The organism is Streptomyces hawaiiensis (assembly GCF_004803895.1).
Lineage (GTDB): Bacteria > Actinomycetota > Actinomycetes > Streptomycetales > Streptomycetaceae > Streptomyces > Streptomyces hawaiiensis.
Genome location: NZ_CP021978.1, coordinates 6762592 through 6818553, shown reverse-complemented (window position 1 = coordinate 6818553; position 55962 = coordinate 6762592). Strand labels below are relative to the sequence as shown.

53 protein-coding genes (2 of these 53 cut by a window edge) are annotated in these 55962 nt (G+C 72.2%); 25 read left to right on the top strand and 28 right to left on the bottom strand.

Annotated features, from left to right (window positions below; all coding sequences use genetic code 11):
- The 6 genes from CEB94_RS31370 to CEB94_RS31345 all read right to left on the bottom strand — a co-directional run.
- Window positions 1-349: the start of an ABC transporter substrate-binding protein gene (locus tag CEB94_RS31370; protein ID WP_175435378.1), read on the bottom strand. It extends 608 nt beyond the left edge of the window; the window shows 349 of its 957 coding nt (coding positions 1-349); the start codon lies at window positions 347-349; its stop codon lies off the left edge, out of view.
- Between the two features lie 92 nt (window positions 350-441).
- A complete protein-coding gene (locus CEB94_RS31365) occupies window positions 442-1107 on the bottom strand; it encodes an ABC transporter permease (protein WP_175435377.1) in 666 nt (221 codons plus the stop codon).
- A complete protein-coding gene (locus CEB94_RS31360; protein ID WP_175435376.1) occupies window positions 1104-1808 on the bottom strand; it encodes an ABC transporter permease in 705 nt (234 codons plus the stop codon). The genes CEB94_RS31365 and CEB94_RS31360 overlap by 4 nt, the downstream gene beginning before the upstream one ends.
- Window positions 1805-2929 carry an ABC transporter ATP-binding protein gene (locus tag CEB94_RS31355; RefSeq protein ID WP_175435375.1) on the bottom strand — a complete coding sequence of 375 codons (1125 nt, stop codon included), beginning with the start codon at window positions 2927-2929 and terminating at the stop codon, window positions 1805-1807. Before CEB94_RS31355 ends, CEB94_RS31360 begins: the two co-directional genes overlap by 4 nt.
- Window positions 2930-3009: 80 nt before the next feature.
- The gene (locus tag CEB94_RS31350) at window positions 3010-4473 is read right to left on the bottom strand and encodes a sensor histidine kinase (RefSeq protein ID WP_175435374.1); all 1464 of its coding nucleotides are present in this window, start codon (window positions 4471-4473) and stop codon (window positions 3010-3012) included.
- Complete coding sequence (locus CEB94_RS31345) at window positions 4470-5168, bottom strand: response regulator transcription factor (protein WP_175435373.1); 699 nt, start codon at window positions 5166-5168, stop codon at window positions 4470-4472. The genes CEB94_RS31350 and CEB94_RS31345 overlap by 4 nt, the downstream gene beginning before the upstream one ends.
- Window positions 5169-5320: 152 nt before the next feature.
- On the opposite strand from CEB94_RS31345, the gene CEB94_RS31340 reads away from it, so the two are divergent.
- Genes CEB94_RS31340 through CEB94_RS31330 form a run of 3 tightly spaced genes read left to right on the top strand, consistent with a single transcriptional unit; the run spans window position 5321 to window position 7887 of the window.
- Window positions 5321-6661 (top strand): ferredoxin reductase family protein, encoded by a 1341-nt coding sequence (locus CEB94_RS31340; protein ID WP_246111966.1) that lies wholly within the window; start codon window positions 5321-5323, stop codon window positions 6659-6661.
- A 13-nt stretch (window positions 6662-6674) separates the two neighbouring features.
- On the top strand, window positions 6675-7091 hold the full coding sequence (locus CEB94_RS31335; RefSeq protein ID WP_175435372.1) for an FMN-binding protein: 417 nt from the start codon (window positions 6675-6677) through the stop codon (window positions 7089-7091).
- A 4-nt stretch (window positions 7092-7095) separates the two neighbouring features.
- Window positions 7096-7887 (top strand): FAD:protein FMN transferase, encoded by a 792-nt coding sequence (locus tag CEB94_RS31330; RefSeq protein ID WP_175435371.1) that lies wholly within the window; start codon window positions 7096-7098, stop codon window positions 7885-7887.
- Here CEB94_RS31330 and CEB94_RS31325 read toward each other — a convergent pair.
- The 6 genes from CEB94_RS31325 to CEB94_RS31300 all read right to left on the bottom strand — a co-directional run bounded on the left by CEB94_RS31325 (window position 7812) and on the right by CEB94_RS31300 (window position 15246).
- On the bottom strand, window positions 7812-8750 hold the full coding sequence (locus CEB94_RS31325) for a Dyp-type peroxidase (RefSeq protein WP_175435370.1): 939 nt from the start codon (window positions 8748-8750) through the stop codon (window positions 7812-7814). The genes CEB94_RS31330 and CEB94_RS31325 overlap by 76 nt on opposite strands.
- Before the next feature lie 133 nt (window positions 8751-8883).
- A complete protein-coding gene (locus CEB94_RS31320) occupies window positions 8884-10938 on the bottom strand; it encodes a beta-galactosidase (protein WP_175435369.1) in 2055 nt (684 codons plus the stop codon).
- Window positions 10939-10967: 29 nt separating this feature from the next.
- The gene (locus CEB94_RS31315; protein WP_175435368.1) at window positions 10968-11786 is read right to left on the bottom strand and encodes a carbohydrate ABC transporter permease; all 819 of its coding nucleotides are present in this window, start codon (window positions 11784-11786) and stop codon (window positions 10968-10970) included.
- Window positions 11783-12724, bottom strand: a complete 942-nt coding sequence (locus CEB94_RS31310; protein ID WP_175435367.1) for a carbohydrate ABC transporter permease — start codon at window positions 12722-12724, stop codon at window positions 11783-11785. The genes CEB94_RS31315 and CEB94_RS31310 overlap by 4 nt, the downstream gene beginning before the upstream one ends.
- Before the next feature lie 89 nt (window positions 12725-12813).
- A complete protein-coding gene (locus tag CEB94_RS31305; protein WP_246111965.1) occupies window positions 12814-14166 on the bottom strand; it encodes an ABC transporter substrate-binding protein in 1353 nt (450 codons plus the stop codon).
- A 21-nt stretch (window positions 14167-14187) separates the two neighbouring features.
- Window positions 14188-15246, bottom strand: coding sequence for a LacI family DNA-binding transcriptional regulator (locus tag CEB94_RS31300; RefSeq protein WP_175435366.1), 1059 nt, complete (start codon window positions 15244-15246; stop codon window positions 14188-14190).
- Between the two features lie 220 nt (window positions 15247-15466).
- Between CEB94_RS31300 and CEB94_RS31295 the strand changes: the two genes are divergently transcribed.
- On the top strand, window positions 15467-18376 hold the full coding sequence (locus tag CEB94_RS31295) for an ABC transporter substrate-binding protein (RefSeq protein ID WP_175435365.1): 2910 nt from the start codon (window positions 15467-15469) through the stop codon (window positions 18374-18376).
- A gap of 8 nt (window positions 18377-18384) precedes the next feature.
- Here CEB94_RS31295 and msrB read toward each other — a convergent pair whose 3' ends face one another.
- From msrB to CEB94_RS31275, 4 genes are all read right to left on the bottom strand, one after another.
- Window positions 18385-18792, bottom strand: a complete 408-nt coding sequence (msrB, locus tag CEB94_RS31290; protein WP_175435364.1) for a peptide-methionine (R)-S-oxide reductase MsrB — start codon at window positions 18790-18792, stop codon at window positions 18385-18387.
- 14 nt (window positions 18793-18806) lie between these two features.
- A complete protein-coding gene (gene murC / locus CEB94_RS31285) occupies window positions 18807-20198 on the bottom strand; it encodes a UDP-N-acetylmuramate--L-alanine ligase (protein ID WP_175435363.1) in 1392 nt (463 codons plus the stop codon).
- Window positions 20199-20279: 81 nt separating this feature from the next.
- Window positions 20280-20753: a beta/alpha barrel domain-containing protein gene (locus tag CEB94_RS31280; RefSeq protein WP_175435362.1), complete on the bottom strand. Its 474-nt coding sequence runs from the start codon at window positions 20751-20753 to the stop codon at window positions 20280-20282.
- A 245-nt stretch (window positions 20754-20998) separates the two neighbouring features.
- A complete protein-coding gene (locus tag CEB94_RS31275; RefSeq protein ID WP_175435361.1) occupies window positions 20999-21814 on the bottom strand; it encodes a pyrimidine reductase family protein in 816 nt (271 codons plus the stop codon).
- A gap of 37 nt (window positions 21815-21851) precedes the next feature.
- Here CEB94_RS31275 and zapE point away from each other — a divergent pair, with 37 nt between their 5' ends.
- The 7 genes from zapE (at window position 21852) to CEB94_RS31240 (ending at window position 29215) form a co-directional block, all read left to right on the top strand.
- On the top strand, window positions 21852-22955 hold the full coding sequence (zapE, locus tag CEB94_RS31270) for a cell division protein ZapE (protein WP_175435360.1): 1104 nt from the start codon (window positions 21852-21854) through the stop codon (window positions 22953-22955).
- Window positions 22956-23153: 198 nt separating this feature from the next.
- Window positions 23154-23582, top strand: a complete 429-nt coding sequence (locus CEB94_RS31265) for a hypothetical protein (protein ID WP_175435359.1) — start codon at window positions 23154-23156, stop codon at window positions 23580-23582.
- Between the two features lie 81 nt (window positions 23583-23663).
- Window positions 23664-24245 carry a carbonic anhydrase gene (locus CEB94_RS31260; RefSeq protein ID WP_175435358.1) on the top strand — a complete coding sequence of 194 codons (582 nt, stop codon included), beginning with the start codon at window positions 23664-23666 and terminating at the stop codon, window positions 24243-24245.
- Between the two features lie 8 nt (window positions 24246-24253).
- The gene (locus CEB94_RS31255) at window positions 24254-25738 is read left to right on the top strand and encodes a SulP family inorganic anion transporter (RefSeq protein ID WP_175435357.1); all 1485 of its coding nucleotides are present in this window, start codon (window positions 24254-24256) and stop codon (window positions 25736-25738) included.
- Window positions 25739-25909: 171 nt separating this feature from the next.
- A complete protein-coding gene (locus tag CEB94_RS31250; protein ID WP_175435356.1) occupies window positions 25910-26794 on the top strand; it encodes a slipin family protein in 885 nt (294 codons plus the stop codon).
- Window positions 26795-26884: 90 nt separating this feature from the next.
- Window positions 26885-28267 carry an alkaline phosphatase PhoX gene (locus tag CEB94_RS31245; protein ID WP_175435355.1) on the top strand — a complete coding sequence of 461 codons (1383 nt, stop codon included), beginning with the start codon at window positions 26885-26887 and terminating at the stop codon, window positions 28265-28267.
- 114 nt (window positions 28268-28381) lie between these two features.
- Window positions 28382-29215 (top strand): PPK2 family polyphosphate kinase, encoded by an 834-nt coding sequence (locus tag CEB94_RS31240; protein WP_175435354.1) that lies wholly within the window; start codon window positions 28382-28384, stop codon window positions 29213-29215.
- A gap of 9 nt (window positions 29216-29224) precedes the next feature.
- On the opposite strand, the gene CEB94_RS31235 is transcribed toward CEB94_RS31240, so the two are convergent.
- A complete protein-coding gene (locus CEB94_RS31235) occupies window positions 29225-29710 on the bottom strand; it encodes an SRPBCC family protein (protein WP_175435353.1) in 486 nt (161 codons plus the stop codon).
- Window positions 29707-30090, bottom strand: a complete 384-nt coding sequence (locus CEB94_RS31230; protein WP_175435352.1) for an ArsR/SmtB family transcription factor — start codon at window positions 30088-30090, stop codon at window positions 29707-29709. The genes CEB94_RS31235 and CEB94_RS31230 overlap by 4 nt, the downstream gene beginning before the upstream one ends.
- Window positions 30091-30177: 87 nt before the next feature.
- On the opposite strand from CEB94_RS31230, the gene CEB94_RS41770 reads away from it, so the two are divergent.
- The 4 genes from CEB94_RS41770 (at window position 30178) to CEB94_RS31210 (ending at window position 33281) form a co-directional block, all read left to right on the top strand.
- Window positions 30178-31695 (top strand): FAD-dependent oxidoreductase, encoded by a 1518-nt coding sequence (locus CEB94_RS41770; protein ID WP_175435351.1) that lies wholly within the window; start codon window positions 30178-30180, stop codon window positions 31693-31695.
- Window positions 31696-31723: 28 nt separating this feature from the next.
- Window positions 31724-31903, top strand: coding sequence for a hypothetical protein (locus CEB94_RS31220; RefSeq protein WP_175435350.1), 180 nt, complete (start codon window positions 31724-31726; stop codon window positions 31901-31903).
- A gap of 85 nt (window positions 31904-31988) precedes the next feature.
- Complete coding sequence (locus CEB94_RS31215) at window positions 31989-32750, top strand: peptidyl-tRNA hydrolase (RefSeq protein ID WP_175435349.1); 762 nt, start codon at window positions 31989-31991, stop codon at window positions 32748-32750.
- 69 nt (window positions 32751-32819) lie between these two features.
- Window positions 32820-33281, top strand: a complete 462-nt coding sequence (locus tag CEB94_RS31210; RefSeq protein ID WP_175435348.1) for a DUF7144 family membrane protein — start codon at window positions 32820-32822, stop codon at window positions 33279-33281.
- Window positions 33282-33293: 12 nt separating this feature from the next.
- Here the strand turns inward: CEB94_RS31210 and CEB94_RS31205 are convergent, their stop codons facing one another.
- Window positions 33294-33866 (bottom strand): potassium channel family protein, encoded by a 573-nt coding sequence (locus CEB94_RS31205; protein WP_175435347.1) that lies wholly within the window; start codon window positions 33864-33866, stop codon window positions 33294-33296.
- Window positions 33867-34047: 181 nt separating this feature from the next.
- Between CEB94_RS31205 and CEB94_RS31200 the strand changes: the two genes are divergently transcribed.
- A complete protein-coding gene (locus CEB94_RS31200; protein WP_175435346.1) occupies window positions 34048-35604 on the top strand; it encodes an MbnB/TglH/ChrH family RiPP precursor modification enzyme in 1557 nt (518 codons plus the stop codon).
- 25 nt (window positions 35605-35629) lie between these two features.
- Here the strand turns inward: CEB94_RS31200 and CEB94_RS31195 are convergent, their stop codons facing one another.
- The 3 genes from CEB94_RS31195 to CEB94_RS31185 are packed head-to-tail and all read right to left on the bottom strand — an operon-like array spanning window position 35630 to window position 40162.
- Entirely contained in the window at window positions 35630-37105 is a 1476-nt protein-coding gene (locus tag CEB94_RS31195) for an APC family permease (protein ID WP_175435345.1), read from the bottom strand.
- Entirely contained in the window at window positions 37102-38658 is a 1557-nt protein-coding gene (locus CEB94_RS31190; RefSeq protein WP_175435344.1) for a GMC family oxidoreductase, read from the bottom strand. Before CEB94_RS31190 ends, CEB94_RS31195 begins: the two co-directional genes overlap by 4 nt.
- A 37-nt stretch (window positions 38659-38695) precedes the next feature.
- Entirely contained in the window at window positions 38696-40162 is a 1467-nt protein-coding gene (locus CEB94_RS31185) for an aldehyde dehydrogenase family protein (protein ID WP_175435343.1), read from the bottom strand.
- Between the two features lie 375 nt (window positions 40163-40537).
- Here CEB94_RS31185 and CEB94_RS31180 point away from each other — a divergent pair, with 375 nt between their 5' ends.
- Together CEB94_RS31180 and CEB94_RS31175 are read left to right on the top strand one after the other, a co-directional pair.
- Window positions 40538-41308, top strand: coding sequence for a TIGR04222 domain-containing membrane protein (locus tag CEB94_RS31180; RefSeq protein ID WP_175435342.1), 771 nt, complete (start codon window positions 40538-40540; stop codon window positions 41306-41308).
- Between the two features lie 114 nt (window positions 41309-41422).
- Window positions 41423-43027, top strand: a complete 1605-nt coding sequence (locus CEB94_RS31175) for an alpha/beta hydrolase (RefSeq protein ID WP_175435341.1) — start codon at window positions 41423-41425, stop codon at window positions 43025-43027.
- Here the strand turns inward: CEB94_RS31175 and hemQ are convergent, their stop codons facing one another.
- Window positions 43028-43759, bottom strand: coding sequence for a hydrogen peroxide-dependent heme synthase (gene hemQ, locus CEB94_RS31170; protein ID WP_175435340.1), 732 nt, complete (start codon window positions 43757-43759; stop codon window positions 43028-43030).
- 4 nt (window positions 43760-43763) lie between these two features.
- A complete protein-coding gene (gene hemG / locus CEB94_RS31165; RefSeq protein WP_175435339.1) occupies window positions 43764-45209 on the bottom strand; it encodes a protoporphyrinogen oxidase in 1446 nt (481 codons plus the stop codon).
- A 158-nt stretch (window positions 45210-45367) separates the two neighbouring features.
- On the opposite strand from hemG, the gene CEB94_RS31160 reads away from it, so the two are divergent.
- Together CEB94_RS31160 and CEB94_RS31155 are read left to right on the top strand one after the other, a co-directional pair.
- The gene (locus CEB94_RS31160; protein ID WP_175435338.1) at window positions 45368-46363 is read left to right on the top strand and encodes a DUF4349 domain-containing protein; all 996 of its coding nucleotides are present in this window, start codon (window positions 45368-45370) and stop codon (window positions 46361-46363) included.
- A 27-nt stretch (window positions 46364-46390) separates the two neighbouring features.
- The gene (locus tag CEB94_RS31155; protein WP_175435337.1) at window positions 46391-47779 is read left to right on the top strand and encodes an FAD-dependent oxidoreductase; all 1389 of its coding nucleotides are present in this window, start codon (window positions 46391-46393) and stop codon (window positions 47777-47779) included.
- Window positions 47780-47887: 108 nt separating this feature from the next.
- Here CEB94_RS31155 and CEB94_RS31150 read toward each other — a convergent pair whose 3' ends face one another.
- From CEB94_RS31150 to CEB94_RS31140, 3 genes are all read right to left on the bottom strand, one after another.
- On the bottom strand, window positions 47888-48217 hold the full coding sequence (locus CEB94_RS31150; RefSeq protein ID WP_175435336.1) for a hypothetical protein: 330 nt from the start codon (window positions 48215-48217) through the stop codon (window positions 47888-47890).
- A 137-nt stretch (window positions 48218-48354) separates the two neighbouring features.
- Window positions 48355-48525, bottom strand: a complete 171-nt coding sequence (locus tag CEB94_RS31145) for a hypothetical protein (protein WP_175435335.1) — start codon at window positions 48523-48525, stop codon at window positions 48355-48357.
- Between the two features lie 3 nt (window positions 48526-48528).
- Window positions 48529-49293: a helix-turn-helix domain-containing protein gene (locus CEB94_RS31140; protein WP_281292587.1), complete on the bottom strand. Its 765-nt coding sequence runs from the start codon at window positions 49291-49293 to the stop codon at window positions 48529-48531.
- A 581-nt stretch (window positions 49294-49874) separates the two neighbouring features.
- Between CEB94_RS31140 and CEB94_RS31135 the strand changes: the two genes are divergently transcribed.
- From CEB94_RS31135 to CEB94_RS31120, 4 genes are read left to right on the top strand one after another with little or no spacing between them, the layout of a single operon-like run.
- On the top strand, window positions 49875-51245 hold the full coding sequence (locus tag CEB94_RS31135; RefSeq protein ID WP_175435333.1) for a DegT/DnrJ/EryC1/StrS family aminotransferase: 1371 nt from the start codon (window positions 49875-49877) through the stop codon (window positions 51243-51245).
- A gap of 4 nt (window positions 51246-51249) precedes the next feature.
- Entirely contained in the window at window positions 51250-52134 is an 885-nt protein-coding gene (locus tag CEB94_RS31130) for an HAD-IIB family hydrolase (protein ID WP_175435332.1), read from the top strand.
- 59 nt (window positions 52135-52193) lie between these two features.
- On the top strand, window positions 52194-53267 hold the full coding sequence (locus tag CEB94_RS31125) for a Gfo/Idh/MocA family protein (RefSeq protein ID WP_175435331.1): 1074 nt from the start codon (window positions 52194-52196) through the stop codon (window positions 53265-53267).
- A gap of 49 nt (window positions 53268-53316) precedes the next feature.
- The gene (locus tag CEB94_RS31120; protein ID WP_246111964.1) at window positions 53317-54537 is read left to right on the top strand and encodes an MFS transporter; all 1221 of its coding nucleotides are present in this window, start codon (window positions 53317-53319) and stop codon (window positions 54535-54537) included.
- A 137-nt stretch (window positions 54538-54674) separates the two neighbouring features.
- Here the strand turns inward: CEB94_RS31120 and hemE are convergent, their stop codons facing one another.
- Window positions 54675-55742, bottom strand: coding sequence for a uroporphyrinogen decarboxylase (gene hemE, locus CEB94_RS31115; RefSeq protein ID WP_175435330.1), 1068 nt, complete (start codon window positions 55740-55742; stop codon window positions 54675-54677).
- Between the two features lie 102 nt (window positions 55743-55844).
- On the opposite strand from hemE, the gene CEB94_RS31110 reads away from it, so the two are divergent.
- Window positions 55845-55962: the 5' end (the start) of a DUF3000 domain-containing protein gene (locus CEB94_RS31110; protein WP_175435329.1), read on the top strand. The gene runs 557 nt beyond the window's last position; the window shows 118 of its 675 coding nt (coding positions 1-118); the start codon lies at window positions 55845-55847; its stop codon lies beyond the right edge, outside the window.

The following is a 55962-nucleotide window of genomic DNA, read 5'->3' as shown; positions in this document are numbered from 1 at the left end:
GGTCCAGGTAGGCGAGCAGCGAGCCGTTGTACTCCGGCAGCACGGTGACGGAGCCGTTCTTCATGAGGCCGTACGTCGTCTCGCGGCTGCCTATGTTGTGCTTGTAGGTGACCTTGATGCCCTTGGCCTTGAGCGCCTCGCCGTAGATGTCGGCGAGCAGGGTGCTCTCGGCGAAGTTGTTGGAGCCGACGACGACGGTGCCCGCCTTCGCCTTCTCGCCCGCCAGGGGGTCGTCGGAGGTGTCGCCGGAGGAACAACCCGCGAGCAGTGCCGCAGCGGCGGTGAGTGCGGCGACCGCCGCACCGGTGCGCCTCGTCCTGGACCAGCTGCTCTTCGCGGTAGATGTCATCCATCGATCCAATCCAGCCGCTTCACGATCAGTCAAGAACGGCCTGGTCACGGTTTATTACAGACACGGTTTATCGCAGACACGTGACGACGTCAGCGTCGGCGCACCCCCGGCGACACGGCCAGGCGGCCCACCGCCCAGAACACCGCCAGCGTGACGAGCGCCAGGACGGCCACGAGGGTGGCGCCGCCGACCACCTTCTCGTAGTCGCGCTGGTAGAGCCCGTCGACGATGTACCGGCCGAGGCCGCCCAGGCTGACGTAGGCGGCGATGGTGGCCGTCGACACGATCTGGATGGCCGCCGAGCGCAGGCCGCTCAGGATCAGCGGCAGCGCGACCGGCAGTTCGACCTGGAAGAGGATCCGCGACTCGTGCATGCCCATGCCGCGGGCGGCGTCCACCGGGGACGGGTCGACGGTGCGGACGGCCTCGTAGGTGGTCACCAGGATCGGCGGTACGGCGAGGATGACCAGGGGGATCATCACGGGCAGCAGGCCGAAGCCCATCACGATGACGATCAGCACCAGCAGGCCGAAACTGGGCAGCGCGCGGGCCGCGGTGGCGATGAACGCGAGGGCGTTGCCGCCCCGCCCGGTGTGCCCGGTGAGCAGTCCGACGGGCAGACCGATCGCGGCGGCGAGGGCGAGGGCCAGAGCCGAGTACTGGACGTGTTCGAGCAGGCGTTGCGGGATGCCGTCGTAGCCGTGCCAGTGGGCGCTGTCGCTGAAGAAGGCGTTGACGAAGTTCAGTACGTTCACCGGGTCACGTCCTGGGGGGCGGGCAGTCGCCGCCGCACGCGGGGCTTCGGGCGCCTGCGGGTGCCGTTCGGCATCCACGGGGTCAGCACGACGCGGAGGAGCACCAGCAGGGCGTCGCACACGATGGCCAGGACGGCCGTCGTGATCACGGAGTTGACGGCCAGTTCGGGCCGGTCGTACTTCTGCGCGTCGGCGAGCAGGTTGCCGAGGGCGCCCTGGTTGCCGATGAGGGTGCCGACGCTGACCAGGGAGATGCTGGAGACGGTGGCGACCCTGAGCCCGGCGATGATGGCGGGCACCGCGATCGGCAACTGCACCTGGAGGTAGCGGCGTACGGGGCCGAACCCCATGGCGGTGGCCGCGGCCAGGGTCTCCTGGGGCACGGACCGCACCCCGTCGACGATGGCCGGGACGAGCACCACGAGGCTGTACACGGCCAGCGGGATCATCACGGTCAGCTCGGTCTGGCCGGTGTAGTCGATGAGGACGACGAAGAAGGCCAGCGACGGGACGGCGTAGAAGATGGTGGTGGCGCCGAGCACGGGCGCGTACAGCCAGCGGAAGCGTACGCAGAGCTGGGCGAGCGGCAGCGCGAGCAGCAGCCCGGCCAGCACGGGCAGCAGGGCCTCGCGCAGATGCAGTCCGATCAGGCCGAGGTAGCTGTGCTGGAGGTCGCTCGGGATGTCGAAGAAGCCGTTCACGACGCGACCTTGGCCTCGTCGGCGTGACCGGCGGCGTGGGCGTCGCGGATCGCCTCGCCGATGGTCGCTTGCGAGACCACGCCGGTCACGCGCCCGGTGCCGTCCACGGCGACGGCGTACCCGGCCGGGGAGAGCACGGCGCAGTCGAGGGCGGCCCGCAGGGAGTCGGTGCCGGGGACGAAGGGCCGCCCGTGCGGGACGAGCCGGCCGGCCTTGATGTCACCGGCCGTGAGGTCGCGCCGCTCGGCCCAGCCGAGGGGGCTGCCGTCGGCGTCGGTGACCAGGAGCCAGGGCTCGCCGGGGGCGGCGATCTGCTCGGCGGTGGCGTCGGCCGGGATCACCGGGCCGGTGGTCAGCGGGAGTTCGGCGGAGGGGAAGAACGACAGCCGCCGGATGCCGCGGTCGGCGCCGAGGAAGTCCTCGACGAAGGCGTCGGCGGGGTGGGACAGCAGCTCGGCCGGGGGTGCGTACTGGGCGAGGTGCCCGCCCTCGCGCATCACGGCGACCATCGTGCCGAGTTTGATCGCCTCGTCGATGTCGTGGGTGACGAAGACGATGGTCTTGCCCAACTCGTCCTGAATGCGCAGCAGTTCGTCCTGGAGGCCCTTGCGCACGACCGGGTCGACCGCCGAGAACGGCTCGTCCATGAGCAGCACGGGCGGGTCGGCGGCGAGCGCCCGGGCCACGCCGACGCGCTGCTGCTGGCCCCCGGACAGCTGGTACGGGTACCGCTTGGCGAGCGCGGCGTCGAGGCCCACCCGCTCCATCAGCTCGGCCGCCCGGGCCCGGGCCTTCTGCTTGCCCCAGCCGAGCACGCGGGGCACGGTGGCGATGTTGTCGAGGATCGTGCGGTGCTGGAAGAGCCCGGCGTTCTGGATGACGTAACCCATGGACCGGCGCAGGGTGGTGACGGGCCGGCGCTGGATGTCCTCGCCGTCGAGGAGGATCGTTCCCTCGCTCGGTTCGACCATCCGGTTGATCATCCGCAGGGTGGTCGTCTTGCCGCAGCCCGAGGGTCCGACGAGGACGGTGATCGAGCGGTCGGGTATCTCCAGGGAGAGCCGGTCGACCGCCACCGTGCCGTCCGGATAGCGCTTGGTGACTGATTCGATCCGTATCAAGGCGCCGGAGCCCTTCGGGTTGGCGGAAGCGTTGGCCAGGGTCGTACGGGCTGTTTCCGGTCGAGTCTAGAGGGCGCCTTTCACCGGTCCGCAGGGCGTACGCCCCGCACGGGCAGGCGCACGGTGAACACCGTCGCTCCCGGTGCGCTGTTCAGTTCGATGCGGCCGCCGTGGGCGCGGACCAGGGACCGGGCGACCGCCAGGCCGAGGCCGCTGCCGCCGCGGTCGCGGTCGCGGCTGCGGGCCTTGTCGACGCGGTAGAAGCGGTCGAAGACGCGGGCCCGGTCACCGGGCGGGATGCCCGGCCCCGCGTCGGCGACCCGCACCTCGGCCGCGCCGGGCACGACGGCCACCTCCACCGACACCTTCGTCCCCGCCGGGGTGTGCACCGCGGCGTTGGCCAGGAGGTTGTCGAGGACCTGGCGGATGCGTTGCGGGTCCATCAGCAGCCGCACCGGCGCCGGACCGGCCAGGACGGTCAGGGGATGGCCGGGGCGGCCCGCGCGGAAGGCGTCCGCGGCCTGGCCCACCAGCTCCCCGAGGTCGGCCTCCTGCAGGCGCAGCGGCGCCTCCACCTCCGCCGCGTCCAGCCGGGCGAGCAGCAGCAGGTCGTCCAGGAGGACGCCCATGCGGGCGGCCTCGGCGCGCAGCCGGGCCAGGTGCCGGTCGCGTTCCTCAGGGGCGTTGGCGGCGGCGTACTGGAAGAGGTCGGCGTAACCGCGCACCGACATCAGCGGGGTGCGCAGCTCGTGCGAGGCGTCGGCGACGAAACGGCGCAGCCGCTGCTCGGCCTCGGCGCGCACGGCGAGGGAGTCGTCGATGTGCTCCAGCATCGTGTTGAAGGCGGTGCGCAGTTCGTCCACCTCGGGCCCGCCGTCCCGGCCGTCGACGCGCAGCGGCAGCCGGGCCGCCGACTCGGTCAGGTCGTGCGAGGCGATGCCGTGTGCGGTGGACGCCATGTCGCTGAGCGGCTTCAGACCGCGGCGCAGCATCCGGCGGCCGAAGATCACCAGTGCGAGCAGCGCGAGCCCGAAGGCGACGACCTGGAGGGTGACGAGCTGCCCGACCGTGTCCTCGATGTCGTCCATGGGCGCGGCGCTCACCAGGACCACCCCGGGCTCGACCTCGCAGGCGCGCAGCCGGTAGGAGCCCGCGCCCTTGAGGTGCTCGGTGCGCAGGAGTTCGGTGTGCGCGGCGGTCTGCGCCCGGGCCAGCGAGGTGAAGTCGTCGACGTCCTTGGGCAGATCGGCGGGGTCCTCGGGCCTGCGGAGCTCGGTCCTGCCGTCCGACACGTCGTACACGGCGTAGAACCAGCTGTAGTACTTCTTGCCCGAGAGGGTGCCGTAGTCCGCGATGCTCTTGGACTGGGCGATCTGGGCCTGCGCGAGCTGGGTGTCGAGCTGGGCGGAGAGGTAGTCCCGCATGTACGTGGTCAGGGCCGTGCCGACGACGGCGAACACGACCAGGGAAAGGGCGCCGAGGCCGAGGGCCAGCCGGGTGCCCAGCCGCATCCCGCGGTAGGCCCCTCGCAGCCGGGCGATCACTCGGCGGCCTGCCGCAGCACGTACCCGAACCCGCGCACGGTGTGGATGAGCGGCGAGGCGGCGTCGTCGGTCTCGTCGAGCTTGCGGCGCAGCCGGCTGACGACCAGCTCGACGACGTTGGAGCGGCCGCCGAAGCCGTACTCCCACACGTGGTCGAGGATCTGCGCCTTCGTGAGCACGGTGGGCGACTTGCGCATGAGGTAGCGCAGCACCTCGTACTCGGTCGGGGTCAGCGACAGCAGCCTGTCGCCGCGCCGGACCTCCCGGGTGTCCTCGTCCATGGCCAGGTCGCCGACCTGGAGCACGGACCGCTGGAAGGCGGGGCCCGCGCTGCGCCGCAGCACGGTCCGCAGCCGGGCCATCAGCTCCTCCACGGCGAACGGCTTGACCAGGTAGTCGTCGCCGCCCCGGGTGAGGCCCGCGACCCGGTCGGCGACGCCGTCGCGCGCGGTGAGGAACACCACCGGCACCATCGTGCCGGAGGCGCGCAGCCGGTCCAGGACGCCGAAGCCGTCCACGCCGGGCAGCATCAGGTCGAGCACCACGATGTCCGGGTGGAACTCGGCGGCCCGCCGCAGCGCGTCCTCGCCGGTGTACGCCGTGACCGCCTCCCAGCCCTCGTAGCGGGCGACGGTCGCGACGAGATCGGCGATGGGCGGGTCGTCGTCGACGACGAGAAGTCGTACTTTTTCCACGACCTCATAGTGCTGCACGGGTCCCGTGCCGCCATAGCCGCCCGCCCTCCCGCGGCGGGATCGATAGACACTTGAAAGTTGAGCGACAGCTTTCCGACAGCTCCCCCGCGCCAAGCTCGGTATCCCAGGATCCGATCAAGGAGCTGCCGACCGTGACGACCCTCCATCAACCTCCCGCGGCGACCCGCCCGGGCGTGCGACCCCGAGTGGTGGGCCGCACCGGCCTGTACGCGGTGCTGCTGGCGAACGCGGTCACCGTGGCCGTGTTCTTCGCGCAGGCCGGTTTCGCCTCCAACGCGCTGATCGTGCTGGGCAGACTGGCCGGGCTGTACGCGGCACTGCTCATGGCGTTCCAGCTGCTGCTGGTGGCCCGGCTGCCGTGGTTCGACCGGCGGATCGGCATGGACCGGCTGACGTCCTGGCACCGCTGGACGGGCTTCTCGGTGCTGTGGCTGCTGCTGGCGCACGTGGTGTTCATCGTCTTCGGATACGCCGAGTCCTCGTCCCTGGACCCGGTGAACCAGCTGGTGGACCTCGCCGAGACGGTCGAGGGCGTGCTGCGGGCGATCGTCGCCCTGGCGATCATCCTCGTGGTCGGGGCGGTCTCGGCCCGCTACGCCCGGCGCCGGCTGGCGTACGAGACCTGGCACTTCATCCACCTGTACACCTACGTGGCGGTGGTCCTGGCGTTCACGCACCAGGTGGCGGCGGGTACGACGTTCGCCTCGTCGTCCGTAGCGACGACGTACTGGTACGCCGTGTGGGGCGTGGCCCTGGCCTCGGTGTTCGCCGGCCGGCTGGTGCTGCCGCTGTGGCGCAACCTGCGTCACCGGCTCCGGGTCACGGCCGTCGTCCCGGAGAACGACCACGTCGTCTCGGTCTACGTCACGGGCCGCGACCTGGACCGGCTGCCCGCCCGGGCCGGGCAGTTCTTCCTGTGGCGGTTCCTGACGAAGGACCGCTGGTGGCAGGCGAACCCGTTCTCCCTGTCGGCCGCCCCGGACGGCCGCACGCTGCGCCTGACCGTCAAGCGGGCCGGTGACGGCAGTGCGGCCCTGCGGCACCTGAAGGTCGGCACGCGCGTGTTCGCCGAGGGCCCCTACGGCGCCTTCACCAGTCTGCACCGCACCCGGCCGGACGCCGTGCTCATCGCCGGTGGCGTCGGTGTCACGCCGATTCGGGCCCTGCTGGAGGAACTGCACGGCCACGCGGTCGTGATCTACCGGGTCGCGACGGACCGGGACGCCGTCCTCCACGACGAACTGCGCGACCTCGCGTCGGCCAAGGGGGCCGAGCTGCACCTGGTGACCGGGCCGCCCGTGCCGGACCGGCTGGCGCCCGGGGAGCTCGCCCGGCTGGTGCCGGACATCGCCGAGCGGGACGTCTACCTGTGCGGGCCGCCGCCGATGATGAACGCGGTGCTCGCCAGCCTGCGTGAGCTGGGCGTGCCCGGTTCGCAGACCCACTTCGAACGCTTCAGCCTGGCCGGATGACGAGGAGAGATTCGTGAAGCGAGCCATACCCGTCCTCGTCCTCAGTGTGGCGGGCCTGATCCCGCTCTGGCGCTACGCGCCCTCACCCGACACCGGGTCGTCGTCCACGCAGGCCGCGGAGCCCGCGTCGACGCCCTCGGTCTCGTCGTCGGCGGGGCCCGGTGGCACGACGTCCACGGTGGTGTCGGGGTCCACGATCGACACCGAGAAGGGACCGGTGCGGGTCGAGGTCACCTTCGAGGGCGACAAGATCGCCTCGGTGCGGATGCTGCGGCAGCCGGACCATCCGCAGACCAGGGCCGCGGTACCGCAGCTGATCGAGGAGACCCTGCGGGCGCAGAGCGCGGACATCGACACGGTGTCCGGCGCCACGATCACCAGCGACGGCTACAGGGAGTCCCTCCAGGCCGCCCTCGACGCGAAGGGCTGACGGGATGCGGCGCGTCGAGCACGTCATGGGGTTCCCGGTGTCGGTGCGCATCGACGACGAGGACTTCCCCGGGGTACCGGTGGACGCCCTGTTCGCGTGGCTGCGCGAGGTCGACGCGCGGTTCAGCCCGTTCCGGGCGGACAGCGAGGTCTCCCGGCTGGACCGGGGCGAGGTGGCGCAGCCCGGCCGGGACCTCCGGGAGGTCCTGGCCCTGTGCGAGGAGTACCGGATCGCGACGGACGGCGCCTTCGACGTGCGCCTGCCCGGCCGCGGCCTCGACCCCTGCGCCGTGGTGAAAGGCTGGTCGGTGCAGAGGGGAGCGGAGCTGCTGAGGGCGGCCGGGGCGCGCCGCTTCTGCCTCAATGCGGGCGGCGACGTGATCGCCTCCGGCGGGCCCTGGCGCGTCGGCGTACGCCATCCCGAACACGCCGACCGGCTGTGCACGGTGCTGGACCTCACGGACCGGGCCGTGGCGACCTCCGCCCGCTACGAACGCGGCGACCACATCCTCGACGGCCGCACCGGCCGCCCTGCGAGGGGACTGCTCAGCATGACGGTGGTGGCCCCGACCCTGACGGAGGCGGACACGGTCGCGACAGCGGCCTTCGCACTCGGCGTGGAGGGCATCGCGTGGGCAGCGGCCCGCGACGGCTGCGAGGTGTTCGCCGTGGACGCGGAACGGCGCGTGCTGCGCAGTGCGGGATTCCCGGTGGCGGGGGGTCAACTGTCGGACAGGGCTTCCAGGAAGCCCGCCGGGGGTACGAAGAACAGGCTGCCGGTGACGGCGCGCGAGTAGTCCAGCAGCGGGTCGGGTCCCGAGCCCGGCCCGCCCAGGAACATCTTGCGCAGCATCGTCTCGGGTATCCCGGGCGTGCGCGCGTAGGCCACGAAGTACGTGCCGAACTCCCCGTGCCCGGGCCTGCCGAACGGCATCGCCGAGCGAAGGATCTTCTGCTCCGCACCGTCCGGGCCGAGGACGGTGTTGACGTCCTTGTGCGAACCGGGCGCGTCCAGTTCCAGGTTGGTGAGCTTGCTGCGGCCGATGATCTTCTCCTGCGCCTCGACGGCCAGGGCGTCCCAGGCGTCCACGTCGTGCAGGTACTTCTGCACCAGCGCGTAACTGCCGCCCCGGAAGCCGGGATCCTCCTCGCCGACCAGCGCCGCGTCGGCCGCGGCCTGCCCGACCGGGTTCTCGGTGCCGTCGACGAAGCCGAGCAGGTTGCGTGAGTCGAAGTAGGAGAAGGCCTGCGTCTCGTCCCGCACGGTGACCGCGCAGCGCAGCCGCCGCACCAGCTCGGCGGCCAGCGCGAAGCACAGGTCGGTGCGGGCGGCCCTGATGTGGAAGAACAGGTCGCCGGGGGTGGACGGGGCGTGATGCCGGGGCCCGGCCAGTTCACGGAACGGGTGCAGCTCGGCGGGCCGCGGGCCGCCGAACAGCCGGCCCCACGCCTGGGACCCGGCCCCGGCGACGCAGCCCAGCCCGCCGTCGGGACTGGGGAAGCCGACGGACCGCACCAGACCCGCGAGGGAGCCCAGCACCTCCCGTACGGCGCCTTCCCCACCCGGTTCGATCGTGGCGACCAGGAACACCGCGACCGACGCCGGCGGGTTCAGCACCGGTTGCGGCAGCGTCTCTCCCGAGGGCAGCGGTGACGTCATGGCTTCCCATCCCTTCGCCCGGACGGCACGGCCCGCCCGCTCCCCCTCCGGGACGGCACGGCCCACGCCCCTGACACGATTCCCAGCGAACAGGCGGCCGGAACTCCCCGGGTCGCAAGGATGGTGGGCGGAGCTACTCCTCCCGCAGCACCTTCACGTCCCACGGCCCGAGCGGCACCGCGTCGGCGTACGGAGCGTCCGACAGCACGTCCCGCAGGGCCGCCGGCACCGGTACGGACACCTCCTCCCACGACCAGTTGTGCAGGAAGCGCACCCGGCGGCCGTCCCGGGCGGTGGCCGAGGTCGCCGTGACGCTCGGGTGGGCGGGGCGCCAGACGTTGTCCGGGGCGTACCGGTCGAACAGGGCGCGGGCGAAGGCCGGGTCGGGCACGGTGCCGACGTAGGTGATGCGTCCGGCGCCGTGGCGGTGCGTGGTGGCGGCGGGCCAGCGGCCGAAGTGCGGGTGCTCGTACGCCGCCAGAGTCTCGGCGCCCTGCGGTGACAGCCCGTCCGCCCAGTGCAGGGCGTGCGCGTCGGCCGGGAGGGGGAGGCATTCCGTGCCGGTGACGGGCAGCGGGTCGCGCAGGTTGCTGAACTCGTCGTACGTCACCCCGGCCGCCTCGGCCAGCCGGCCCGGCTGCAGGCCTGTACGGGCCCGTGCCTCGGTGTCGCCGTAGCCGGTGCGGGGGCCGAGGACGAGATGGCCGCCCGCCTCGGCGTGGGAGCGCAGCCGGTCGAGGACGGAGTCGTCGGCGGCGTAGTAGGCGGGAACGACCAGCAGGGGCGGCAGCCCGGCGTCCGGGAGCTGCCCGGGGTGCAGCACGCGTGCCTGGAGCCCCGCGTCGAAGGCGCCCCGGAAGAACGCGTCGAAGATCCTCTCGTACGACCGCCCGTCCGGGCCTCCGTCGGCTCCGGCCAGCGGCGGCTGGCCCTGGAGCGCCCACTTGCTGGGGCCGTCGTAGAGGAAGGCGACATCGGCGTCCGGGGTGAGGGCCGACACCAGGTCGCCGGCCTGCTCCAGCTCCGCTCCCAGTGCCGCCAGTTCACGGTAGACGCGGCCGGGGCGGCCGTTGTGCGGGAGGATGCCGCCCCAGTAGGTCTCGGCACCGAAGTGCAGGGTGTGCCAGTGCCAGTACTCGATCATCGAGGCGCCACGGGAGATCAGCGCCCAGGCGGCCTGGCGCCACTGGCCGTCGTAGGCGGGGCGGTTGTCCCAGGGCCCGCCGATGGCCTGCGCGTCGGTCTCGGTGACCAGGAAGGGCTCCTGGCGGGAGGAGTACATGCGGTCGGCGCTGCGGTACAGCGCCCAGGTGCCGTTGGTCGTCCAGTTCTGCCCGTCGGCGCCGGTGTCGGGCAGGGTGAGGGCGTCCTGCATCGTGTAGTACGGGTTGCCGGCGGTGACGTCGAGGTGCTCGGTGAGCTTGTCGTCCTCGACGCCCTGGCGGTCGTAGGAGATGCACGTCGTGACGAACTGGCCGGGGCGGGCGTACTCGCGCACGATGCCGGCCTGCCAGGCGATGAACTCGGTGGTGAGCCGGGCCTGGAAGCGCCGCCACGCGAGGTCGTACTGCGGCTGGGCGTTGCCGTCCGGGGTCCACAGGTCGGCCCAGGCGGACAGCCGGTGCGACCAGTAGACCAGGCCCCATGCCCGGTTGAGGGTCTCCACGTCGCCGTAGGTCTGGCGCAGTTCGTCGGTGAAGCGCTGGAAGACGCCGTGGTTGTGGAAGAGGTGCAGGCCGGGTTCGTTGTCGACCTGCCAGCCGATGACGGCCGGGTGACCGGCGTACCGTTCGGCGACCTTGCGGATGATCCGCTCGGCATGGAAGCGGAACGCCGGGTGCGTGAAGTCGGCCTCCTGCCGGGCGCCCCAGCCGATGCGCTGCCCGGTGCGGCTCTCCCCCGCGATCTCCGGGTACTGCCGGGCCAGCCAGGGCGGCACCGCGTACGTGGGCGTCCCGAGGATCACGGAGATGCCCCGCTCGTGGGCGCCGTCCAGGACCGGCTGGAGCCAGTCGAGGTCGAAACGGCCGTTCTCGGGCTCCCAGGTGGACCAGACGGACTCGCCGACCCGGATGACCGTGAAGCGGGCCTCGGCCATCAGGTCGAGGTCGTCCTCGAGGCGGTCGTACGGCTGGTACTCGTGGTAGTAGGCGGCACCGAACAGGACGCGTCGGGGCGGTTCGAACATGCTTTTCCTCCCAGTGAATTGACAGGACGTCAGCCCTTGACCGCGCCCGTGGACAGGCCTTCGAGGAGCTGCTTGCGCAGCAGCACGAAGAGGGCCACGGCGGGCAGGACGGCGAGGACCGCTCCGGCGAGCACGAGGTCGTACTGCCGCTGCTCCGACACGAACAGGGTCTGCAGGCCCAGCGGCAGGGTGTACTGGGAGCTGTCGGACACCAGCACCAGCGGCCACAGGAAGCTGTTGTAGCTCTGCAGGAACTGCCAGACGCCGAGCGCGCCCAGCGCGGGCCGCAGCAGGGGCAGCACGATGGTCCGGAAGATGCCGAACTCGCTCGCGCCGTCGATCCGGGCGGCCTCCAGCACCGAGTCCGGGATGGACTGCACGATGTACTGCTGCATCATGAAGATCCCGAACGCGGGCGCCACCCACGGCACGATCAGCGCGAACCAGGGGCTGCCGAGCCCGGTCTTCACCAGGATCACGAACAGCGGCACGAGGATCACCGCGAACGGTATCGACAGCGAGCTGAACATGACGTTGAACAGCAGCCGCTTCCCCGCGAAGCGGAACTTGGCGAAGGCGTAGCCGGCGAGCGCGCACACGAAGACGGACACGACCGTGGCGACGGCGGCGACGACCGTGCTCATCAGGAACCAGCGGGCGAAGGGCTGCTCGGTGAGCAGGGTGCGGTAGTTGTCCAGGGTGAAGGGGTCCGGGAGGAGTTTCGGGGGGTAGCCGAAGATGTCGCCGCGCGGTTTGAACGAGCCGCTCAGCGCCCACACCAGCGGGGCGAGGAAGCCCACGAACAGCAGGACCAGGAAGGCGTAGAGCGGCAGCCGGGCGCGTGTCATGAGGTGGCCCTTCCGATGCCGAGGAGACGGTTGAAGAGCCGGCTGAGGCCGAAGACGAGGACGAACAGCACGACGGCGGCGGCCGCGGCGTAGCCGAACTGCTGGCGCTGGAAGGCGGCCCGGTAGATGAACATGGTCACCGACAGGGTGGACTCGGCCGGTCCGCCGCCGGTCAGCAGATACGGCTCCTCGAAGATCTGGGCCGCTCCGATGAAGGAGGTGACGACGACGAACGCCGTCACGGGCTTCAGCGCCGGCAGGGTGACGGTGGTGAAGGTGCGCAGCCGCCCGGCCCCGTCGAGTGCGGCGGCCTCGTACAGCTCCCGGGGCACGTTCTGCAGCCCGGCGAGGAAGAAGACGGTGAGGTAGCCGGTCCAGCGCCACAGCATGACCAGGGCGATACTCACCCTGGCCAGGTCCGGATCGCCGAGCCAGTCGGCACCGCCGGTGCCGAACAGGGCGCGCAGCAGCGCGTTCGCCAGCCCGAACTGCCGGTCGAAGACCAGGCCGAAGATGAGTGCGACCAGGATCGGGGAGACCACGATCGGTACGAAGTAGGCGGTCCGCCACAGGTCGCGCACGCGCAGCCCCCGGGTGTTGAGCGCCTGGGCGATCAGCAGGGCGAGCGGGACGACCAGGCAGAGGGCGACCAGCACGAACACGGCGGTGTTGCCGAGGGCCCGGTGGAAGCTGATGTCGGTGGCGAGCAGCCGGTAGTTGCGCAGCCCCACCCAGTGCGGGGGCCCGAGCCCGACCCACTCGGTCAGGCTCAGCCACAGCGAGACACCGACGGGGACCAGCATGAACAGGACGTAGAGCAGGTAGAAGGGCGAGACGAAGAGGTAGGGCGCCCAGGGCCGGCGGGGGCGTCGCTCCTCCCCTTTCGGGGCGCTGCGCGCGGGGGCAGCGCCGGGCGGCCCGGCAACGGTGGTGGTCATAGTGGATTACTCCTCACACGCCGAGATCGACAGCGGGCCTCAAGGGGCGCGGGGAACTGCGCGACAAGCCACAACGGTCCGCAGACGAATTACCGACCGGCCTGGTCACGAAAATCCGCCGCCGTCTGCTTCAAGGCCTGACGTGGCGACAGGTCACCGTGATAGGCGCGCAAGAGGTTCCCGCCCAGGACGTCGTAGAGAATCGACTGGTCGGGGCTCTGGTGAAACGGCGGCACATCCGGCAGCAGCGCGCGATACAGCCCGAACAGCCGCTGCCCGCCGCAGAACTCGTCCTGGTAGGCACCCAGCCGGGGATCCTCGTACACCGACCGCCGTGTGGGCAGATATCCGGTCTCGGTGAACCGGCGGACCTGCCCCTCGTGCGTGAGCCAGGTCCTGAAGAGGAACTCCGTCGCCGCCCGGGTGTTGGCCTTGCCCTCCACGACGCCGAAACCGGTGCCGCCGAGCGCGGCGGTCACCCCGCCGCCCTTCGCGAACCGCGGCAGCGCCCGTACCCGCCACGTGCCCTTCTGCTCGGGCACATTGGTCACCAGGCCGTAGTTCTTGTACCAGATGGCCATGGGCAGCCCGATGACCCGGCCCCGCTTCAGCGCGGTCTGCATGCCGGCCCCGTAATAGTCGGAGACCTCGACGACGAAGCCGCTGCGCAGCCCCCGGCACAGGAACCGCAGCACCTCCTCGGCCTCAGGCGAGTCCAGGACCAGCGTCCCGTCGGCGTCGAAGAAGGCGCCGCCGCGCTGGTAGAGCAGCATCTGGAAGGACTGCACGACCTGGCCCGGGTCGCTGCCCACCGTGGAGACGACGCACATCGAGGCCTCGTGGTCCCGGTGCACCCGCGCACCGGCCTCGGCGAACTCCTCCCAGGTCGCCATGGACGGGGCGAGGCCGTACTTCTCGAAGAGGTCTTGGCGGTGGAAGTACACGACCATCGGGGTGTCCGAGTCGAAGGCGTAGACCCTGCCGTCCCTGCTGAAGGGGGCGGTGCGGGCCGGCAGCAGGTCCTCCTTCAGCCCGGGCACGGCCTCGATGTCGGGTGTGAAGTCGTGCAGCAGCCGCTCGGCGATGTCGCCGCGCAGCATGCGCGGGAAGCTGCCGATCTCGAATCCGACCAGGTCGGGTGTGCCGCGTCCGGCGACGGCCTGGGCGAGCAGTTTGGTGACGACGTCCGGGGCGCCGGCGCGGGTGACCTTCAGGTGGTAGCGGAAGTCGCCGGCGCGGTCGGCCTCCGGGATGCCCTTGTCGAAGAACGCCTCGTAGCCCGGGTCGTGGGTCCACAGGCCGAGGGTGACGTCGCCGGAGGTGCGGGGCGTGGTGCTGCCGCCGCCGCAGGCGGTCAGGGCGGCGGCCGTGCCGAGGCCGAGGGCACCGCGCAGCAGGGCGCGGCGGGGCGGAGGGGGTGGTGCTGCCGGGAGGTACGACACGTGACTCCTCACGTGGGGCGGCTACGGGCGGGAGGGCGCGGTGTCCGGTTCGCGTACCGGCGCGGTCGAGGCCCGTACGGTCAGCTCGACCGCCCGGTCGGCCGGTCCGGCCGGTGCGGGGCGGCCCTCGATCAGGGCGATCAGCACGTCGACGGCGCGGTCGGCGACGGCGGCGAAGTTCTGCCGGACGGTGGTCAGCGGCGGGCAGAGGTGGGCGGCGGCGGGGATGTCGTCGTAGCCGACGACGCTCACGTCACCGGGGACGGCACGGCCCGCGTCGGCGAACGCGTGCAGGGCGCCGATGGCCATGTCGTCGTTGGCGGCGAACACGGCCGTGACATCGCGGAGCCGGGCGAGCTGCCGTCCGGCGGCGTACCCGGAGGCCGGGCTCCAGTCGCCCGGCGACGGCAGCGGCGGCTCGGGCGCCCCGGCGGCGGCGAGGGCCTCGCGCCAGCCGCGCAGCCGGTCGCGGGCAGCCCACCAGTCCTGCGGGCCGGGTATGTGCCAGACGGTGCGGTGGCCGAGGGACAGCAGGTGCTCGGTGGCGAGCCGGGCCGCCGCGACCCCGTCGGCGCCGACCACGGCCCCGGCACCCGGCGCCAGTTCGGCGCCCTCCCCGAGGCTGACCACGGGCACCTTTGCGGTCAGCCGCAGCGGGGTGCCGTCGTCGATCGGCTCGGACAGCACGATCCCGTCCACGCCCTGCCCCAGCAGCGCGTCCACGGCGACCGACACCCGCTGTCCCTCCAGGGTGCTGGCCAGGGCCACGGAGTAGCCGGCCCGCCGCATCGCCCGCTCCAGGGCGATGAGCAGGGTGGAGGGGCCGTAGAGCGAACTGCCCAGCGAGACCACGCCGATGCGCCGGTAGCGGCCGAGCAGCAGGGCCCGTGCCGCGGTGTTGGGCCGGTAGTCCAGGTCACGGACGGCCTTCAGCACCCGGTCGCGCACCTCGGGGCTGACGTGCGGTTCGCCGTTGACGACCCGCGACACGGTCTTCTGCGAGACCCCGGCGGCCCGGGCGACCTCCGTCATGCCGGGTCCGCGGCGGCGTCGCCCACCGGCGGCTCCGGTCGTCGTCATGAAGTCCCCCAGGGGGTGGCGGCCGACACGAGGGACTACGTGGTCACCCTGATCCCAGTGCGAGACGGGCGCCTTCTTGACTACGTAGTCAAACCAGTGTGGTAATCCGGGCGGGTGGCGTCAATGACCCGGGATGAAACAGGAGTTCGCCCGTCCCCCTCTCCCACAACATCCGCACCGGCTAACCTCGTAAGTCACCGAAGGTGAACGGGGGTTGCCCATGGTGAGCGCCGATCGCATGCCGCCGAACTGCCCCGGGGGACACGACGGCACGCCGGACACCGGCGCCGGGGTCCACCTCCAGAACCAGCTGGAAGTCCTCATCCAGGACTTCCGTACGAGCACCGAGCCGCCGATGCCGGTGTTCGTCGTGCACGCGGAGCAGGGCGAGGACGACGCCGCGGTCGCCGGGCTGGTCCGGCAGCTGCACGCGGGGCAGGGAGCGCACCGCACACGCTGCGCGATGGCCCAGGACGACGCCTATGAGGGAGCCACGGAGGTGCGCCGGGCCGCGGCCATGGTGCGGGCGCTGAGCGACCCGAAGAAGTGGGGCGGCCCGAAGGCGGTCTACCGGCGTTACGCCTTCCCGCGGCTGCGGCTCGTGCACGCCATCGACGACGCGGTCACCGCACTGGGCGACACCTGGCCGGCACCCGCCCAGGGCAGTGCCGAGGCCGGTGAGCACCAGCGGCAGCTGCTGCTGAACCAGCTGGCCGAGCAGCGCTGGAGACCGAAGAACACCGCCCGCTGGCGCTCGGGCCTGCCGCTGTTCGACATGGCGCACATCCTCCCGGCGAGCCTGATCACCGTGCTCGCCGCGCTCCTGGCGCGCAGCGACTGGTACGTGGCCGTGTCGGCCGGTCTCGTCTTCCTGCTGCTGCTGACCGTGCTGAACTACGTCCTGCCCGGGCGGGCGCCGATCTTCCTCTGGCTGCGGCGGGAGAGCCGCTGGTTCATGACGACGACCTTCCTCAGGGCGGCGGACCAGGACCAGCCCACCGAGGTCTCGCTGCTGCGGCCGGTCAGGTCCTGGAAGGCGATCGCGGCCCGGGCGTACGGCGTGGCCGAGGCACTCAGGGCGGGCGGCGACTTCCACCTCCAGCTGTGCGTGCTGGCGCTGCGGGAGGATTTGCGGGACAACCACCGCCGCTGGAGCTGGGATCTGCGCGGCTTCAAACGGCCGCGCCCGCCGGTGCTGTTCCTGCCGCACGCGGACGACCGCAACGGCGGCATCGAGCTGATCCGCGCGATCAGCGACGTCCGCAGCCGGCGCAGCGAGCTCGACCCGCTGCTCGTGGTCGCGGCCGTAGGCGCGCAGGACGTGCCGCGTCTGGAGCGCAGCGTCGTGCTGACGGCACCCGTGCCGGACGCGGTGCCGCCGAAGTTCGGCGACCGGCTGCTCACCTGGTACCGGGAGTGGGCGCACAACCTGCGCGCCGAGCAGTCGCCCAGCCGGGAGCGGTCCGTGCTGCCGTGGGTGATGAAGATCCCGCTGCCGCACGACCAGCTCGGCCCGGTCGAGGAGGGCCGCCCCCACCGGCGGGCCTCGGCCCGGCCGACGTTCGCCCGGCTGGTGTGGGCCCTGCACACCCTGGTCCTGGTGATCGCCCTGCTGACCGCCGGCACCGTCATGCGGGCCGACGCCCTGAACGACCGGTACTGCTCGGCGTCGTTGCTGACCGCGAACCGGGACACCCGGTGGGAGGAGGCGCCCGGCGGCGGCACCGAGTGCATCGGCATAGCGACGGACGGCGTCCGCTTCTCCGACTGGCTGCGCACGCCCGGGCCCGGCGAGGAGGTCGAGACCCTCACGGCCGACGACGACCCGCCCTGGACGGTGGCCGAACTGGAGGACGGGATCGCCCGGCGGAACGAGGACGTCCTCGCCCACCACGCCGGGAAGTACGTCACGGTCGTCTACGCCGGGCCGCTCAGCGCCGACCCCGCGGCAGGCTCCTCGCTGGTGAAGGGCGCCGAGGAACTGGCGGGCGTGTATCTGGCGCAGGCCGTCATCAACGAGGACTCCAGCGTGAAGCTGCGTGTGCTGCTCGCCAACGGCGGTGTGGACCTGGGCCACCAGGAGGAGATGGCCGAGGCGATCGCCGCCTACGCGGCCCACGACCCGACCGTGGTGGGGGTCGTCGGCACCGGCCGCGACCTGAAATCGAGCCGGGCGACGACCCGCACCCTGATGGAGGCCGGGCTGCCGGTCGTCTCCGGCACGAACTCCGCCACCTATCTGCCCCGTGAGTTCGCCAACTGGTTCAGCCTGGCCGCCACGGACGAGTGGCAGACCCGCCAGCTCGGCCTGATAGCCGCCCAGCTGCGCACACCGGGCCGACGGCAGTACGCCCTCGTCCTCGCCCGCGACACGGCGAGAACGGACGACCTGTACACCGACGAACAGGCACGCTACGGCCAGGGGATGCTGCGGCGGCAGGGCTTCACGCCGCTGGAGCAGCGCCGCTACACCCTCAGCGGCGGCAAGCCGGAACTGCGCTCGCACGCGCAGGAGATCTGCCGGGTCGGCGAGGTCCCGTCGGTGATCTACTTCGCGGGCCGGGTGGAGGACATCGATCCCCTGATGACCCAGCTGGGCACCCAGCCGGGCTGCGCCGGGAAGCCCCTGGCCGTCTTCACCGGCGACGACCTGTCCAAGGCGGATTTCACCGACGGCGGCCAGTCCGTCGCCCCGGAGGTGACCCTCTACCACGCGGCCCTGGCCGAACTGACGGCCGCCGACAGGACGTCCTTCTACCTGGACGCCGCCAAGCACCTGCCGGGCCTGCGGGGCGACCGCCTGCGCCCCGACAGCCCCGCCCTGGCCAGCGGCCAGACCGCCCTGTCCCACGACGCGACCCACGCCCTGTTCTGGGCGGCCACCCGCGACGACCGGCCCCAGAGCCGCGCCTCGACCTGGGTGAACCTGCGCAACGTCAAGATCGAGGGGATGGCCACCGGCACCATCGACTTCACCCGCGCCCCGCTGTACGGGGACCGCACCGGGCACAGCATCGTCCTCAAGGAGGTCCGCCGCACCGGCGACGGCACCTCCGAGCCCCGGGTCGTGTGCAGCCGCACCGCGGGGAACACCGAGCCCCTCACGCGGAAGGAGTGCCCGATCCGCTGAGCGCCGCCTCAGCCCTCCTCGGGAGCCAGCCGCAGCGCGATCGAGTTGATGCAGTACCGCTGGTCCGTGGGCGTCGGATACCCCTCGCCCGCGAACACGTGCCCGAGGTGCGAGCCGCACCGGGCGCACCGCACCTCGGTCCGCGCCATGCCGTGCGACCGGTCCTCGATCAGCTCCACCGCGTCGGTGTCCTTGGGGTCGAAGAAGGACGGCCAGCCGCAGTGGGACTCGAACTTCGTGTCGGAGGTGAACAGGTCCGCGCCGCAGGCGCGGCAGGAGTAGACGCCCCGGGTCTTGGTGTCGGTGTACTCACCGGTGAAGGCGGGCTCGGTGGCGGCCTGCCGCAGAACGGCGTACTCGCCCGGGGACAGCTCCGCGCGCCACTTCTCGTCCGGCTTCTCGACGTCGTACGCCATGAGCTTCCAGCCCCTCAGTTCGACAGACGGTCCAGGATGTGCGGGCCGAGGTCGGTCACGTCGCCCGCTCCCATGGTGAGAACGAGATCACCGGGCTTCGCCATTCCCGCGACGGCCGACGGGACGTCCGCCTTGTCGTGCAGCGGCGTCACGTCCGCGCCCGCGGCCCGGGCCGCCTCGATGATCAGCCCGCTCGTCACGCCCGGGATCGGGTCCTCACGCGCCGGGTAGATGTCCAGCACGATCGAGGCGTCCGCGAGGGCGAGGGACTGGCCCATCTCCTTGCCGAGCTCCTGCGTCCGCGAGAAGAGGTGGGGCTGGAAGACGACCAGGATGCGGGCGTCACCGGCCGCCGCGCGCATGGCCTCCAGGTCGGCGGTCATCTCGGTGGGGTGGTGCGCGTAGGAGTCGATGACCTGCACGCCCGCGGCCTCCCCCGTCAGCTGGAGGCGCCGCTTCACACCCGTGTACGCGGCGATCGCGGAGGCCAGCTCGGCCGCCGGGACGCCGAGGGCCACGCCCGCCGCCAGCGCGGCGACCGCGTTGTGCGCGTAGTGCCGGCCGGGGACGGAGACCGCGAAGGTCAGCTCCTCGCCCTCCAGCACCACGGTGACCTCGCTCTTGAGCCCCTGCGGCTCGACCGACAGGATGCGCACGCCGGCGTCCTCGGACTCGCCGTACGTCACCACGCGCACGCCGCGCCCGGCGACCCGGCGCGTCAGCTCCCGGGCGCCCTCGTGGTCGGCCGCGATCACCAGTGTGCCGCCCTCGGTGATCCGGTCCACGAACGTCTCGAACGACTCGTAGATCTCGTCCATCGACGCGTAATTGGCGTGGTGGTCGAGCTCGACGTTGAGGATGATCGCGACGTCGGGCGCGTACTTGTGGAAGCTGCGGTCCGACTCGTCCGCCTCGGCGACGAAGATGTCGCCCTCGCCGTGCAGCGCGTTGGAGCCGGGCGCGTCCAGGTCCCCGCCGATCGCGTACGAGGGCTTCAGGCCCAGCTCGCTCAGCGACACGGCCAGCATCGACGTCGTGGTCGTCTTGCCGTGCGTACCGGCCACCGCGATCGGCCGCAGCCCGTCCATCAGCGCGGCGAGCGCGTCGGACCGGTGCACGACGGGGATGCCGAGCTCGGCCGCGCGGGCCAGCTCGGGGTTGTCCCGCCGGATCGCCGACGACACGACCACACAGCTGGCGTCATCGGCGAGATGCCCGGCGTCGTGCCCGATGTGCACGGTCGCGCCCAGCGCCCGCAGCGCCTCGGCCGTGGCCGACTCCTTGGCGTCGCTGCCGGCCACGACGGCCCCGCGCTGCGCGAGGATCTTCGCGATCCCCGACATCCCGGCCCCACCGATCCCGATGAAGTGCGGTCGGTCCATGGCGGTGGGAAGGCCGGGTGCCATGCGTGTCTCCCTGTACGTATGCGGAACGTTCAGCGGCACAGCCTATGCCGAAGTGTTCACCGTCGTGGACACCCCGGGCGGCTACGCCTTGCTGTGCGAGAACAGCTTCAGCACCGGCACCCCCACCTTGTGCCGAGCCCTCGACGCCCAGTCCCGATGGAAGAACTCCTCCACGTAGTGGGGGTCGGTCAGCACGATGACCTCGTCCGCCCCGGCCTCCTCCACCAGGGACTTCAGCGCGTCCAGGGGATGGTCCTCGATCAGCCGCCCCTGCGCCGGACTGCCCGAGGCACGCAGCGCGGCGAGTGACACCTCCAGCGCCCGCTGCCCCACGCTCAGCGCCTCCTCCCCCTCCGGCGTCTCCCCCTCGCGGACGGCCTCGTCGAGCTCGCCGAGCGCCACGTCGTCGATGGCGCGCAGCAAGCGGTCCGCCTGCTCGCCGCGCGGCTGCAGCAGCACCTGGAAGGAGACCTGCTCCTCCCCGTGCAAGGTGGTGACGAACTCCACGTCGGCGGACGTCAGCGCCTTCTCGATCATCAATACGCTTGTGAACACCAGGCGCCCCTTCTGCTCCGGGGGCCCGTGGCCCCACTCCTCCGCGGGCCGTGCCGGGCCCTGCGGAAACCATCCTGCCCCGTGATCGCACGGGTACTGCCGGAATCAGTGTGCCCTCCGAAAACCAAACGGAACGGCATATTCCGTCGATGAACGGACCAGCGGCGACCTTTGCCCCCGCCTGCGGACGTACCGGCCGGCCGGCCTTCCCGGCCGCCGGCACCTTGTACCCGGGGTCCGGAGTTTCAGTACGCCGGCCGGGTCCGCCCGTACCGCGTGAACAGGAAGCCGTCCTCCTCCAGCATCGACACCAGCCCGAAACGGTGCGGGACCGTGACCGCCGGCCCTCCGGCGATGCGCTGCGCCTCGCCCGCCGTGAGCATCGGGGAGAGCGTCAGGCACAGCTCGTCGAGCACGCCGGCCGCGACCAGCTGCCCGAGCAGCCGCGGGCCGCCCTCGGTGAGCAGCCGGGTGTGGCCGAGGTCGGCGAGGGCCCGGACGGCGTGGGCGGGGTCCACGCCGATGCCGTCCCCGGCGGTCACCACCCGGGCGCCCGCCTTCTCGGCGGTGGCGACGCGGTCAGGGGCGGCCGCGGCGCCCGTGAGGACCAGGGTGGGCACCAGGGGCGAGGTGAACAGCGGGAGCGAGAAGTCCAGGTCGAGACTGGCTGTGACCACGGCGATCGCGGGTGCGGGCCGCTGCCCGGCCGCCTCCCGCAGGGCCGCGAAGTCCTCCCGCGCGCGTGCCGGCCGGTACCCCTCCTTGCGTACGGTTTCCGCGCCGACGACCACGACGTCGGCCAGTGCCCGCAGCGTGCCGAAGATCCGCATGTCGGTGGCGCTGGAGATGGGCTGCGAACGGCCGTCGTGCTGGGCGGCCCCGTCCAGCGTGGAGACCATGTTGGCGCGCAGCCACGGCACGGGGCCCCCGGGCCCCGGCTCGGGATAGGCGTACGCGGCGGCCAGCTCGTCCAGGCTCCACTCCCGCCCGGCGCCCTCGCCGGACGCGCCGTCCGGCGCCGGAGCTGCTGTTTCATCGGTCACAGGGAACAGACGTCGCATGCCGTGCAGTGTTCCACGCGCCGTAGCATGGTGAACCGTGTCCTCTCCCCTGGCCCCCTCCGGATCCGGCCCCATAACCGACCCGGCCCCGCTGTCCCTGTGCGCCCGTGAGCCGCGTGTCCCCGCGGACCGGCTGGTCGCCGAGATGGTGCCGCCGCCGCGGTTCGACTCGGTCCGCTTCAGCACGTACATCCCCGACCCGAACCAGCCCAGCCAGACGGAGGCCGTCCGGGTCCTGGAGGGTTTCGCGGCGGGCCTCGACTCGGGAGCGGCCGCAGGGTCCGGCAAGCGGCGGCTGTTCGGTTTCGGCAAGGCGCCGAAGAAGGCCCCGGCCGGCCCGCGCGGCGTCTACCTCGACGGCGGCTACGGCGTCGGCAAGACCCACCTGCTGGCGTCCCTGTGGCACGCCACCCCGGCCGAGCCCGCGCTGAAGGCGTTCGGCACGTTCGTGGAACTGACCAACCTGGTCGGCGCCCTGGGGTTCCAGCAGACCGTCCGGACGCTGTCCGGCCACCGCCTGCTGTGCATCGACGAGTTCGAGCTCGACGACCCGGGCGACACCGTCCTGGTCTCCACCCTGCTCGGCAAGCTGGTCGACGCGGGCGTGGCGCTCGCCGCCACCTCCAACACGCTGCCCGGCAAGCTCGGCGAGGGCCGGTTCGCCGCGGCCGACTTCCTGCGCGAGATCCAGGGCCTGTCGGCCCACTTCCGGGCCCTGCGCATCGACGGCGAGGACTACCGCCACCGCGGTCTGCCCGAGGCGCCGCCCCCGTACTCCGACGCACAGGTGACCGGCGCGGCGCACGCCACCGAGGGCGCCTCCCTCGACGAGTTCTCGCCCCTCCTGGAGCATCTGGCCCGGGTCCACCCCAGCCGGTACGGCGCTCTGACCGACGGGATCACGGCCGTGTGCCTCACCGGTGTGCGGCCGGTTCCCGACCAGTCGACGGCCCTCAGGCTCGTCGTCCTCGCGGACCGGCTCTACGACCGCGAGGTACCCGTGCTGGCCTCGGGCCTGCCCTTCGACCAGCTGTTCAGCGACGAGATGCTGAACGGCGGCTACCGCAAGAAGTACTTCCGGGCCATCTCCCGGCTCACCGCCCTCGCCCGCGACGCGGGCAAACTGGTGGACGCCCGGTAACCACAACCCCAATACCGCACCAACCGCCGGAGGGGAAGGGCTCGTTCAAGCCAACCCCCCTACGGTTTTCAGGCTCTCTTCAGCTTGAAACGTTAAGTTAACCCAGCAAACGACCTTGCAGGGTTAACGTGTTTCTTGACCAGCCATTGACCAACTATTGGTCCACGCTAGACGTGCGATTCATCTGAAGGGGGGCGCATGTACCGAGGTACGACGGCACGGACCGTGGTTTCGATCCTCGCCGCCGCCCTGCTCGCCCTCCAGTTCTTCGCACCGACCGCGTCCTTCGCATCCGCGTATACGCATGGTCAAGCCGAGGCCAACGCTCAACCCGGGCTGAAGCCCTCCGGAAAGTCCTCGCGCCCCGGACACAAGTCCCCCGGGAAGGCTCTGCGCGACGAGACGGCCACCTGCCGCGCCGGACACCACGGGGACCCGACCGGTCCCCTGCGGACCCGCGACCGTTCCCACACGGCCGATCCGGCGCCCTCGGCGCCCGAGCGGCCGCTGCAGCGGCACATCCAGCCGACGGCACACGAACCGGTCAGACCCGGCGCCGCGCATCAGCGCACGTCGAGATCCTCGACGTCGCACACCCCGGCGGCACTGCAGGTCTTCCGCTGCTGAGCAGCAGAGCAGTTCCCCCCACCCCCCTGTCATGCCCGTCCGACGCGCCCCCACTGCGCGCCAGGAGGAGTCACCACACTCATGCAACCCCTCATCGACAACGCCCGCAGCTTCGGACAGCGCCCTGAGGAGTTCGCTCACCTCGCCGAGGGCCAGTCCCCCGACGTCCTGTTCATCACCTGCTCCGACTCCAGGGTCGTACCGGCCCTGATCACGGGCGCCCGTCCCGGCGAGCTCTTCGAGCTGCGCACCGCGGGCAACGTAGTTCCCCCGCACTCCTTCGAGCACCCCACATCGGAGGCGGCCACGATCGAGTACGCCGTGGAGGTCCTCGGCGTCAAGGAGATCGTGGTCTGCGGCCACTCGCACTGCGGCGCCGTGGGCGCGGTGGTACGCGGCGACGACCTCGCCGCCGTACCGGCCGTGCGCGACTGGCTCGCACGCGCCGCCGACGAGCCGAAGTGCTCGGACCCGGCCGACCCGACGGTCGCCGAGGCCGTCCAGAACCACGCCCTCACCCAGGTGCTGCGACTGCGGTCCTACCCCTGCGTCGAGCGCCGGCTGGCCGAGGGCCGGCTCGGCCTGCGCGCCTGGTTCTACGAGGTGCACACCGGAACCGTGCTCGAACACCGCGCGGACACCGACTCCTTCGAGAAGCTGTGAGGGGAGCCATGACCAAGTTCCCTTACCTCAGGCAGGACTTCACCGCCTCGCTCGTCGTGTTCCTGGTCGCGCTCCCGCTGTGCGTGGGTGTGGCCGTCGCCTCCGGTGTCCCGGCCGAACTCGGCCTGATCACCGGCATCGTGGGCGGCCTCGTCACCGGATTCCTGCCGGGCAGCAGCCTGCAGGTGTCCGGGCCGGCCGCCGGTCTGACCGTGCTCGTCTTCGAGGCGGTCCGGCAGTACGGACTGCCCGCGCTCGGCATCATCGTGCTGGCCGCCGGTCTGCTCCAGCTCGTCATGGGCGCGCTGAAGCTCGGCCGCTGGTTCCGCGCGATATCCGTCTCGGTCGTCGAGGGCATGCTGGCCGGAATCGGTCTGGTGCTCATAGCCGGCCAGCTGTATGCGACGGCCGGACTGAAGGCACCCGCCTCCGGCATCGACAAGATCCTGGGCCTGCCCGGTGCCGCCGTCGACGCGGCCGGCAGCACGGCGGCGCTCACGTCCCTCGTGCTCGGCGCGGCCACCATCGCGGTGATGGTGCTGTGGAAGAAGCTGCCCAAGCGGGTGCAGGCCGTGCCCGGCGCGCTCGCCGCGGTGATCCTGGCGATCGCGGCCACCGCCGTGTTCGACCTGCCGGTCGCCACCGTCGAGGTGAAGGGCCTGCTGGACTCCATCCAGCCGCCCGGCCTGGACGCCTTCGGCGGCCTGGGCGTCGGCATCATCGGCACGATCATCGCCTTCACCCTGATCGCCTCCGCCGAGAGCCTCTTCAGCGCCGCCGCCGTGGACCGGCTGCACGACGGCCCGCGCACCCAGTACGACAAGGAGCTGATGGCGCAGGGCGCGGGCAACACGATCTGCGGTGTGCTCGGCGCACTGCCGATGACCGCGGTCATCGTCCGCAGCTCCGCCAACGTCAGCGCGGGCGCCAGGACCAAGGCGTCCCGGGTGATGCACGGCGTGTGGCTGCTGCTGTTCGCCGCGCTGCTGCCGGCCACGCTGGCGCTCATCCCGCTGCCCGCCCTCGCCGGCATCCTGGTCCACGCGGGATGGAAGCTGATCCCGTTCGCCAAGATCGTGCCGCTGTGGAAGGAGCACCGGGGCGAGGCGCTCATCCTGGTCGTCACCGCCGTGTCGATCGTCGCGGTGAACATGTTCGAGGGCGTGCTCATCGGTCTGGCCCTGTCGGTCGTCAAGACCGCCTGGGAGGCCTCGCACATCAAGCTGGAGATCATCGACAAGGGCGCCGGCCCGATCCAGGCGTACCTGTCCGGCAACGCGACCTTCCTGCGGCTGCCGAAGATCCTCGACAGTCTGGAGAGCCTGCCGCAGGACCGCCCGGTCACGCTGGATCTCTCGGGCCTGCACCACCTGGACCACGCCTGCCGCACGGCCCTGGAGAACTGGGCCGCACGCCACAGCGCGACCGGCACGGAGCCGGTGAAGGTCACGGAGTCCGAGGAGGCCGGGGCGGAGAAGGTGACCGCCGCCTAGCCGCCTGACCGGTTCACCCAGTCCCTGGTCCGGGGCGCGCACCCAGCGTGCCCCGGACCACGCGTGTCCGCCCCCGCTCCGTCCCGGACCCCTGGGCATGGCCGCCCGCCCCATTTCGAGCATATCGTTACAGGAACAGGCGGATTCGGACCTCTGAACGGGGAGGTCGGCATGGTCGAAGAGCTGGTCGGCGTGGTGGCCGCGGTCGGGGCCGGTGCGCTGGTGTACGTGGCCTCCGCGGCGCGGGTCGTCAAGCAGTACGAGCGCGGGGTCGTCTTCCGGCTCGGGCGCCTGCACGGGGACGTGCGGCGGCCCGGGTTCAACCTCGTGGTCCCCGCGGTGGACCGGATGCGCAAGGTCAACCTGCAGATCGTGACCATGCCGATCCCCGCCCAGGAGGGCATCACCCGCGACAACGTGACCGTGCGGGTCGACGCGGTGGTGTACTTCAAGGTCGTGGACCCGGCGGCCGCGATCGTCAACGTCGAGGACTACCGCTTCGCCGTCTCGCAGATGGCCCAGACCTCGCTGCGCTCGATCATCGGCAAGAGCGAGCTGGACGACCTGCTGTCCAACCGGGAGAAGCTCAACCAGGGCCTGGAGCTGATGATCGACAGCCCGGCCGTGGAGTGGGGCGTGACCATCGACCGCGTGGAGATCAAGGACGTCTCCCTGCCGGACACCATGAAGCGCTCCATGGCCCGCCAGGCCGAGGCCGACCGGGAGCGGCGTGCCCGGCTGATCAACGCCGACGCCGAGTACCAGGCCTCCAAGAAGCTGTCCCAGGCGGCCCAGCAGATGGCCGACACGCCCTCGGCCCTCCAGCTCCGGCTGCTGCAGACCGTCATGGCGGTGGCGGCGGAGAAGAACTCCACGCTCGTCCTGCCCATCCCGGTGGAACTCCTGCGGTTCCTGGAACGGGGCCAGCAGCCCCCCGCGGAGCGCGCCGGACACGCGGAGACCACGGACCGCTCGGAGATCACGGAGCGCGCCGCCGACCGCACGGAGCAGGCCCGGGACGCCCTGGACGAGCTGCGGCGCACTGTCGAGCAGTGACCCGCGCTACGCGCGTGGTTCCCGCCGCCCGCACCAGGTGATAGACACAGCGGGATCACAGTTCCTGTCCGCCAGCAGGAAGGTTTCCCCATGACCGCATCCGGTCGCTCCGCCACACGACGTCAGATGCTCGCCGGAACGGGCGCCCTGGGCGTCGGGATCGCGTTCTCCGGTGCCCTGTCCGAACTCTTCACCGGCACCGCCGCGGCACAGGGCCTCGGCCGCACCGGCTACGGCCCGCTCGTCCCCGACCCGAAGGGCGTCCTCGACCTGCCGAAGGGGTTCGGCTACCGCATCCTCTCCCGCGAGGGCGACGAGCTCCGCTCCGGCGAGGGCAGGGTCCCCTCCAACCACGACGGCATGTCGGCCTTCGGGGGCAGAGGCGGCCGGGTCCACCTGGTCCGCAACCACGAGAACCGCGCCGACGGCAGGATCCCGGTCCCCACCGTCGAGGGCCTCACCTACGACCCGGCCGGCAAGGGCGGCTGTACGGCGCTGACGCTGGACTCCCGCAACAGGGTGCAGTCGGAACGCGTCGCGATCGCCGGCACGGCCGTGAACTGCGCGGGCGGACCCACCCCCTGGGACACCTGGCTGACCTGCGAGGAGACCGAGGACAAGGCCGGCACCAACGGCTACACCAAGGACCACGGCTTCATCTTCGAGGTCGATCCGGCCGACCCGCACCGCACCGGGGCCGTGCCGTTGACCGCGATGGGCCGCTTCGCACACGAGGCGATCGCCGTCGACCCCCGGCGGGGCGTGGTGTACGAGACCGAGGACGCCTTCGAGAAGCCCTTCGGCCTCTTCTACCGTTTCCTGCCGGACCGGCCGCTGGGCGGCAGGCGTTCGCTGCGCGCGGGCGGGCGGCTCCAGGCCATGCGCGTACCCGGTGTGCCGGACCTGTCCTCCATCCAGGACGTCGGCGCGGAGTTCGACCACATCGAGTGGGTGGACGTACCGGACCCGCTCGCCGCGCGGACGCCGATCCGGTTCCAGGACTTCGGCCGCAAGGGCGTCACACACGCGCAGAAGCTGGAGGGCTGCTACTGGGGCGGCCGTTCGGTGTACTTCGTGTCGTCCTTCGCCCGCCGGTCGGACGGTTCGGCCGCCGACCACTTCGGTCAGGTCTGGCGCTACGACCCGGAGCGCCGCCGGCTCACCCTGGTGATCGTCTTCGGCCCGGACACCGATGTGCAGCTGCCGGGCGAGTCGCCGGACAACATCTGCCTGGCGCCCAGCGGCGGCCTCATGGTCTGCGAGGACGGCAACGGCGCCCAGCACGTCTACGGTGTGACCAAGCGGGGCGAGGTCTACGCGATGGCCCGCAACCGGCAGACCATCGGCACCCCGCAGGAGCCCGAGTGGGGCGAGTTCGCCGGCGTGACCTTCTCCCCCGACTGCGACACGATGTACGTCAACTGCTACACGCCCGGCACCACGTTCGCGGTGACGGGCCCCTGGCGCCGGTAGCCGGCGCTCGGCTCCCGGCCGGGGCGCCGGGTGCGAAGCCCGGCGCCCCGCCGCACCATCGGTCCGTCAGAAGCCCCCTGGGGGGTCCCGGTGAGACAGAAGGACAGCACGTCGATGCGGGACCGACTGCGCCTCCCGTTGGGTGAGCCGGTCGACCTGGCCCGGTACGACGCCGCCGCCACCCACGCCGGCCCGGACGGCAAGGCGGTGGGCAAGGCCGCCACCGCCCGGATCGGCGAGCGCCTCGCCGTCCTCCAGGAACGGCTGTGGGCGGCGAGCACCAGGGGCGACCGGCGCCGCGTCCTGCTGGTCCTGCAGGGCATGGACACCAGCGGCAAGGGCGGCACGGTCAAGCACGTCATCGGCCTGCTCAATCCGTCCGGCTGCCGGATCACCGCGTTCAAGGCGCCCACCGCCGAGGAGCGCGCCCATCCCTTCCTCTGGCGGGTCGAGCAGGCGCTGCCGATCCGCGGCGAACTGGGCATCTTCGACCGCTCGCACTACGAGGACGTGCTGATCGCCCGCGTCCGGGAACTCGCACCCGCCGCCGAGGTCGCCCGGCGCTACGAGCAGATCAACCGCTTCGAGCGGTCCCTCACCGACGACGGCACGACCCTGATCAAGTGCTTCCTGCACCTCTCCTACGACGAGCAGCGCCGCCGACTGCTCAAACGCCTCGACAAACCGGACAAGCGCTGGAAGTTCGCCGCTTCCGACATCGACGACCGGGCCCTGTGGCCCGCGTTCCAGGAGGCCTACGAGGTCGCCCTGGAGCGCTGCGGCACCGCGTACGCGCCCTGGTACCTGATCCCGGCCGACCACAAGTGGTACCGCAACTGGGCGGTCAGCACGCTCCTCCTGGAGCACTTCCAGGAGCTGGATCCGCGGTATCCGAAGGCGGACTTCGACGTGGCCGAGTGCCGGAAGCGGCTGCTGGAACAGCCCTGATCCGGCCGGTCAGGCCGCGAGCAGGGCGTCGATCTGGCCGACGGCCTCCTTCAGGCCCTCCTCCATGCCCATGGTGACCAACTGCTCCATCTGCTCACGGGAGTCGAACAGGGAGCACATCTCCATCCGGGTGCCGCCGCCGTGCTCGCTGAGCCGCACCGTCACGGACATGGTCGGCATGTCGTCCTTGGGCTTGCCGTCGTCGTCGGCGAAACCGTCGGTGAACTCCAGGGCCGTCGGCTCGCTGACCGAGGTGATCCGCCACCAGCCGCGGTGCCGGTCGCCCTCCGGGCCGGTCATGAAGTAGGTGACCTCGCCGCCGGGCGTCAGGTCGTGCTCCTCCACGGTCGCCGGGTAGGTCGGCGGGCCCCACCAGCGCTCCAGCTGCCGGGGGTCGGCCCACAGCCGCCACACCCTTTCGACCGGGGCGGCGAAGTCGGCGATCAGGGTGAGGGTGAGGTGGTCGAGGTCCTTGTCGACACTGGTGACACTCATCGTCGGGGTCCTTCCGTGGTGTCGTTGTCTTCGTTCTCTTCGGTTCCGGGGTCCTCGGCGAGCAGCCGGGCCATCCGGTCCACGCGCCCGCGCCATGCGGACTCGAGTTCGTCCAGGGCCTGGCGTGCGCGGCCCACCGCGTCGGGGTCGGTGCGCACGAGCTGCTCCCGTCCGCTGCGCTGCTTGGTGACCAGACCCGCCCGCTCCAGCACCGCGACGTGCTTCTGCACCGCGGCGAAGCTCATCGGGTAGGCCTCGGCCAGCCGGGACACCGACAGCTCCCCGCGCACGCAGCGGCGCAGTATGTCGCGGCGTGTGGTGTCGGCCAGGGCGTGGAACAGCCGGTCCACCGTCTCGTCACTCAGCTCATCTACAACCATTTGGTTGTACGTTAGTCCTGCCTGCCCCTTCTGTAAAGCGCGGCCCGCCCGACACTGAAGCGGACGCACGGGGGTACTCGACGGTCCATGAGCGAGAAGCAGCAGGTCAGCAGCTCGTACTGGCTCGAGACGGCACCGGACGGCCGCCACCCCGCCCTCGCGGAGGATCTGGACGTCGACGTGGCCGTGATCGGCGCCGGGATCGCCGGGCTGTGCACGGCGTGGGAGCTGACACGGGCCGGGCGGAGCGTGGCCGTGCTGGAGGCCGGGCGGGTCGCCGCCGGCGTCACCGGGCACACCACCGCCAAGGTCACCGCCCTGCACACGCTCGTCTACGACAAACTGCGGCGCACCCGCGGCCCCGAGGGCGCGCGGCTGTACGCGCGTTCGCAGTCGGAGGCGATCGAGCACGCGGCCCGGACCGCCGTGGAACTGGGTGTCGACTGCGAGTGGGAGACGAGGAGCGCCTACACCTACGCCCGCGACGCGGGCCGTGTGGAGGAACTGCGCGCCGAGGCAGAGGCCGCGGCCGAGGCCGGGCTGCCCGCCTCGTTCGTGACGGAGACCGGGCTGCCCTTCCCGGTGGCGGGCGCGGTCGAGGTCACCGGACAGGCCCAGTTCCATCCGCGCAAGTACCTGCTGGCCCTCGCCGCCGACCTCGTCGAACGCGGCGGGCGGATCTACGAGGACACCACCGTCCTCGGCCTGGACGAGGGCGAGCCGTGCGGGCTGTCGACGGCGACCGGGGCGACCGTCCGGGCCCGGGACGTCGTCGTCGCGACGCACTACCCGATCTTCGACCGGGCCCTGCTCTTCGCCCGTCTCTCCACGCGCCGCGAGCTGGTCGTCGCCGGGACGATCCCCGCTGACCAGGACCCGGACGGCATGTTCATCACACCCGACGAGGAGACCCGCTCGGTGCGGACCGCGCCCCTGGACGGGGACCGCCGTCTGCTCATCGTCACCGGCGAGCACTTCACGCCCGGCACAGGCGACCCGCGGGCCCGGTTCGAACGCCTCACCGCCTGGGCCACCGGCCACTTCCCGGACCTGGAGGTCACCCACCGGTGGGCCACCCAGGACACCGAGCCCACCGACACCGTGCCGATGGTCGGCCCGCTGCACCCGGGCACCCGGCACGCCTATGTGGCCACCGGCTTCGGCGGCTGGGGCATGACCGGCGGCATCATGGCGGGCCGGCTGCTGACCGCGCAGATCACGGGTGAGGAGTGCGAGTGGAGCGGGCTGTACGACCCGCGCCGGCTCAAGCCCGCGCTGCGTGAGGCGCCGTCGTTCCTCAAGACGCAGGCCAAGGTCGCCGGGCACTTCGTGGGCGACCGGCTGCGACCGTCGCCGCCGGTGGAGTCCCTGCCGCCCGGCGAGGGGGCCGTGGTCCGGGCCGACGGCCACCGTGTCGCGGTGTACAGGGACGAGGACGGCGCGCTCCACGCCGTCTCCGCCCGCTGCACCCACCTGGGCTGCCTGGTCGACTTCAACGCCGCCGAGCGTGCCTGGGAATGCCCCTGCCACGGCTCCCGGTTCGACACGGACGGCAAGGTGATCCAGGGCCCGGCGACCAAACCGCTGGAGCAGCGGGACCTCTGACGGCCCGCCCCGGTTTTACGCTGGACGTATGAACGACAACGACTACTGCCTGATCGACGCGACCAGGCCGCCCCGGGCGGAGGGGCCGCCGTACGCGGAGTGCGTGCTGTGCAGGGAGCCGACGGAGTACCCCGAGTCGTACAAGGGCATCACGCTCTGCCCCGCCTGCGAGTGGCAGGAGGCGCAGCGCACCGCCTGCTCGGGGTGATCCGCGGCAGGCCTGCGCAGCGGCCAGGGGCAGCGCCGCGGCCGCGGCCGTCCTGCGCGATCTTCCGGCTGGCACACTGGGCTGCGTGAGCGAAGACCCGACGCCCGTGAGCGACAGTCCCTTCCGGTCCGATCCCTCGCCGCGCGACGAGGCACCGCAGTTCGTGCTGCCCCTGGTCGTGCGGATCGAGCGCGCGGACCCTCCGGCGCGCACGGACGCGCTGGAGACGGCCGCACGGGCCGTGCTGACGGTCCTGGCCGACGAGCGCTCGGCCGGTGAGGGCGAGTGGGCCGAGGCGATGCGGGACTGGCAGGACGCCCGGATCCGCAAGGTGGTACGGCGGGCACGCGGCGCCGAGTGGCGGCGGGCCGGGGCGCTGCCCGGCATCACGGTCACCGGCAAGTCGGCCGAGGTGCGGGTCTTCCCGCCCGTCCCGCTGGACGGCTGGCCCAAGGACCTGGCCAGGCTCCAGGTGTCCGGCACCGACCTGGACGACCCGGAGCCGCCGGTGGACGCGGACCCGGCCGCTCCCGCGCTGTGGCTGAACCCGGACCTCGGCATGTCGGCCGGCAAGGCGATGGCCCAGGCGGGACACGCCGCCCAACTGGCCTGGTGGGAGCTGTCCGACGAGGAGCGGACCGCCTGGCGCGACGCGGGCTTCCCGCTCGCCGTCCGGATGGCCGACCCGGCCCGCTGGTCCGAACTGACGAGCATCGGGCTGCCGTTGGTCCGCGACGCGGGGTTCACGGAGATCGCGCCGGGCTCGTGCACGGTGGTCGCGGACCATCCGGTGCTGCGCCGTGAGCCGCACGGGGCGGGCGGCCCGGCGTCGACCCGTTCGGAGTAGCCGCAGGCGCGCCGGTCGGGGACGAGTGCTCCAGTGGGGTTAACAGTCGACCCGATCCAGGAGGCAGCCATGACCAGCGCCGCGCCCCCTCCCCCCGCCCCGCCCGCCTCCGACGACCGGATGCCCGGCGGCCCCGGCCCGGGCGACTCCGGTGACCCGTGGGCGGCCGGGGGTCTCGCTCTCGGCGGCATCCTGATGGTCGTCTACGGTCTCTTCGCGGTACTCCAGGGCATCGCGGCGATCGCCGGCGACGAGGTGTACACGAGCTTCGGCCAGTACTCCTTCGAGTTCGACCTGACCGCGTGGGGCTGGATCCACGTGATCGTCGGTGTGCTCGTGGTGGCGGCCGGGCTCGGTCTGTTCGCCGGAGCCGCCTGGGCGCGGGTCGTGAGCGCGGTCGTGGTCGGCCTGGCGCTGATCGCGAACTTCCTCTGGCTGCCGTACCAGCCGTTCTGGTCGATCATCATGATCGTGACCGGCCTGTTCGTGCTCTGGTCGGTGTTCAATTACCGCTCCTCCCGTCCGGTGTAGGGCCGCCGCCGGTCAGGACGGCGGGGGGCGCCGCTCGCGTTCCGCGACCACCGCGTGCATCCGCCGCGTCAGCGCGGTGGCCGCCGCCGTGAGGAAGACGAACGTGTACAGGATCTGAGCGACGGCCACCAGCCGGGCCTCCTGCCCGCGCGGGGTGATGTCGCCGTAGCCGACGGTCGCGAGCGTGACGACGGTGAAGTACAGCGCGTCGATCCGGGTGCGCAGGCCGGTGAACTGGCCCGGCTGCTGGGCGAGCGCGTAGTAGCCGGACGAGAAGACCAGCACGGCCAGGCACATCAGCAGCGAGATCATGATGCCCGACCGGGCGCGCGGCTTCTCCAGCACGATGTCGCGCACATGGCGCAGCAGCAGCGCGGCGACGAGTGCCAGGCACAGCACGAACAGCGGCCAGCCCAGCCAGGGGCGGTCGGCGCCGAGCCCCTCCAGCGGCAGCAGGAAGTAGGCCGTGCCGACTGCCAGGAGCAGGGCTGCGGCCCCGATCCGCAGCCGTCGGACGGCGGCCGCTCCGGACTCCGGTTCCGGCTTGCGCGCGGGGCGCTGAGGCTGCTCGCTGCCTTCGGGCATGGCTCCGGTCTACGACGTATCAGGGAGCGGCGCGATCCTTGCGCCTCCGTCGGTGGCGGCGAGGAGCGGGGCGCCGAACCTCAAATGTTGCTCTGAAGGCGGGCGGTGCGGGGTTCGGGGGCCGGTGGCTGGGCCATACCCCCCTCACGTTCGAGGAACGGGCCGGGTGGAGGAGGGGACGATGGAGCGACTGGGGACGGGCATCGGGTGGCGGCCGGAGATCGCGGACGCCGTGGAGCGGATGCCGGGGATCGACTGGGTCGAGGCGGTGGCCGAGAACGTCTGCCCCGGGCACCTGCCCGACTCGCTGCGGCGGCTGCGCGAGCGCGGCGTCACCGTGGTGCCGCACGGCGTCTCGCTCGGCCTCGGGGGCGCGGACCGGCCCGACGCGGGCCGGCTGACCGCACTGGCCGAGCGGGTGCAGGCACTGGGTTCGCCGCTGGTCACCGAGCACATCGCGTTCGTACGGGCGGGTGGGTCGCTGACGGCGTCCCCGCACCTGGAGGCGGGCCACCTGCTGCCCGTCCCCCGGACCCGGGACGCCCTGGACGTGCTGTGCGAGAACGTGCGCATCGCGCAGGACTCGCTGCCGGTGCCGCTGGCCGTCGAGAACATCGCCGCGCTGATCTGCTGGCCGGGCGAGGAGATGACGGAGGGCCAGTTCCTGTACGACCTCGCCGACCGCACGGGCGTCCGCCTCCTCATCGACGTGGCCAACCTGCACACCAACCACGTCAACCGCGGCGAGGACCCGGCCAAGGCGCTCGCCGAGCTGCCCCTGGAGGCCATCGCCTACGTCCACGTCGCCGGCGGCTTCGCACGCGACGGCGTCTGGCACGACAGCCACGCCCACCCCGTCCCCCGGCCGGTCCTCGACATCCTCACGGACCTCGCCTCCCGCGTCTCTCCTCCGGGTGTCCTCCTGGAACGGGACGAGAACTTCCCCGGACCGGCGGAACTGGAGGGCGAGTTGACCTCGATCCGCCGGGCGCTGGAGGCAGGGGCCGTCGAACGTGTGAAGGCGGAGTTCCGCTCGACGCTCGGCTGGGCCACGCGACGGGCGCAGGCCGGACCGGCCGAACGAGCGGCCGGTGACGTACTCGGCGGCAGGCCCGAGACCGAGCGGCACGCCAGGACACCGGTGCGAGCCGCGACCGACCGGCAGGACGAGCCCCGGGCCGTCCTGATGGAGGGCACCGGCCGGCCGGACGAAGTCCGGGGCGTCGGCGGTGAGGTGTTCGGGGCGGTACCGCAGGGGGATGAGACCGGGGCGGCCGAGGCGACACGGGGCGCCTTCGGCCTGCCCCACCAAGCGGGCGACGACGGCGCCCGGCAGCGGCTCGGGCTGGCGCAGGCCGCGCTGCTGTCGGCGCTGGTCGCGGGGACGCCCGTGCCCGAGGGGTTCGACCGGGTGCGAGTCGGCGTACAGGCGCGGGCGCTCGCCGCGAAGCGGGCGGATGTCGTGGCGAAGGTCGCGCCCGAGTTGCCGGTGATCCTCGGAGACGAGTACCGCACCGCGTTCCTCGGCTACGCCCAGGCCCAGCCGATGACCGCCGGCTACCGGCGCGACGCCCTCACCTTCGCCGAGCACCTGCTGTCCGCCGGGCGCCCCGGGGACGCGCAGGCACGGCGGGAACTGCGGGCGTGGTGGCTGGAACGGTCGGGCCCCAAGCCCCGCTCCCGGCGCCCGGCCCACCGGCTCGCCCGCGCCACGCGCAGGGTGCTGTCGCGGCGTTGACGGGTGAGGGGCCGGCCCGGGCCCCTCACCGTGAACCGGCCTTCTCCGGCACGGCGTCGCCCGCCGGGGCCTCCCCGCGCCCGTAGTGGTGGGTGATGACCATGTAGAGCAGGCCGGCCCCCAGCACCACCGCCCCGCACAGCAGGACGATCCAGTTCTCCCACCACGGCTTCTCGGGTGTGCGGGCCCAGCAGATGTTGACGATGGCGAAGATGCCGTACGCCAGCGCCCCGATGTTCACCGCGAGGCCCCAGCGGCCCAGTTTGTACTCCCCCGCCGGGCGCCAGCCCTTGAGTCGGGCGCGCAGCGCGGCCAGGACCACCATCTGGAACGAGGCGTAGATGCCGAGGATCGCGAACGAGACGATGTTGGTCAGGGCGTCCTCGGAGAGCAGCGAGGCGAAGGCGATGAGCAGCGGCACGGCGGCCGACACCAGCAGCGCGTAGCCCGGCACCGCGCGCGCGTGGGCGAACCGCCGCAGCAGCCGGTGCCCGGCGATCATCTCGTCACGGGCGTAGGAGTAGATGAGCCGCCCGGCCGCGGCCTGGAGGCTGATCGTGCAGGACAGGAAGGAGATCAGCACCACGGCCATCACCATCCGGGCCCCGGTCTCGCCCATGGCGTCGTACAGCACGTCCACCACCGGGTCGGCCTGCTCGCCCGAGATGACCGCGCCGTAGTCGGTGACGGACAGCAGCAGCGACATACAGGTGAAGGTGGCCGCCGCGCCGCCGATGTAGATGGTGCGGCGCATCGCCTTGGGGATGACGCGGCCCGGGTGTTCGACCTCCTCGGCGGTGTCGCCGCACGCCTCGAAGCCGTAGTACTGGTAGAAGCCGATGATGGCCGCGCCGAGGAACACCGGGAGGTAGGAACCGTCCCCCTCGGTGCCGTAGGTGTCGAAGATGACGCCGAGGCCGTGGTGGCGGTGGGTGGACAGCAGGTAGATGCCGACGACGAGGGCCCCGATGAGCTCGCCCGCGAACCCGATCATGGCCGCCGCCGACAGCGCCTTGGTGCCCAGGTAGTTGATGGCGACGGCGATGACGATCAGGACGGCGGTGCACAGCACGGTGGTGTGCACGGTGGGGTCGAAGCCGAAGAGGATGGCGATGTAGGGGCCGGCGCCGTAGGCGACCGAGGTGATGGTCACCAGCAGCGCCCACATGTACACCCAGCCGGTCATCCACGCCCAGCGCTTGCCCCACAGCCGCCGCGCCCAGGGGTAGACGCCGCCGGCGATGGGGTACTGGGCGACGATCTCGCCGAAGATCAGCGCGACCAGGAACTGTCCGCAGCCGGCGAGCACGAACGCCCAGATCATGGGCGGACCGCCGTCGGCGAGGGCGGTGCCGAAGAGGGTGTAGGTGCTGACCACCGGGGAGAGGTAGGTGAAGCCGAGGGCGAAGTTGGCCCAGGGACCCATGTCCTTGCGGAACTCGGAGCCCTGCTCACCGCCGGGGGCGCCGGACGCCGGTGCGGGGGGTTGCGTACCGGTCACCGCTGAGTCCTGCGTTCCGCGGTGATCAGGTCGGCCGCGCGTTCGGCGGCGAGCAGCACCGTCACCATCGGGTTGATGGTGGGCATCGTCGGGAACACCGACGCGTCGACGATCCGCACGCCCTCGAAGCCGCGCAGTCGCAGTTCGGGGTCGCAGACGGCCATCGGGTCGTCCGCCGCGCCCATGCGGCAGGTTCCCGCCGGGTGGTACACGGTGTGCGCCACGCGGCGTCCGTACTCCGACAGGTCGGCGTCGGAGACGACGTCCGGGCCGGGCGCGACCTCGCGGACGAGCCACTCGCGCAGCGGGTCGGTCGCGGCGACCTCGCGGGCCACCCTCAGCCCGTCCACGATGGTGCGCTCGTCGTGACCCTCGGGGTCGGTGAAGTAGCGGAAGTCCAGGGCGGGATGCTCGGCGGGGTCGGCGCTGCGCAGCCACATGCGGCCGGTGGAGCGGGCCCGCGGCACGTTGGGCGTCATGCACACCCCGTGTCGCGGAACGGGGTAGCCGAGGCGTTCGGTGTTGACGGTGAACGGCACCTGGTAGAAGTGGAACATCAGGTCGGGGCGCGGCTGGCCCTGGTCGCGGCGCAGGAACAGGCCGGCGTCGGAGTCCATCGCGGAGTGGGGCGGCAGCGGCCCCGCGGTCTCCCAGACGATCACGGACTCGGGGTGGTCCAGCAGGTTCTCCCCGACGCCGGGCAGGTCGGCCCGTACGTCGATGCCCAGGGCGCGCAGGTCGTCGGCCGGGCCGATGCCGGAGAGCATCAGCAGGCGCGGGGTGTCGATGGCGCCGGCACACAGCAGGAGTTCGCGCTCGGCGCGTACGGTGGCGACTTCGCCGTCGGCGCCCCGGACGGCGACGCGGGTCAGCCGTCCGGACTCGTCGGGGAGCAGCCGGTGGGCCCAGGTCTCCAGCAGGAGTGTGAGGTTGGGCCGGTCCAGCACCGGGTGGAGGTAGGCGACGGACGCGGAGGAGCGCAGGTTGCCCTCCGGCTGGTAGGCCAGCGAGAAGAATCCGGTGCCGTCGGCGAAGGGTTCGGCGTTGAAGTCGTCGACGACGGGGACGCCGAGGGCGCGGGAGGCCGCGGTGACGAAGTCCTCGGCGATGGGATTGCGGTCGGCCTCGGCCACCGGGACGATCCGCGTGAGCAGCCGGTCGCGGTAGGGCAGGATCGTCGCCGGGTCCCAGCCGGAGCAGCCGTGTTTCACCCAGTCGTCGAGGTCCTGCGGCAGCGGCAGGAAGCTGATCAGCGTGTTGTGCGAGGAGCAGCCGCCGAGCACGCGGGCCCGTGAGTGCAGGATGTGCGAGTTGCCGCGCGGCTGCTCGACGGTGGTGTAGCCGTAGTCGAACTCCGATCCGAGCAGGTTGATCCAGTTGCGCAGGCGCAGGATGCGCTCGTCGCCGACATCGCTGGGGCCGCCCTCGATGACGCAGACCCGGCAGTCGGGGTCCTCGCTCAGCCGGGCGGCGAGGACGCAGCCGGCGGTGCCGCCGCCGACGATGACGTAGTCGTAGGCGGACTCGGCGCCGTGCGCGGGAGTGGTGGCCATGCCGTGCCTTTCGTGGTGGTGCGGTGCGGCGTGCGGGTCAGCCCTTGAACCAGCCGGAGGGGGCGGGGGCGAGGTTCTGGTAGATGTGCTTGGCCTCCTGGTACTCGCGCAGTCCCGTCGGGCCGAGCTCGCGTCCGACGCCGGAGCGGCCGAAGCCGCCCCACTCGGCCTGCGGTACGTAGGGGTGGAAGTCGTTGATCCACACGGTGCCGTGCCGCAGCCGCTGGGCGACGCGCTGGGCGCGGCTCGCGTCGGAGGTCCACACGCCGCCGGCGAGGCCGTAGCGGGTGTCGTTGGCCAGTTCCACCGCCTCGTCCTCGCCGCGGAAGCGCTCGACGGTGACCACCGGGCCGAAGACCTCCTCCTGGACGATGCGCATGGACCGGTCGCAGTCGGCGAAGATCGTCGGCAGCAGGAAGAAGCCTCGGCTCAGGGCGGGGTCGTCGGGGCGGGTGCCTCCGGTGACGAGCCGGGCGCCCTCCTCCTTGGCGACGGCGATGTAGCGCTCGACCTTCTCGCGGTGCTCGGCGGAGCTGAGCGGGCCGCTCTCGGTGCCCCCCTCCAGGCCGTTGCCGAGCCTGATGCCCCGGGCCCGCTCGGCGTAGGCCTCGACGAAACGGTCGTGCAGCGAGTCCTCGACGAGCAGGCGCGAACCGGCCGAGCAGACCTGCCCGGAGTGCAGGAAGGCGGCGTCGAGGGCGTAGTCGACGGCGGCGTCGAAGTCGGCGTCCGCGAAGACGATGTTGGGGTTCTTGCCGCCCAGTTCGAGGGCGATGTTGCGCGGCCCCTCGGCGGCGCTGGCCATGATGGCCCGTCCGGTGTTCAGGCCGCCGGTGAAGGAGACCAGGTCGACGTCGGGGTGGCCGGTCAGGGCCGCGCCGACAGTGGCCCCGGAGCCCAGCACCAGGTTGGCGACTCCGGGTGGTGCGCCGGCCTCCTCGATGAGCCGGATCATGGCGATCGTGGTGAGGGGGGTGGTCTCGCTGGGCTTCAGGACGAAGGTGTTGCCGGCGGCCAGGGCGGGGGCGACCTTCCAGGAGGCCTGCAGCAGCGGGTAGTTCCACGGGGCGATGAGCGCGCACACGCCGACGGGCTGGTAGACGACCCGGCTGAGGACGTCCGGGCCGACGTCGACGACCCGGCCGCCGTCCTTGCCCGCGAGTTCGGCGAAGTAGCGGAAGGCGTTCGCCACGTCCTCCACGTCGATCCGGGCCTCGGTGAGCGTCTTGCCGGTGTCGAGCGTCTCGGTGCGCGCGATGTCCTCCCGGTCGCGCAGCAGCAGGTCGTGGACGCGCAGCAGGAGGTCGGCCCGGCGGCGGGAGGGGGCGTTCGCCCAGTCCTCCTCGGCGAAGGCGCGCCGGGCGGCGCGCACCGCGCGGTCGACGTCGGTGGCGTCGGCCTCGTCGACGGTGGTGACGACCGAGGCGTCGTAGGGGTTGACGACCTCGCGGCGGCCGCCGGCCGCCGCCTGCGTCCACTCACCGTCGATGTACAGCTCACCCACCGCGGGGCCTCCTTCGCGTCCGCCGGAGCCCGATCGGCTCGACGGTCAGCAACATGGCCCATCGGGCGGGCGGTGGCCACGGGGCACACCGCCGCGACGGCGTCCGGGCGGCCCAGAGGACCCGGCTGGGCTAGGGCCTGACGTTTGGATCATGCCGACCCGAGCGGGGCTCGGGTCGGCTGAACGGCACGGTCTCTCTCAGCCGACCTGATCCAAACGACAGGCCCCGGCGCCCGGCCGGCGTGCGGTGCCGTATCAGGAGGCACCACCACGCGACGGCCGGGACCGAAGCGGAACGTCACATACCGACAACACTCCGTCCGGATTGTGAACGAGGCATGGTGTTTTCGCACCCGTGTCACATACAAACAACATATGCTCTGGGTTCTTTTCCTGCTGGCGGCCTGGGCCGTGGCCGGCACGGCGTGCACACGTCTGTGCCTGGCCGCCGTGCGCGCCGCGGCTGTGGACGCGGAGACCGGCCGGGGTCGTGAACTCACGCTGTACGAGGCCGCGTTCCTCTCCGGCGGCCCCCGGCGGGTCGCCGACGTGACCCTGGTCGCCATGGCCCGCCAGCGCCGTCTGCTCCTGGCCCACACCGGCTGGGCGACAGTCGTCGACCCACGCGGGCGGGACGAGATGGAGCGGTCGGTGATAGGGGCCATCGGTCCCGGGGGGCAGTCCCGCATCGCACCGGTGCGGGCCACGGCAGCGACGGCGGACGCGGTGCGCGGGATCGCCGAGGGGCTGGTGCGCGCGGGGCTCGCGGTGCCGGACAGCGCCCGTACGACAGTCGCGACGGCCGTCCGGCAGGTGCGCGGCGCGGCCGTCGCCGTCCTCGGGCTGGGCGTGGGCGCGCTGCTGACGCCCGCTCCGCCGGACATGCCGCGGCACCTGGTCGCCCTGTGGTTCGCGCTGCCGCTCGCCCTGACTCTGAGCTGCCTGGCCGTCGCGCGAGTCGAGATCCACCCGTACTCGCGCTGGGCCTCCCCGGCCGGCCAGCGGCTGCTCGGCGCGCTGACCCGGACCGCGGACGGCGCCGCCGACGACCGTACGTACCTCACCTCGGTGGCCGTGCGGGGCGTCCGCGCGATCGGCGAACCGGATCTGCGCGCCGCGTTCACGCACCGCAAGTCGCACGACTGACGGGCCGGGGGCGCACAGGAGGCATGGGGCCCGACACCGGCGGTCGGTGCTTGCCTTCCCCCGTCGCCGAACGAAACATCCCTTTCGTCGCCACCGTGCATCGAAGGGAACACGATGAAAGCCGCCCTGCTCTACTCGGCCGCCGGGTCCTTGCTGCTGAGCAGCCTCACCGCGGGCCCGGACACCGAGGACCGGACGGGGGCGGCCGAGATGCGGGGCACCGCCGTGGCCGCCGCCCGCGCGAAGGCGGCCGGTGTCGACTTCGGCCCGTGCCCCGACGCGCAGGACCTGCCCGGCGGCATGCAGTGCGGCACGGTGAGCGTCCCGCTGGACTACGCCGAGCCGGACGGCAAGCGGATCGAACTCTCCGTCAGCAGGGCCCGGGCCACGCAGAAGGACCCACAGAACGGCCGGCACAAGGTCCTCCGGCAGGGCGCCCTGGTCTACAACCCGGGCGGTCCCGGCGCCACCGGTCTGTACTTCCCCCTCGTCGGCCTGCTCCCCGAGTGGAAGCGGATCGCGGCCGCCTACGACCTCGTCGGCTACGCCCCCCGCGGGGTCGGCCGCTCGGCGCCGCTGTCGTGCAAGGACCCGGAACAGTTCCTCAAGGGGCCCTCGCAGGCGCCGACCCACCCCTCGGAGGCGTACAAGCGGGAACGCATCGCCCAGGCGAAGGCGTACGCGCACGGCTGCGCCGAGCGGACCGGCGGCGCGCTGCGGCACTACCACTCGCTGAACAACGCCCGCGACCTCGACGTGCTGCGCGCCGCGCTCGGCGAGGAACGGCTGAGCTTCATGGGCTCCTCGTACGGCACGTACTTCGGGGCCCTGTACGCGACGCTGTTCCCCGCGCACGTACGGCGGATGGTGTTCGACTCGGTGGTCCACCCCGGCCCCGAGCGGATCTGGTACCGCAACAACCTCGCCCAGTCGGCGGCGTTCGAGGGCCGGTGGGCGGACTTGCGGGAGTGGATCGCCCGGCACCACGACGTGTACGGGCTGGGCAGGACCGCGCGGGAGGTGCTGCGCAGCTACGAGCGGGCGAGCGCGAAGCTGGCCGCCGAGCCGGCGGGCGGGAAGGTCGGGCCGGGGCAGTTGCAGGGGGCGTTCCTGCAGGCCGGGTACTACGACGACCAGTGGCCGCACCGCGCGCACGCGCTGTCGGCGTACCTCAAGGGCGATCCCGGGCCGCTGGTCGAGCAGGCGGAGCAGCACCCGGAAGCGGCGGTTGAGGCGGAGAACTCACGCGCGGTCTACGTGGCCGTCGAGTGCAACGACGCGCCTTGGCCCACGGACTGGAAGGTGTGGGACCGGGACAACACCCGCCTCGCGCGGGTGGCGCCCTTCGAGACCTGGGACAACGTGTGGACGAACCTGCCGTGCGCCTACTGGAAGGCGCCCCGGCAGCGGCCGCTCGACGTGGGCGCCGGTCCGGGCGAGCTGCCGCCGACGCTGATCCTGGCCGCCGAACGCGACGCCGCCACGCCGTACGACGGCGCCCTCGAACTCCGCGACCGCCTCGCGGGCTCGGTCCTGGTGACGGAGCGGGACGCCGGGGCCCACGGGCTGGCGGGCGGGGCGAACGCCTGCGTCAACGGGCACATGGAGGCGTATCTGCTGGAGGGCCGGCTGCCGGGACGGAGCGCGCAGTGCGCCCCGCACGCCGAGCCGAAGCCGACGGCCCCGGACCGGGCCGGGGCCGCGCAGCGCATCCGCTGATCAGGCCAGAGAGGCGACCAGCTCGGCGATGTCCTTGCGGCGGCCCGTGTAGAACGGCACCTCCTCGCGGACGTGCCGGCGGGCCTCCGAGGCGCGCAGGTGACGCATGAGGTCGACGATGCGGTACAGCTCGTCGGCCTCGAAGGCGAGGATCCACTCGTAGTCGCCGAGGGAGAACGAGGCGACGGTGTTGGCGCGCACGTCCGGGTAGCCGCGGGCCATCTTGCCGTGGTCGGCGAGCATGCGGCGGCGGTCCTCGTCGGGCAGCAGGTACCAGTCGTAGGAGCGCACGAAGGGGTAGACGCTCACGTAGTCGCGGGGCGTCTCGTCGGCGAGGAACGCCGGGATGTGCGCGCGGTTGAACTCGGCGGGGCGGTGCAGCGCCATGTTCGACCAGACGGGTTCCAGGGCGCGGCCCAGCTTCGTCCGCCGGAAGAGGTTGTACGCCTCCTGCAGCGCGTCGCTGGTCTCCGCGTGCCACCAGATCATGAGGTCGGCGTCGGCGCGCAGGCCCGAGACGTCGTAGGTGCCGCGGATCGTCACGTCCTTGGCGGCGAGCTGGTCGAACAGCTCCTGGACCTCGTCGGCGTACCCGGCGCGGTCCTCGGGGAGGACGTCCTTCAGCTTGAAGACGGACCAGAGCGTGTAGCGGATGACCTCGTTCAGGTCCTTGGCCAGCTTGCCCTTGTTCGGGATCCTGCCGGACTCGGGGGTGGGGGCGTCGTTGCTCATGGCCTTATTCTCCTGCTCCGCCGTGCAGGCTTTGCACCGGGTTGGCGGTGAGCTCCTGCACACCGCGCGGGTCGCCCTGGAGCTGGTCCGCGGCCGCGTAGGCGCTCGCGATGCAGGCGGGGATGCCGACGCCGTCGTAGGGGGCGCCGCAGACGGCGAGGCCGGGGAGCAGGGCGATGTGCTCGCGGATGCGGGCCACGCGCGCGTGGTGGCCGACGGGGTACTGGGGCAGGCCGTCGTCCCAGCGGGTGACGAGGGTCGCGACGGGCGTGGCGTCGAGGCCCGTCGCCTCCTTCAGGTCCTGCCGGGAGACCTCGACCAGTTCGCTGTCGTCGCGCTGGAGGATCTCCGTCTCGCCGTAGCGCCCTACGGAGGTGCGCAGGACGGCCAGGTCCGGGTTCTCGTCGGCGATCCAGCCCCATTTCTGCGAGGCGAACGTGGACGCCTTGATGGTGCGCCCGTCGACCGGCGGCACGAGGAAGCCGCTGCCGCCGGGGAGGTCCGTCTCGGCGCGGCGGTAGGCGAGGGTGACCAGGGCCATGGAGGCGTACTCGACGCCGTCGAGCTCGGCGGCGGCCCCGGGGGTCTCGGCGCGCAGCAGCCGGGCGGCGACGGGGGCGGGGGCGGCGACGACCACGGCGTCCGCGAGCCACTGCCGCTCACCGGAGCGAACCTGCCAGCCGCCGTCGGGGGTGCGGCGCAGCTCCGTCACCGGCGTCCGGGTGAGGATCTCGCCCCCGCGCGCCCGGACCGAGTCGGCCACCGCGAGGGGCAGGGTGCCGATGCCGCCCCGGATGCCCATGAAGACCGGGCCGGTCTGCCCGGCCGCGGCCGCCTTGGCCTGGAGCTCGCGGACCCCTGCCGTCAGGGAGGTGTGGGTCCGGGCCACCTGGAAGAGCTGCGGGACGGCCGAGCGCATGGAGAGGCGGTACGCGTCACCCGCGTACACGCCACCCAGCATGGGCTCCAGCAGGCGGTCGACGACCTCGCGGCCGAGCCGCTCCGCCACGTACTCCCCCACCGCCACGTCGTCGCCGACCTCGGTGGGGGGCAGCTCGGCGTCCCGCTCGATGCGGGCGAGGCCCTCCTCGGACACCACGCCGGCCAGGGCGGACGCGGTGCCGGGCACGCCCATCACATGCCCCTTGGGGAAGGGACGCAGGGTGCCGCGGGTCCAGAGCGAGGCCGTCGCCGTGGCCGGAGGCTGGAGGCGGTCGGCGAGGCCCACCTCGCGCGCGAGCGCCACCGCCTCGGGGCGGCGGGCCAGCATCGACTCGGCGCCGAGGTCCACGCGCGCGCCCGCGATCTCCCCGGGCAGCAGTTTGCCGCCGACCCGGCCGGAGGCCTCCAGCACGGTCACCCGCGCCCCGCGCTCCAGCAGCCGGTGCGCGGCGGCCAGCCCCGCGATGCCCGCCCCGATGACGACGACCTGCCCTTGAACTTCGCGCATGCCCCCAGCCTCTCAGACCCCGCGGACAACGCCGCCGCGCCCCGGTGTCCTTCACGAGTCCCGACCGTGACCGCATCGGAACCGTCCCGGACCAAACGTCCGACACCTCCCGGGCGTCGAAGAAGCGTCAGCCGAACCGAACCCCGGGGGAAGCCCACATGCGCACACGACGACCCGCCCGCCACCCCGCCCCGGCTCTCGCCGCCCTCCTGCTGGCCGCGGCCCTCGCGCTCACCGGATGCAGCGGCGCAGGAGAGGACTCCGCCGGCAGCGGCGCCGCCGACCGGGGAGTCGCCGCCCCGCAAGCGGACGACAAGGGCGGCGCGAAGGAGGCCGTCCCCGGCGGCACCGGAAGCGGCGCCCGGGCCACGGCGCCGCCGAAGCTCGCCGCGAGCCACATCATCCGCACGGCCTCCCTGACCGTGCGGGTCAAGGACGTCCCGAAGGCCCTGGAGCAGGCCCGCACCGGCACCGAGAACGCGGGCGGCTACGTCGGCAACGAGACCACCACCCGGGACGCCGAGGGCCGCGAGCGCACCCAGGTCGTGCTGCGCGTGCCCGTCGAGAAGTACGACGAGGTCCTCGCCGCACTGGAGGGCACCGGCAAGCTCCTCGACCGCAGCGCGAAGGCCGAGGACGTCACCGACCAGGTCGTGGACGTGGAAAGCCGCATCAAGACGCAACGCGCCAGCGTCGCCCGGATCCGCGAACTGATGGACCGGGCCGGCAAGCTCAGCGACGTGGTGACCCTGGAGGGCGAACTGAGCAGCCGCCAGGCCGACCTGGAGGCGCTGCTCGCCCGGCAGGAGTCCCTGAAGGACCGCACCAGCCTGGCCACCATCACCCTGTCGCTGTCCGAGAGTCCGGCGAAGAAGGAGGCCAAGGAGGACGACGACCCGGGGTTCGTGGACGCGCTCGCGGGCGGCTGGAACGCCTTCGTGACGATGCTGCGCTGGCTCGCGGTGGCCTTCGGCGCCGTCCTGCCGTTCGCGGCGGTGGCCGCGCTGATCGTCCTGCTGTGGCTGCGGGTCGTACGCCCCCGCCTGCCGCGCCGCCCCGCGCCGGCGTCCGCGACGACCGCCCTGGGCCCGCTGCCGACGGCCCGGCCGGCGCCGGAGTCCACGCAGCCGCGAACCCCCGGCGAGCGGGACTGAACTGCCCTGCTCCCGTAGCGTGTCCGCATGAACATGAGCCGCACACGGGAGCGACTGGTCGTCATCGGCGGCGACGCCGCGGGCATGTCCGCGGCGTCGCAGGCGCGCCGTCTGAAGGGCCCCGACGAGCTGGAGATCGTGGCGTTCGAACGGGGCCACTTCACGTCGTACTCGGCGTGCGGCATCCCCTACTGGGTCGGCGGCGACGTCACCGACCGGGACCAGCTCATCGCCCGCACGCCCGAGGAGCACCGCGCCCGCGGCATCGACCTGCGGCTGCGCACGGAGGTCACGGAACTCGACCTCGACGGGCAGCGGGTGCGCGCGCGTGACGTCGACTCCGGCGAGGAGTCCTGGACGTCGTACGACAAGCTCGTGATCGCGACCGGCGCCCGGCCGATCCGGCCCGACATGCCCGGGGCCGACGCGGCCGGGGTGCACGGCGTGCAGACACTGGACGACGGCCAGGCCCTGCTCGACACGCTGGAACGCACGCGTGGCCGGCGCGCGGTGGTCGTCGGGGCCGGCTACATCGGCGTGGAGATGGCCGAGGCGCTCATCAACCGCGGCTACGAGGTGACGGTCGTCAACCGCGGCAGCGAACCCATGTCGACCCTCGACCCGGACATGGGCTGCCTGGTGCACGAGGCCATGGAGGGCCTGGGCATCACGATGGTGAACGACGCCGAGGTCACCAAGATCCTTACCGGCGACGACGCGGCTGTGCGGGCGGTGGTCACGCAGGACCGCGAGTTCCCGGCGGACGTCGTCGTGCTCGGTATCGGCGTCCGCCCCGAGACGGCCCTCGCGAAGGCCGCCGGACTCCCCCTGGGCCCGCACGGCGGTCTCCTCACGGACCGCTCGATGCGGGTGCGCGGGCACGAGAACATCTGGTCCGGCGGCGACTGCGTCGAGGTCCTGGATCTGGTCTCCGGCCAGGAGCGGCACATCCCGCTCGGCACCCACGCCAACAAGCACGGCCAGGTCATCGGCACCAACGTCGGCGGCGGTTACGCCACCTTCCCGGGCGTCGTCGGCACGGCGGTCAGCAAGGTCTGCGACCTGGAGATCGCCCGTACGGGCCTGCGCGAGAAGGACGCCCACCGCGCCGGGCTCCGCTTCGAGTCGGTCACCATCGAGTCGACCAGCCGCGCGGGCTACTACCCGAACGCCTCCCCCATGACGGTCAAGATGCTCACCGAGCACCGCACGGGCCGCCTGCTCGGGGTGCAGATCGTCGGCAGGGAGGGCGCGGGCAAGCGGGTCGACATCGCGGCGGTCGCCCTCACCGCGGGCATGACGGCGGAACAGATGACGACCCTGGACCTGGGCTACGCCCCGCCGTTCTCCCCGGTGTGGGACCCGGTCCTGGTAGCGGCCCGCAAGGCGGCGGCGAGGGTCCGCGGCACCTCGTGACGGGGCAGGACCGTCAGGGGGGCTGTATCAGTATGCCGCTCCGCCGCGTGGGCGCGAGCGGCCACGAGCCCGCACCCGGCGGCGGCCCCGCACCCCCACGGCGAAGCCCTACGCGGTCCCGGCCGTACCGGTGATCCGGTCGATGGCCTGCCGCGCCTGCTCCGCCGGCGGCCGTGACGGCAAGGAGGACACCGACGCCGAGGCCGTCACCGCCGGCGGCTGCTCCCCCGCCGGCTTGGCGTGCGAAGCCACCCGGGTGGACCGCAACCGGTGGCTCACCGCCTCCTCCAGCGTCACGGGCCGCCGCAACTGGGTCGCCAGCCGTCCCGCCTCCTGGCCGAGGCGGGCCACGTCCTCCCAGGGCAGCCGCACCACCAGCGTCAGCTCCGCCTCGCCGTCGGGCAGCGCGTGCATCGCGGGGGTAACTCGGTCGTTCATCGCCTGTTCCTCACGTCGGCCCCGCGACCCGCCTTCCCCGCGCCGCGGGCGGTTGCCGACACATACGCACGCCCCGGCGACTGCGTTCAGCACCGCACCCTTTTCACCGGCGACTCGTGCGGTGTGGTCAGCGCCCCTCAGCCGGTCATGGCCGGCCGCGGCCCCAGCCCGACGATGACCGTGCTCGTGATCCTGTCCGGCACGCGGCGTGCCGCGGGGCTCTGAAGCCGGACGCGCGGGGTGCGAGCGCAGCCGACGAGAGCCGCCGACCAGACCAGACCCAGGCGGCGCAGCGTGTCCACCAGCATGCGTCAGGGGCCATGCGGGGAGCCTTCCGTGGGCAGCAGCAGGACGTAACGGAGCTCCTGCCGGTAGGCCGGGAGCAGGACCTGCGAGGTGACGGTGATCGTCTCGGGGGAGACGTGGGGCAGGCGCAGTTCGTAGCGATGCCCGTGCCGGTAGGCGAGGACCTTAGGGCTCCGGTCCCACAGCCCGCGGCACACGGGGTCGTCCAGAACGGTGTCGCGCAGCGCGGCGAGATTCTCGTCGTCGGGACGGGTCACCAGCGCGAAACGCAGCAGTGCGAGGTACTGCCCGGCGTGCCGTGGCCAGTCCACGATCTGCTCGCGGGCCGTGGCGGTGGTCAGCGCCCAGCGCATGAGGTTGGCGGCCGGTTCACGGACCCAGGGGAACCAGTGGGCCATGGCCGCGTTGTGGTCGAGGACGTTCCACACGCGGTCGGTGAGGTAACTGGGGAAGTCGGTCTGCGCCGAGGCGAGTTCCGCCAACTCGTCCTGGAAGTCCGACGGGCCCTCGCCCTCGTCCGGCTGTCCGCCTGCACCGCCGAGCGCATACCCGTACAGGGCCATGCGTTCGTCGGGACCGAGCAGCAAAGCCTGGGAAAGGCGTTCGAGCACCTCGGCGGAGAGCGGTACACGCAGGCCGGTCTCGAGATTCCGATACCAGCGTTCACTCACACACATCCGGTCGGCCACCTCTTTTTGGGGTAACGGTCTCCCCCTGTTCATTTTGCTACCCGCTTCCGCCCGCCAGACACGCAGCAGATCGGGCAGCACACCGGTGCCGCATTTGGCGTCCGGCACGGAAGAAACAGGCTGGGCGTGACGTGACACTGCTCGGAAACACTCCCTCTGCGTATTGCCGGGAGAACACACCGTAACAAGGCCGGAACTGACTCGCGAAAGCAGGTCGGCAAGAAGTGAAGGCCGTCACACCGACCCACGGAGTCCACTCGGGGGTATACGCCCTGCTTGTCGCGCCGCAGCCGGAGAACCGGCATAAATTTGCCGGTTGCCGACCGGTCGCCCGCCCTGTTCCGAGGACCTCTTCCCGGAATTCCACCGCTGTAAAGAAACGGCAAAAGACTGCCGGTTGACGGGCGTCGCCGACCGCTGGCAGCATCACCGACGTGTGCCGCTCACCTATCCATCGCGGAACGGTTGCATACGATCCTCACGAGCATGAGGAACGTATTTCCGACCGCATTAAGCGCGCCGCTCAATTCGCTTCGATTCATCATTCCCGCTCGCCACCAGGGAATTCTGCGACCGCTCGTCCGCCGCATTTCTCCCGCCTACGGCCAGGCGCCCCGCAGGACTGTCCAGCACTTCGAACACTTCGCACCCCAGGAGTACGCATGACCGTCTCCGCAGCCGAGCCCGACACGATCACCGGCTCTCCCCTTCTCGGGGACAGCAGCAGTCTGCACCGGGTGGCCCAGGATCTCGCCCGGGGCGTGAGGGCCGCCCATCCCGTGCGGGAGACCCTCGCCAACCGGGAGCTGGCGAAGGTTCTCTCGTCCTGGGACTCCTCACCCGCTGCCGTGCACCCCGACGCGCTCGTCGCTCCCCTCTTCCCCGAGCCGCCGCCCGCGGCGGGGGTCCCCTTCCTGCCCAAGGAGCGGCTCCTGTCGCGGGAGGAGAAGAGCGCAGCCGCCGACGCCTTCGCGCGGGTACTGGAGACCTGCGAGTTCACGAGCGGTCCCGCGGTCACCGCCTTCGAGGACGCCGTGGCCGACTACCTGGCTCTGTCCTGCGCCGTCGCGACCGGCAGCGGGACCGACGCGCTCATCATCGCCCTGCGTGCCGTGGGAGTCGGGCCGGGCGACGAGGTGATCATGCCGGCCAACAGCTTCGCCGCCACCGAGAACGCGGTCTTCGCCTGCGGTGCCGTGCCCGTGCTCGCCGATGTGACCACGCCGGACGGCAACCTGGACCCGGAGTCGGTGGCGGAGCGGATCACCCCGCGCACCGTGGCGGTGCTCCCCGTCCATCTGTACGGCAAACTCGCCGACATGGCCGGGCTGCGGGCCGTCGCCGACCGGCACGGGCTGCGGATCGTCGAGGACGCCTGCCAGGCGCTCGGGGTGACCGGTGTGGGACAGCACTCCGACGCGACCGCCCTCAGCTTCAACCCGTACAAGAACGTCGGGCTGTGCGGGAAGGCCGGTGCCGTCGTCACCGGCTCGGCCGAGATCGCTCAGCGCTGCCGAGTGATCGGCTACCACGGCTTCGAGCCGGGCCGGAAGAACGTCAAGTGCGAGGCGTCCGGGCTCAACGCGCGCATCGACAACACCATGGCCGCGATCGGCCTGGCCTTGTTGCCCTGGACCAGTCTGCGCGGGCTGCGGCGCACCTACCTCGCCCGGCGCTACGTGGACGCGCTGCGCCCCCTCGCCGAGGAGGGCGTGCTCGAAGCGCCCGCCTTCGCCCCCGACCACTCCTGGCACCTGTTCCCCGTGCTGCCGGCCGGCGGTGGGGCGGTCCGCGACGCCGTACTGGAGGACCTGGCCCGGACGAGCCGGGTGGAGTCGGACGTGTACTACCCCGTCCTGACGCACCGGCAAGAGACGCCGGTGCGCGAGCGGCTCTTCGGACGGGCACACCTGCCGCGGACCGAGTGGCTGCACCACCGCGTGCTGCACCTGCCGATGCACGCGGGTCTGTCCCTCGGCGAGCAGGACCGCGTGGTCGAGGCGCTGTACGCGGCGATGCGCCGGGCACGGTGACGGCATGACCGACACCCTGCCGTCCGATGCCACCGGCGGCCCGGCCCCGGATCCGCCGCCCCACCTGCGTCTGCCGGAGCCGGCCGGCTGGGCCGCGTTCTCCGACTTCGACGAGACCTACCTGGCCCATGCCGCGACCCGCGAACAACGCGCGCACCTGGCCGCGCTGGAGGAGTTCCTGCTGACGGAGGCCAGGGAGCACGGCCTGCTGTTCGGTTGGGTCACCGGCAGTTCGCTGGCCTCCGTGCGGGAGAAGATGGCACGCTGCGGCGCCCGCGTCCTGCCGCACTTCGTGGCCGGCGCGCTGGGCACCGAGCTGACGTTCTTCCCCGACGGCGTCGCCCGACCGGACCCCGAGTGGCGGCAACTGCTGCGGGACAGCGGATTCGACCAGGCCCGGGTCGCGAAGGCCGTGGACCGCCTCGCCCGGCACAGAGTCGAGCTGTTCCCGCAGAACGCCCCGCACACCGGGAATCCCACCGAGTTCCTGGTCAACCACTACTTCCGTTCCCTCGGCGACCCGCAGCGCGACGAGCAGAGCCTCGACCTCGTGCGGGACCTCGCCCACGAGTACGGCCTCGGGATCAACGTGAGCCGCTGCAACCCCGCCACCGGGGATCCCGCGGACTGCTACGACGTCGACTTCCTCCCTCAGGTATGCGGGAAGCGCAACGTCGTCCGGCACCTGTGTGCCCGTTTCGGCGTCGCGCCGGAGCGGACCCTCGCGTTCGGCGACAGCGGCAACGACCTGGAGATGCTGGGCGCCGTGCGCCACGGCTACCTCGTCGCCAACTGCACGCCCGAAGCCAGGAGCCGCTTCCCGCAGGTGTCGCCCCACCCGCACACCCAGGCTCTCCTCACCGCCTTCCGTCACCACCTCGGCCGCTGACCCGCTCCCACGGTCCGGCAGGTCCGGGCCGGGGGGCCGTCCCTGAAAAGAGGCAGACCATGCAGACAGGAATCATCGGCGCCGGCGGCATCGCTCTCGCCCACCTGCGCGCCGCCGAGACCGTCCCCGGCGTCGTACCGGCCGGGGTGTACGACGTGCTGCCGGACAAGGCGGCGGAGCTGGCCGAGCGCTTCGGCTGCCCCGTCTTCTCCTCGACGACCGAGCTGTACCGGCATGTCGACGCCGTCGTCATCGCCTCGCCCAACCACACGCACGCCGACTACGCCGTGGAGGCCGTCCGGCACGGCAGGCACGTGTTGTGCGAGAAGCCGATGACGACGACGGTGGCGGAGGCCGAGCGCATCACGGCGCTGGCCGAGGAGAGCGGCCTGGTGTGCGCCATGGGCTTCAACTACCGCTACCTGGAGGCCATCGGCGAGATCAGGAACCTGGTACGGAGCGGGGAGCTGGGTTCCATCCTCTTCGCGGAGGCCGGCTTCCGGCGCGGCAGCGCGCTGACCCGCTCCCGTTTCACCTGGCGGGACAGCGCCCTGGGCCGTTCCACCAGCGGCTCCCTCGGCGACCTGGGCGTGCATCTGGTCGACATGCTCGACCGCCTCTTCGACAGCCCGGTCGACAGCACGAGCTGCCGCACCAAGCTCCAGGTCAACGTGCCACAGAAGGAGGGCCAGGACGTCCAGGTCGACGACTACGCATTCGTCAGCGGCCGTCTGGAGAACGGCACCTTCTTCAACCTGGTCACCTCCAAGTCCTCGCTGCCGGAGGAGCTCGGCTTCTCGCTGAAGATCATCGGCGACCGCAAGGAGCTGTACTACCACTCCAAGGACGACACGACGTACTTCCTGAAGTCCCATGTCATCTGGGAGCAGGGCACGTTCGCCCGCGAGGAGACGCTCGCCTCGCCGCCCGGCGAGGTGCCCGGCTGGAGCGACACCTTCCGGCACCAGCTGCGGGAATGGCGCGACTCGGTCGCCGCGCGGGACACCGGCAGCGCACGGAGCTCCGACAGTGCCCTGGCCTGCTTCGGCGACGGGCTGCGCAGCCAGCGGGTACTGGAGCGCCTGCTGGCGGGCGACCAGCAGTACGCGCTCGCCGCTCCGGTGACCTCGTGACACCGCACGACGCACACGGCAGGGGCGCTGCGAGGAAGAGGCACCTCTGGTGACCGGGACCTCGGCGCGGGCCGCGCCACCCGACACCACCGTGACGCGGCCCCTGTTCAGTCCGTTCGCCGTCGTCGCGTCGTGTGTGGGCTTCGCCCTGATCGGGGCCCTGCAGGCGCTGTACGGCCCGGCGATCCCCGCGTTCCGCACGGAGTTCGGCCTGTCGCCGGCCGGCGCCGGGCTGAGCCTGAGCGCTCACTTCGTCGGCGGCGTGGCCGGTGTGCTGCTGCTCAACCGGGTGCACGGCCGGCTGGGCAACAAGACCCTGCTGTCCGCCTCGTACGCGCTGATGGCTCTCGGCGGGGCCGGCTTCGCGCTGGCCCCCACCTGGCCGTGGGCGCTGGTCTGCGCGCTGGTGACCGGGGTGGGCTTCGGCGGCATCGACTACGGCCTCAACCAGCTGTTCTCGGTGGGCTTCGGCCGCCGCAGCCCGGCCATGCTCAACATCATCGGCGCGGCCTACGGCCTCGGTGCCGTGGGCGGCCCCGCGCTCCTGGGACTGCTGGGCCCGGGCGAGTACCCGGCCGTCTTCGCCGGGTTCGCCGCGCTGTCCGCCGTACTGGTGCTGGCGCAGCGCGGCGTCCGCGAGGGCGGGGAGACGCCCGCCCCGCCGCCGTCCGACGAGCAAGGCGAGGAGGGGACGGAGGGGACTCCCGGACTGCGGGCCTCGGTGGCCCTGGTCGTCACGGTCTTCATCGTGCTGTACGTCCTGATGGTGGCGGTGGAGACCGGGGTCGGCGGTTGGGAGCCGACGCATCTGGAGTCCGTCGGGCACGACGCCGCGACCGCGGCCACAGCGACCTCGGCCTTCTGGCTGATGGTGACCGTGGGCCGGCTGCTGGTCGCACCGCTGACGCTGCGCTGGTCCGTGCAGACGATCATGGTCGTCAGCTCCGTCGGCATGGTGGCCTGCCTCCTGCTCGCCCTCATCCCGGCTGCCGCGCCGTACGCGTACGCCGGTGTCGGCCTCTTCCACGCGCCGATCTTCCCCACAGGGCTGCCGTGGCTGTCCCGGGCGGTACCGCGGGCGCGACGGGCCGGAGCCTATGTGATCGCCGCCTCGATGATCGGCGGGGTGGCCGCCGGGCCGGTGCTGGGCAAGGGCATCGAACTGGCCGGTGTCGACGCCGTACCGGTGCTGCTGGCCCTGCCCGCGGCCGGTTGTCTCGCGGCCACCTGGTGGCTGATCCGGGCCACCGGGGACCGTCCGCCGTCCTGAACCGCGAACTCGCTCACGTGAGAGGCTGTCGCTGGACGGGCCCAGGCCCGGATGAAGCTCACCAGCGCCATGGCGGCACTCGAACGGGCGGCCGGGACGACCTGAGCCCCGACGGTACCGGGCGGGCCCGGGCCGCCTCAGCGCGCGGTGCGCGTGTGCACGTGCTCCACCAGCCGGGTCAGCGCGTCCGGGTCCGTGGTCGGCATGACGCCGTGACCGAGGTTGAAGATGTGGCCCTCGAGGTCCTTCGCCGAGTCCAGGACCTCGAGGGTCTTCGCCTCGACGGCCTCCGTGGGGGCGAACAGCACGGTCGGGTCGAGGTTGCCCTGGAGCGCCTTGCCGGCGCCGACCCGGCGGGCGGCCTCGTCCATCGGGACGCGCCAGTCGACGCCGACGACGTCCGCGCCGGCCTCGCCCATGAGGCCCAGCAGCTCACCGGTGCCGACACCGAAGTGGATGCGCGGGACGCCGTAGCCGGCGATGGCCTCGAAGACCTTCGCCGACGCGGGCAGCACCGAGCGCCGGTAGTCGACGGGGGCCAGCGCGCCGGCCCAGGAGTCGAACAGCTGGACCGCCGAGGCGCCCGCCTCGATCTGCACCTTCAGGAACGCGGCCGTGATCTCAGCGAGGCGGTCGAGCAGGTCGGCCCACAGCCCGGGGTCGCCGTACATCATCGCCTTGGCGTTCTCGTACGTGCGGGACGGGCCGCCCTCGACGAGGTAGCTGGCGAGGGTGAAGGGGGCGCCGGCGAAACCGATGAGGGGCGTGGCCCCTAGCTCACGGGTGAGCAGGCCGATGGCCTCGGTGACGTAGGAGACGTCCTCGGGGGTCAGGTCCCGCAGCTGCGCGAGGTCCGCGCGGGTGCGGATCGGGCGCTCGACGACGGGGCCGATGCCGGGCTTGATGTCGAGGTCGATGCCGATGGCCTTGAGCGGGACCACGATGTCGCTGAAGTAGATCGCCGCGTCCACGCCGTGCCGGCGCACCGGCTGCAGCGTGATCTCCGTGACCAGTTCGGGCCGCATGCAGGACTCGAGCATCGGGATGCCCTCGCGCACCTTGCGGTACTCCGGCAGTGAGCGCCCGGCCTGCCGCATGAACCACACCGGCGTGTGCGGCACGGGCTCGCGCCGGCAGGCCTTGAGGAAGGCGGATTCGTACGGGGCGGACGGCTGCTGGGCCCGAGGGGCGTCGTTGGCACTCACGGGGCCAAGTTTCGCACGGCGCCGGACGGCGTGATTCAGCCCCTGGAGAGGCGCGGGGTGTCTAGCCCCGCACCCGGGCTCCGGTCCCCGTAACCTTCCCGCATGGCTGCGGCTCAGGGACGACTGTCGGACGGCGCTGGCGGAATGGACGAAGCGAAGGACACCGAGAACGACCGGCGGGAGGCGGACTCCGCCCCACTACCCTTCCGGGCCGCCGTCG

What these genes read in the sequence shown, in the direction of transcription:
- CEB94_RS31330 (WP_175435371.1), top strand. Translation starts at nt 7,096, where the DNA reads ATGCGGCGCGTCGAGCACGTCATGGGGTTCCCGGTGTCGGTGCGCATC.
- CEB94_RS31325 (WP_175435370.1), bottom strand. Translation starts at nt 8,750, where the DNA reads ATGACGTCACCGCTGCCCTCGGGAGAGACGCTGCCGCAACCGGTGCTG.
- CEB94_RS31320 (WP_175435369.1), bottom strand. Translation starts at nt 10,938, where the DNA reads ATGTTCGAACCGCCCCGACGCGTCCTGTTCGGTGCCGCCTACTACCAC.
- CEB94_RS31315 (WP_175435368.1), bottom strand. Translation starts at nt 11,786, where the DNA reads ATGACACGCGCCCGGCTGCCGCTCTACGCCTTCCTGGTCCTGCTGTTC.
- CEB94_RS31310 (WP_175435367.1), bottom strand. Translation starts at nt 12,724, where the DNA reads ATGACCACCACCGTTGCCGGGCCGCCCGGCGCTGCCCCCGCGCGCAGC.
- CEB94_RS31300 (WP_175435366.1), bottom strand. Translation starts at nt 15,246, where the DNA reads ATGACGACGACCGGAGCCGCCGGTGGGCGACGCCGCCGCGGACCCGGC.
- CEB94_RS31295 (WP_175435365.1), top strand. Translation starts at nt 15,467, where the DNA reads ATGGTGAGCGCCGATCGCATGCCGCCGAACTGCCCCGGGGGACACGAC.
- msrB (WP_175435364.1), bottom strand. Translation starts at nt 18,792, where the DNA reads ATGGCGTACGACGTCGAGAAGCCGGACGAGAAGTGGCGCGCGGAGCTG.
- murC (WP_175435363.1), bottom strand. Translation starts at nt 20,198, where the DNA reads ATGGCACCCGGCCTTCCCACCGCCATGGACCGACCGCACTTCATCGGG.
- CEB94_RS31275 (WP_175435361.1), bottom strand. Translation starts at nt 21,814, where the DNA reads ATGCGACGTCTGTTCCCTGTGACCGATGAAACAGCAGCTCCGGCGCCG.
- CEB94_RS31265 (WP_175435359.1), top strand. Translation starts at nt 23,154, where the DNA reads ATGTACCGAGGTACGACGGCACGGACCGTGGTTTCGATCCTCGCCGCC.
- CEB94_RS31260 (WP_175435358.1), top strand. Translation starts at nt 23,664, where the DNA reads ATGCAACCCCTCATCGACAACGCCCGCAGCTTCGGACAGCGCCCTGAG.
- CEB94_RS31255 (WP_175435357.1), top strand. Translation starts at nt 24,254, where the DNA reads ATGACCAAGTTCCCTTACCTCAGGCAGGACTTCACCGCCTCGCTCGTC.
- CEB94_RS31250 (WP_175435356.1), top strand. Translation starts at nt 25,910, where the DNA reads ATGGTCGAAGAGCTGGTCGGCGTGGTGGCCGCGGTCGGGGCCGGTGCG.
- CEB94_RS31245 (WP_175435355.1), top strand. Translation starts at nt 26,885, where the DNA reads ATGACCGCATCCGGTCGCTCCGCCACACGACGTCAGATGCTCGCCGGA.
- CEB94_RS31240 (WP_175435354.1), top strand. Translation starts at nt 28,382, where the DNA reads ATGCGGGACCGACTGCGCCTCCCGTTGGGTGAGCCGGTCGACCTGGCC.
- CEB94_RS31235 (WP_175435353.1), bottom strand. Translation starts at nt 29,710, where the DNA reads ATGAGTGTCACCAGTGTCGACAAGGACCTCGACCACCTCACCCTCACC.
- CEB94_RS31230 (WP_175435352.1), bottom strand. Translation starts at nt 30,090, where the DNA reads ATGGTTGTAGATGAGCTGAGTGACGAGACGGTGGACCGGCTGTTCCAC.
- CEB94_RS41770 (WP_175435351.1), top strand. Translation starts at nt 30,178, where the DNA reads ATGAGCGAGAAGCAGCAGGTCAGCAGCTCGTACTGGCTCGAGACGGCA.
- CEB94_RS31220 (WP_175435350.1), top strand. Translation starts at nt 31,724, where the DNA reads ATGAACGACAACGACTACTGCCTGATCGACGCGACCAGGCCGCCCCGG.
- CEB94_RS31210 (WP_175435348.1), top strand. Translation starts at nt 32,820, where the DNA reads ATGACCAGCGCCGCGCCCCCTCCCCCCGCCCCGCCCGCCTCCGACGAC.
- CEB94_RS31205 (WP_175435347.1), bottom strand. Translation starts at nt 33,866, where the DNA reads ATGCCCGAAGGCAGCGAGCAGCCTCAGCGCCCCGCGCGCAAGCCGGAA.
- CEB94_RS31200 (WP_175435346.1), top strand. Translation starts at nt 34,048, where the DNA reads ATGGAGCGACTGGGGACGGGCATCGGGTGGCGGCCGGAGATCGCGGAC.
- CEB94_RS31190 (WP_175435344.1), bottom strand. Translation starts at nt 38,658, where the DNA reads ATGGCCACCACTCCCGCGCACGGCGCCGAGTCCGCCTACGACTACGTC.
- CEB94_RS31180 (WP_175435342.1), top strand. Translation starts at nt 40,538, where the DNA reads ATGCTCTGGGTTCTTTTCCTGCTGGCGGCCTGGGCCGTGGCCGGCACG.
- CEB94_RS31175 (WP_175435341.1), top strand. Translation starts at nt 41,423, where the DNA reads ATGAAAGCCGCCCTGCTCTACTCGGCCGCCGGGTCCTTGCTGCTGAGC.
- hemQ (WP_175435340.1), bottom strand. Translation starts at nt 43,759, where the DNA reads ATGAGCAACGACGCCCCCACCCCCGAGTCCGGCAGGATCCCGAACAAG.
- hemG (WP_175435339.1), bottom strand. Translation starts at nt 45,209, where the DNA reads ATGCGCGAAGTTCAAGGGCAGGTCGTCGTCATCGGGGCGGGCATCGCG.
- CEB94_RS31160 (WP_175435338.1), top strand. Translation starts at nt 45,368, where the DNA reads ATGCGCACACGACGACCCGCCCGCCACCCCGCCCCGGCTCTCGCCGCC.
- CEB94_RS31155 (WP_175435337.1), top strand. Translation starts at nt 46,391, where the DNA reads ATGAACATGAGCCGCACACGGGAGCGACTGGTCGTCATCGGCGGCGAC.
- CEB94_RS31150 (WP_175435336.1), bottom strand. Translation starts at nt 48,217, where the DNA reads ATGAACGACCGAGTTACCCCCGCGATGCACGCGCTGCCCGACGGCGAG.
- CEB94_RS31145 (WP_175435335.1), bottom strand. Translation starts at nt 48,525, where the DNA reads ATGCTGGTGGACACGCTGCGCCGCCTGGGTCTGGTCTGGTCGGCGGCT.
- CEB94_RS31135 (WP_175435333.1), top strand. Translation starts at nt 49,875, where the DNA reads ATGACCGTCTCCGCAGCCGAGCCCGACACGATCACCGGCTCTCCCCTT.
- CEB94_RS31130 (WP_175435332.1), top strand. Translation starts at nt 51,250, where the DNA reads ATGACCGACACCCTGCCGTCCGATGCCACCGGCGGCCCGGCCCCGGAT.
- CEB94_RS31125 (WP_175435331.1), top strand. Translation starts at nt 52,194, where the DNA reads ATGCAGACAGGAATCATCGGCGCCGGCGGCATCGCTCTCGCCCACCTG.